Genomic DNA, 48,389 nt, shown 5'->3' on the forward strand with positions numbered 1-48,389 from the left:
AAGTAATCACTCCCTATATTGGTTGGAATTAGCTACTACCATTGTAAGTGATTGCTTTGGGCTTTTTAATTTCTGTTCGGATTAATTATAGAATTTGCCATAATGAATAATTTTATTTCGTGGAAGCGCGTTTGGTAATACTCACGCGTTAATCCTTCGAAGATAGTGTGCATTTAACCGCACTATCTAAAACAAAACTAAATAGATATAAAAGCAGGTGGTCGAATGAGTACCATTCAAATTGACCAATTAACGTTCCGTTATCCTGGCGCTGATGCGCCGGTATTTGATAAGTTATCGCTCAATCTCGATACAACTTGGCGATTAGGTTTGATTGGCCGTAATGGCCGTGGCAAAACGACCTTCATGAATTTATTGCGAGGTCAGTTGTCCGGTCATGGCTTGATTAAAAATCCGGTGACGTTCAATTATTTTCCCGATGCAGCGATTAATCGGTCGCAAACAGTCATGGCAATCATGACATCAACTGGTGCCGAAGAATGGCAGGCCAGCATGGAGTTGGATCGGATTGGGCTAGATGAAAGCTATGAGCAACGTTTGTTTGATACGCTCAGTGGTGGCGAACAAACGCGGGTGTTACTGGCTCGTGGATTCGTTAACGAAAACGACTTTCCGTTAATTGATGAACCGACAAATCATTTGGATATTGAAGGTCGTCAGGTCGTCGGCGCTTATCTGAGACAAAAACAAGGTTTCATTTGTGTCAGTCATGATGAAAGTTTTTTGAATCTGTTCGTGGATCACGTTATGTCATTAAATCGGAGCTCAGTGGATTTAGTGGCGGGCAATGTCGAAAACTGGCAGGTTGATAAAGAGCGACGTGACAATGCAGCGATCACGCAAAACGAGCATTTACAGCATCGCATCAAGCAGTTATCGAGCCGTGCCAATATTCAGCGTGAATGGGCTGAGAAGCGTGAACGTGAGTCAAATGATTCTTCCAGTCGGCGGATGGCTAAGAAGTTAATGTCCCGCGCGAAGGTGTTTGAACACCGAACAGATATCGCAATTGAGCAGCGGAAAGGTTTAATGAACGATGTCGATCAGGTGGATAGATTGCGAACCAATGTTCAACAAACTTCAGGCGGACAGTTGTTGTTCAGTTTGCGGGACTTCAGCGTTAAACGGCAAAACGGACCGCTATTTCAACCCGTTTCGTTGGATTTTCACAGGGGCGACCGCTTAGCAATCATTGGCCCCAATGGCGTGGGTAAAACTAGTTTTCTGAATTTGTTACGAGGACAGGAAAAATTAGCTTACGATGGCTATTTGATGAATGACTTGCCTCAGGACATTGGTTATTTATCTCAGTAGTTTACGGACTTTATCACGGACGGTTCATTTGACCAATGGCGTGATCATCATGATGAAACGACCGTTTGGAATTTAATGCATCAGTTAGGTGTGTCACGTCCAAGATTAAAAGCCCCGACCAGCGAATGGAGCATGGGCGAAATGAAGAAGGCTGCATTAGCAGTGAGCTTGAGTGAACCACATGAAATGCTGATTTGGGATGAGCCGACTAACTATTTGGACATTGATGCTCGTGAACAGTTGCAAACGTTGATTCAGCAAGTACGACCCACGATGGTTTTGATTGATCACGATCGTCATTTCATTGAGGAAACATGTACGCAGCAAATGACGCTGAACAAGTTCGAAAACATTCCTCATGCTTATTAATGTTATTGCTTGTCATTCAACCAGCAGTGCTAACACACGTGCGGTATATTTCGTTACGGCGCTCAGCAACGCCGTTCCGTGGGGAACGTTTCAGCCCGCTGGAAATCGCGGTCCTCAACATCGACTTTGAGCCCTAAAGGTCTCAAAGCTCGTCCCACACAACTAAATGGCGAAAATCATGCCATTAAGTTGTGTTAACACGAAACTCTGTTGCTGGTCGCCTTCACTCAAGTGTCAAATCACTGACTAGTGTGATTGTTAGAACGAGTGTTCAATATAAAAAACCAATGTGAGCTGGAGGGCGTCAAAATTGAATACAAGCCGTGAAGGTGGTGTTAATTGGGCGTTTTTAAGCCCAATTTACAGCACGGGACGGTCGTGAAGACGTGGGTTTCGGCTTCGCGGCGAGGTGAACGACTCCGAACTTTAGGAGGCGTGAACTGGTCCCACGGCGGTATTCAATTTGGACAACCGCAAGCGTAAGCAAACAGGCGACAAGTCCCAATGTAAGGGATTTGCCGCCTGCTTGTTTATTACTATTGAATTTAAAAATTAATCGTTAAAGTTGCCACTTTCAACATCCTTGATGAACTTGGCCAAGTGATCGAAGTAAACAGGAGCGTTATCGATCATGTGGTGGTGACCACCATCTGGCGTTGTTTCAAGACGAGCGTGAGGGATCAGCTTTTGCATGGTCCGCGCTGTGTCTAATGGCATAGTTTCGTGCTCACCAAACGTTAATAGCGTTGGGACTTTGATGTCCTTAAGGTGATCACGGAAATGCCAGTCCTTCAACTTACCGGTAATAACGAATTCGTTGTCACCTTGGAAGGCGTTGTAAACGGGCGTTGCCATCGTTGAAATCAAATGAGCGATTGCCGGTGGCTGTTTGCGGTCAACGTAGCCACGGTTTAAGACATCAACATCTGCCTGGTAGCGGTCGTTGTCATAGTCATTTTTAGCTTCGCAAGACTGCATGAACTTAACTTCTTCTGCAGGTAATGCTTCTTCACGAACCTTGTTAATGTGGGTGACGTATTCATCAATTTCATCAACCATTGATGAAACAATCGCGCCCTTCAAGTGGTCGCCGTATTTAGCAGCGTATTCTTGAACTAACAGGCCACCCCAGCTTTGACCGATAAGGTAGAAGTTGTCGATGCCAAGCTTTTGACGTACTTCTTCAACTTCATCCAAGAAGTATTCGTAAGTGAGGTATTTGTCAGCAGTTGCCTTGTCTGAGTAGTCGGGTTGGTCTGAGTAAAATGAACCTAGTTGATCGTACATGTGAACGGTCACGTTCAAGCCTTGTTTGCCAAGTTCCTCAGCAAAGTTTTCCCAGTATTCGTGTGTGCCACCAGGGCCACCGTGCAGACATAGTAAGTGAATGTCGCCCGTGCCTTGAGTGTTAGTCCATAAGTGATACCCGTTGTCGAGTGTCATGATGGTGGTTCCTTGTTTCATGGGGTCAGCCTCCTTCATGTAATGTCACTAGTTTATCACGTTTCTGATGGTGTTCATCAATTTACTAATAAATGGACGTGAAATCGGCGAATATTTGTGCAAACAGGTCTATTTTTGGTTAAACTTAAAGGTAATGCCGATAGTTTCGTGTTTTACGAACGGTTAAGGCAATAGGCAAATGTTTATTAAGAGAGTGAACTTGCAAATAACTAAGTAAGTGCACGGTTAAGAGAGGATAAACTGACATGAATATTTGGGCGAACTATATTGCCAGTTGGCAACAAATTTTTAATTATCGCGGTAAGGCACGCCGACGTGATTTCTGGGCCGCCATTATTGGCATGGTGGTTGCCAGTATCGTGGTTAGTACAATCTTATCAGGTGCAACGGGATTGAGTGACGGAATTGCGCTTCCGGCCCACTGGTTGGAAAACTTCTTCTTTCTGGCTCAGTTTTTACAATATTTAAGTATGTCGGTTCGTCGGTTACATAGTTTAAGTTTGTCTGGTCACTATCAGTGGTTGATGCTGGTTCCTGGTGTGCACATGATTGTTTTACACGCATTACCAGAAGTTGAAAAAGACCCACGTGCGCCATGGTACAACATGATGAGCGTCGATAACGGCCCAGCAAGTTTAGAGGTTAACCATCGCGGACATGTAAGCGGCATTTTGAGTAATGCTTTTGGGTACACATGGCGTAATATGTTTAATTTTCACGACACAGTGTCACGAGGCAACTACCTATGGGCGAGAGTGACATGGAGTATTTTCAGCTTGATTGCAGGCGCTTTGCTTTCTCTGACCATCTTTTTAATTGTCGCCGTGCGCATTTTTGTTTCATTACTCGTAAACCGTGGGAATACGCTGCAATTAAATCCAAGCATACAATCACCGACGTTTGATCCAAGTGTGCTGAACGGATTGGGTCTTTTCATTATTCCAGTTGGTCTAGTAGTCGGTTTCTTGATTGTATTTCCAATCGTTTCACTAACGGCACGACGCTTACACGATCAAGAATTAAGTGCTTGGTGGGTGTTCTTATACTTGGCCGGTTCTGTTGGAAGTTTGATCTTACTCTTGTTGTCACTACTGCCGGCTAAGGACGGTCAAACGAAATATCCCGCCGCAGATGGGCGCCCAGCAGTGCCTACTGCTAGTATCGATAGCCGCGCTGAAAGTGAACAAACGGCTAGTGGTTCGGCGGCTCTTTCACAGGCTTCAGTAGAGGTCTTTTATCCACAGTCTGCCACAAGTGCGGCGCAAGTTGAAGTTTTCTATCCACAACCATCGACCGTTGCTTCTAGTGAGTCCACAGCCACAAGTGAAACTAGCGTGCCATCAAGCGATACATCCGAGGATCGTGATGATCATGTCTAAGCGTCGACATAAATCGTGGCTGACCATGGTCACTTTAACGGCTCTCGCTACGTTACTCGTAATTGTCTCGGCATGTGGTCGTTCAACACAAAGGGTCAGTGCACCAGCGACAAAACCAACCAACATTAATTTTGCTGTTGGTCAGTCGGTGGACGCCTTACCGCTCTATGTGGCGGAAGAGCGCGGTTATTTCACGCAGGCCAAATTGCGCGTGACTTTGACTAATGTTTCGGCGGCTGACGATCGGGTCAGCGGCATCAGCACGCATCAGTTTGAAGGCGCCATTAGTGGCTTGCCAGAGCTAATGATGACTAGTGGTACACACCCGACGAGTCAGGTAGTTGGCAACGCCACGAATTACACGGCGTTGATGACGACGGATGATAACGTGACTAAATTGAAACAACTGAAAAATAAAACAGTCGGGACATTGGCCAATTCAACGCAAGCTTATGCGACGGATCTGCTTCTAGCACAGGCTAAATTAACGGATAAGAACGTCACGTTGAAAACGACTGGTAGTGAAACTGAGCTGATGAGTGCCGCTAATAACCATACTGCGAGTGCAGTTAGCTTAACAGATCCCAATGCAAGCTTGTTGCGACGGCAAGGGGCACGAACGCTGGCCCAGACGACTGCCGATCAGGCCGATACCGGAATTGTGTTTGGTAATAGCATGTTGAAAAATCATGAGGCGGCGGTTCAAGGATTCATGCGGGCTTATAATCAAGCGGTGGATTACATCAATGCACATCCCAGCACCATGGATTATCAAGAGATTTTGGTTACCAAGCTCGGTTATCCAGGGGATGGTCTAAACGCTTTGGCACTGCCACATTTTGCCACAGCAACGACCGTCAGCAACCAATCCATCGGCAATGTGCGCAGTTGGTTATTAGCTAAGAACCAAGGACTACGATTAGCGACTGTTGGGCGTTATCGTTCGACCTTATTAGCTGACAAATAAAAGTGTGCTTGGCACACAACGAACGAGGAAAACTATGTTAATGAAAGTTTTGAATTTCATCACAACGTTTGCCGTGGCAATATACGGTATTTGGATTATTATTGCGGCACAACGAAAGAAGACCCGCCCTTCACGTGAATATCAATTATGGCTGTTAGTCGGCGGTATTTTCATCTTGTGTCAGGTTTTATTTAGTGACAATCGCCTGTTAGGCGCCGCACTGCTGTTTGTGGGGTGTGTCGTGGTATCGACAGTCTATTATCTGATTGACCGCAAACAGCATGATACGATTAACTGGCGGTCCCATGTTTTGCGCGGTTTACTCGAGCTTGTATTGGTCGTGTGGGCAGCGTTTGTTGGATAGTGGCATAATGAGATCAATTAGTTTGGAACAACAAAGTGAGAATGATTGGGAGCAAACTTAAATGAGTAAAAGTGTCTTGATTACTGGTGCGACTCGCGGTATTGGGTTGGCACTGGCACAGAAGTATGTTGAAGATGGTGACTTGGTTCTGGTGGGAACCCGGGACCTAAATCGTGGGTTGGATGTTGTCGACGAATTACGGGCCGATGGCGGTCAGGCACGGTTATTGCAGATTGATTTGATGGATCATGGCAGTGTTATGCAAGCGGGGCAGTGGATTGGTGAGCAGTTTGGCAAACTGGATTTGTTGATTAACAACGCTGGCGTGTTTGACGATCACGATATCCAGGCCAGTCATGAAGACTCCGAAAGCCTTCATCAAACATTCGATGTGAACGTTCTGGGGACCTATTTAGTTACGCAACAGATGCTACCTTGGCTCAAGGCAGCTGATGATGGCATGGTGATTAGCATGTCAGACGAACTGGCAACGTTTGCTAATTTTGCTGCCAGCACGCCAACAACTGGATTAGGGCAACGGATTTCCCGAATGGGTGTCAATGCGATGACGGTTTTGCTTCAAAATGAACTTCAAGGTGAGGTTCATTTCCGTGCGGTGACCCCAGGACCAATTGCCAGCAACCCAGCACGAAAGGGTGCGCCGGTTGCAACCGCCGTTGATTTAATTCAAAAAATTGATCAACATAAGGAATCCGATTGGGACGGCAAGCTTATTGGCGCTGACGGTGTCTTACCATTTTAAAGTCTGTTTGTAACTGATTGAGGTGATGAGGATGCCAAAACACAGTCGGTTATGGTATCAAATTCGCAATGCACGTCACGCTGGTGAAGGTGAACTGCCTGGCGATAAGTGGCGCACGACAAACGCATATGTATTAGCAACAGCGTATTACCAAACGTTGATGGCGTTATCAAAAGCGGATTTAGCTACCCTTATAGATGTGTATCCGGAAATGATTCCGACCATTGTTGATGGTCACGCAGTTAATGTCGATGGGGCCTATTTATCCATGGACGAATGGCAGGCATTAGCAACCGCACTAGAACAGAAAGCGCGCGCTGCTGGGGTGGCACTGTACAAAACTGTTTAACCATTCTGGATGCAAAATAACAATTGATTTAAAGATAGAAAACGTGGCGTTTATTTTATGCCACGTTTTTTGTGTAGAACGGGTTGAGTCGTTTCAGGTCAGACGCTAGTTGTTTCATTGTCGATAACCGTAAAGATCCGTGCCTGTGATCATGGTAAAGTAACTTATTGAACGGCCTTCACGTCGCATTCGGCATAACAAAATGAATTTAAAATAAGTATCTTTGTAAGCGATTACAAAACGTGTAAAATTAAAAGCATAAGACTGTTAATATTTGATTGACTTATAGGGGGTTGTTGTCAATGAGCATCACAGTAACGGGGCACGATTTTAATTTGCAAACAATGCATACCAGCTATTTGATGGGAGTGTTGGAAAACGGTGAAATAGGCCAGTATTATTACGGACCGCGACTAGGTGACGAGGTGAATTTCGCGGATTTTCGTCATCGCGAATTTCGTTCCATCACACCGACACTGACGGCGGAACAGCCTGAAGTTACGCTGAGTATGATTAAGCAAGAATATCCAAGCTACGGTCACGGCGATTTTCGGTATCCTGCCTATCAGGTCACCTACGATAATGGCGCTCGCATTTCTGAATTTGCCTACCAAGATTATGACATTATTGATGGGAAACCAAAATTAGGCACCTTGCCATCTGCCAGCGCTGACGTCGATGACAAGCACGTTCAGACGTTGCGAATTCATTTACTTGAACGGCAGAGCGGTTTGCAAATGACCTTGAATTACAGCGTGTTCGAAGACGAGGACGTAATTGTGCGAAGCACGACATTTGAAAACAAGGGGACATCGACGGTCAAACTCGATGCGGCATTAAGTGCGAGCGTTGATTTTTCTGACGATCAGTATGACATGATTCAATTGTCTGGTGCGTGGGCGCGGGAACGTCATCTGTATCGGCGACCACTAACGCGTGGTGTGCAAGCAATCAGCAGTACTCGAGATGCCAGCAGTGCGCAACAAAGTCCGTTTTTAGCACTTGCCCGTAAACAGACCACGGATCAAAACGGCGACGTTTATGGCTTTAATTTGGTTTATAGTGGTAATTTCTTAGCGCAGGTCGAAGTCGATTCCTATAACGTCACGCGGATGACGATGGGCATTAATCCGTTTGAATTCGGCTGGCAACTCAAAGCACATACGCAATTTCAAACGCCTGAGGTAATGATGACATTTGCCAGTGACGGTCTTAACGGCATGAGTCATCAATTTCAACGCTTCTTAACCAATCATTTGATCTCAAAACGGTGGGTCAAAGAACCACGGCCAATTCTCATTAACAATTGGGAGGCAACCTATTTCGATTTCAATGAGCAAAAACTTTTAGCTATTGCGAAATCGGCAAAGTCGTTGGGAATTGAACTGTTTGTGCTCGATGACGGTTGGTTTGGCAAACGAAACGATGACAAGACTTCCTTAGGCGATTGGCAAGTCAACCTTGCCAAGCTGCCAAACGGATTAAGTGGGTTGGCCAATAAAATTCACGATTTGGGCCTTCAATTTGGTCTATGGTTTGAACCGGAAATGATTTCTAAGGAAAGTAAGCTATATGCGGCTCATCCAGATTGGACCATTCATGTGCCGGATCGGCGAATGACACCGGCCCGCAACCAGTTTGTGCTCGACTTCTCTCGTCAGGAAGTAATCGATTATCTGTTTGACCAAATGGCGGCGGCAATTCGTGAGACGCACCTCGACTATATTAAGTGGGATATGAACCGCCACATTACTGAAATGTTTAGTTTGGCGCTGTCAGCGGACCAACAGGAAGAACTCCCTCACCGCTACATTCTTGGCGTCTACCAATTGTATGAACGGTTGACGTCGGCATTTCCTGATGTCCTGTTTGAATCCTGTTCGTCTGGCGGTGGCCGTTTTGACGCTGGTATGTTGTACTATGCGCCACAAACATGGACGAGTGATGATACAGATGCCATTGAACGACTCAAAATTCAGTGGGGCACTTCAATGATCTATCCGTTGAGTACGATGGGGGCCCACGTTTCTGCTGTACCAAACCATCAGGATCGCCGCGTGACCTCACTGGCAACCCGTGCAGCTGTTGCTTACTTTGGTGTACTTGGCTATGAACTGGATATTAGTAAAATGAGTCCGGCTGAAAAGGCGACTGTGGTTGATCAGATCAAGTTTTATAAACGGTACCGGCTACTATTCCAGCAAGGCACGTTCATCCGTTTACAGAGTCCGTATGCTGGCGACGGTAACGTGACATCTTGGATGGTTGTCAGTGACGATCAAAAGACGGCTATTGCAGGGCGTTATCAAGTTTTGGCAGAGCCTAACCCAGCCTACCGTCGCTTGAAGTTTGCCGGCTTGAATCCTGATTTTCAATATACAGTAGACGGCTTTGAGGGTGAATTTTCAGGCCGCCAATTGATGAACGCCGGGATTTTTATTCCAGAATTATTTGCGGAACGCGGTGATAATCGTGATCAAACTTTCGATTTTCACGCGGATCTATACGTTGTACATGCTAAATAAATGAGTCAATTGAGAAATTACTGGAGGGATCAAATGTCCGTTTGAGCACTGTTTTAACCCGAGGGGGCGGTATTGATGATTCGAAAACAATCGTGGGTAGCCAAGTTTGCTTTATTGTCGATTTCGTTAGTCTTAACTTCCGCATATGTGATTTCAGTTAGTTTGCCAGCCATGAAAAAGGCGTTCCCAAACGTTAGTCAGGCGTCAATCGAATTATTAGCAACATTGCCAGCGTTTTCCGTCATGATTATGGTATTGCTGAGTGGATCGATTGCCGCCAAAATTGGCAATAAGAGTACGACCTTGATCGGTCTAATTATTGCTGGTGCGGCGGGGATTGTGCCAGCATTCTCGAATAGTTATCCTGTGATTTTTGGATCACGTTTAGTGCTAGGCGTTGGTTTGGGGATGTTCAATTCATTGGCTGTTAGTATGATCGGGTTTATGTACGATGGAAAAACAAAGGCCAATTTGATGGGCTTTCGCAGTGCATTTGAAAACCTGGGTCAATCATTGTTGATTTTTATCGCCAGTTATTTAATTTCGATTAGTTGGCATGCCACGTTTTGGGTTTATGCAGCGGCCTTTATCGTTGCGATATTCTTTTACGTAGTGGTCCCTGAACCACAAAACCCGCAGGCAGTTTCAGCTAAACAACAAGGTGACAAGATTCATCAACACATTAACCGGCAAGTCGTTGGCCTAGCCATCTTTTTCTTCTTTTTGTTGATGATCCACATTGCCATTCTTGTTCACTTGCCGTTTATTGTCACCGGTGTCGGTTATGGCACCGCTGGTCAGGCGGGACTTATCACCGGCTCCATGACGATTATTGGCGTCCTCGCTGCCATTTCATACGGGCAGATTTACAAGGCGTTGAGTCGTTATATTTTACCGATTGGGTTAGCCTGTTTGAGCATCGGCGTGCTGGTCATGGCAATTTCACACACATTCTGGCTAACATTATTCGGTGCTTGGGTGTTTGGAATTGCATATCCATTAATTGCCGCGCACATGTGCAATAGTGTTTCAACAGTTTCATCGCCAAACTCCGAAACGTTGACTGCAGCCGTATTGCTAGTAGGCACTAATTCAGGCGCCTTGCTCGCGCCATATGGCATCAAGGTACTGAGTGCAATTACACATGATTCGGTGGGGACGAAGACATTCTTTTTACTTGGGTCGCTCTTAGTCGTGATAACGATTGGCGCGTTTGCGATTGCAATAACGGCGAGTCATCGTCGTCAAACTTCTTCCAGAACATCGCGTTAAACCAATTAAAGGATCTCCATTGAGCCTTCTAAACGCTGACATGACAGGTGTCTAGGATTCTTAGCCCAGTAATGAACACGGATTACTGGGCTTTTTTAGCGGCCGAGAATACACTAATCTCACGATAAGAAAAATAGTGAGGGGATGTTTACAATGCTCAAAAATAAATGGGTCCAATTGTTGGCACCAGTTTTAGTCCTTTGGCTGGTATTGGGAATTTCAAAATTTGCGGCAAGCCCGCATTCGATTGTGGGAGCGACGATGTGGGAAGTCATCCTTTTAGCTGGTCCACTATTACTGAATCTGGGGTGGCTAAATCAACCGATTGGACTGACATCGACTCTTTCGCCGCATAAATTAATGTGGATCAACTGGTATGGTATTTTTCGCGCTTTGCTGGCAATCGTGGTGATTGGGTTTGCAATCAGAGATGGTCGCGTCACTGCTGTTTTAAGTGCTTTTGTTTTAGCGATGTTTGTGGGTCTCACTGAAGAATACATTTTTCGCGGTATGCTATTGCCGTTGGCCATTAGAGCTTTTTCTGGAAAACATCAAATCTTTTTTGGCGTAATGGTTAGCAGTATATTATTTGGTTCGACGCACCTTTTCAATTTAACGCAACAATCATGGCTGGCAACATCAGAACAAATGCTTACTGCGACAGCTGTAGGCGCCCTTTTTGCGGCAATATATCTGAGAACAGGAAATCTTTGGTTTGCCATCGTAACGCATGCGTTACAAGACTTTCCGGGCATAGCAGGTCCCAGTCATGGCATGCAACTGGAGACGACAGTTGTTCCTGTAATAATTGTTACTGGAGTATTCTTTATCTTTGCATGGTTATTGTTGCGAAAAACAAAAGTGAAAACATTGGATTTGAAGCGACTTGGGTTGACTCCGATGATCTAGTTTTTAATTGCGGTAGCTGTGACATGGGCGTTAGATTCATATAAGAGAAAAAACGATCACACTTGAAGATTTTTACTTCAGGTGTGATCTTTTTGATGATGTATTTTGTTTAATAGTAGCGTTTATTTTTTGCGAATGCTTTTTGTCCAAAGGCCACTGAATGAGTGAAGTGGCCTGGTGACAGAGTTCAGTGAAAGTCATACTAGCTGGCAGAAGCCAGCTAGTATGACGGGGCGACTTCAGAGACGAGCGGGTTATGCGGCTCTGAATCGAGGTTGAAGACTCCGGGTTTGGGAGGCTGAGACCGGTCCCATGGAACGGCGTCGCCAGACCGCGTAACGCAATCACGCAATCACATATATCGTACCGAATTAGTCCTTGAACGGAACATCCACAAAACTGTGATCCAAACTAATGGAGTATTGTAAATCTTGATTGCCACGTACCGTCATCCCAAAGTCGGTTGCATAAACAACCAATCCCAGTTGATGACCAGCTAACAGTCGATGGAACGTTGGCTGGAGTTCAACGCTGACCTCGTAGAATTGATTTGGCTTTAGTTCATCGTTTTGCCAAGGATGCTCACGGTTTTGCAGGTTAATGTGGCCCTTGGTAATCATCTTAAACGCAGTCTTATGACTGGCCAACATGAATTCTCGCAAACTATCTTCACGCCAGTGGTAGCCCAGATCCAGACCGTGTGCATTAATCGTCGTTGGCGAAATATTGAAACGTTTGGCCTCACCGTAGTCAACCAATTGGAAGCTCAGCATGCCTAACGGTTGGTTAACAGCGACTGCGGCGTGGACGATAACTTTCCCATCAATGATTTTCGTATCATCAAACTGGGCAGATTTCATTAATAGTCGATTATTACTCAAAGCATTTTTATCAGCAGTTAAGAGTTCTTGTTCCCAAACGTCATTATGCGCGGCGTATCGGTCAAACGTTTCTTGGGGAAGCTGATCGCTAAACGATTTGGCCCCGTGATTAGCAGGCGTTGCAACCAGTTCGTCGTTTGCAAAATAGTAACGTGATTTCGGTAACGTTGGTTCAGACCAGTCTTTGTATGCCGTCCAGGTTTCTGGCGTGACATTGTCTTGAATAACGACGTTTGGTAATTGTTCCTTAGCGCCGTTATCAACGCCGTAGAGTTCATGACTGAGCCAGAGGTTCATCATGTCGGTATAGTCGATTGACCGGAAAGCGTTGATATAGATATGTTGCCCTTGGTGAAGAATAATTTTTTTGGTAACGGGTAAGTCACGTAATCCGTCCCACAAACGTTCCACGTTGCGTGGTTTAACGTTCCAGTCGTTTAAACCGTGAACCATTACGATATCGGCTTTAATATTTTTAATGTTTTTGCGATAGTTTCGTTCATCCCAGAATGTATTGTAATTGCCGCTCTCACGGTCCATTTGTTCTTGCATTAACTTCATTTGTGCATCGAAGAATGGTTTGATGCCATGGTAATCGGCGGGTTTCATCATTCGACTGAATGTTTCAACGGCCAGAACGTCCGCGTCCTCACCAAGGAAGCCACCAGGCGCAATTACTAAGCCGTTATCGCGATAATAATCGTACCAGGAAGAGATGGCGGCTTCTGAAATAATGGTCTTCAAACCGTCGACACCAGTCGTAGCAGCCGCAGTTGCCAATGTGCCCAGGTAGGAACGACCTGTCATGGCAATATTGCCATTGCACCACCAAGCCTTAATGGCAATATTATCGGTACGGTTGGTGAAGGCACGCCGTGATCCGTTAAGCCATTCGATGATGGCAACAGTCGATTTTGTTTGTTCAACGGAACCACACGTTTGAACGCCATCGGAATCGACCGTGCCAATGCCCGCCGCGTAGACAGCTGCGAAGCCACGGGCCAGGAAGTAGTCGTTTAATGTGTAACTTGCTTCGCGACCAAATGTTTCTTCGGTTGTTGTCGTCTCACCAGCAACGGTGCGTTTGTCCGGTAAAGTTTGGTCATTTTCGTGGTATTCAATGTCAGCATAGCTAGTATGATTGGGCTCTTTGGCTGTTAGCGGCACGTTGACATTGTGTGTTTGTGCCTCGCCGGCTTCGTCGTTAATCCCCTGATTATAGGGGCTCGACGTATAGAGCGCTGGAACTTTCAAACCATCGTTTGTTTCGCGCGGGCGGATAATCTCTGCCTTTAATAAATCGAGCTTGCCGTCATGATCGGAATCAACGTCACTTTCGACATAAACCACTTCACGAATCAGATTGTTTTGATCAAACACAGGCTGTGCTTTCCCGTTAAAGAATAACGGTTTTTTGCTGGCAGGGAGGGCATATAAACTAGTGAAGTAGCCATTAACGGCCAGTTTGTCCAAATATGTTTGCCCATTTTTAGTGTGCGTAGTTAACAAAAGATACCACGCTGCCAACACGTCATCTTTAGACCATTCGTCATGATCCGTGTGGTAAACCGGCAGTTGGATCTTAGCCATGGCAGCCAATGGATCGGTTAAGTCGTAGTCGACGGTTTCCAGGAAGTCTAACAATTGCAAGGCCACGCGATAGAAAATTGACGCAGTCACAGGTTGTTCTAAATCCAACCAGTCGGCTAGGTTAGTCTCTGGGGTCGCCAGGTAGTTAGCCAGTTTGATGTCAAAGTTGCTGCCAGTAGTGGCGTCCAAAAAGGCCTTGCGCAGTAACAAACGGTATGTGAAGACACCATTTGTCGCATTAGCAACGCTGGCATCGTAAAAGCTGATTGTCTGCATTTCACTGATTGCCGTTGTTAAATCGGTATCCAGACGAGCAAACTGATTATTTTTCATAATAAACTCCTTTATGTCTGCAAACCGATTTAGAGTGCATCACTTGATTTGCAAACTCAAACACAATTTAAAAATAATTATACCGCTTTCTTTCATGCGATAATGGCAACAAAATGAGAAACTTTAGAAGAGAAAGTTTAGTTGACAAGGCTACTTATTTTCAGTAAGTTTATCAAGAAGGAATAACGGATGGAGGCTATCACATGTCATTCACGACAAAAACAGTCGAACGTGTTTGTTGCACACATAAACAGTGTGTTTGTTTTGTTGTGGCTCAACGTGTGGTTAGTTAACAAGTCTAGTTATCGATAATCTTTGATGATGACAGCGGGCCTGACCACAATGTTGGTTAGGCTCGCTATTTTTGTCAATAAACTAAGGTTGGTGGCAAACGTGCGATGTTGGATTTACGGGCTATGGAATAAGTAAGCATACATTGGGAGTCAAATTTAAATTAAACGGGGCGATAAAAGTGAAACACTTTAAACATTATCTTCGAACGGTTGCGTTAGTTTCGGTTGCAACAGTTACGGCCATTACGTTGGCTGCCTGTGGTAATAAAAAGACCACCGCTAATAAAAATAATTTTCGCGTAGGTACCGTTGACGCCTTAGCGACGTTGAACAGTAGCCGTTACTCCGACATTAGTTCTGGTGAAGCCATTCAAAACGCAATTGAAGGACTTTACAGACTTAATCAAAAAGGCAAGCCAGTATTGGCTGGAGCGAAGTCCGTCACCGTGTCCAAAGATCAAAAGGTATATACATTTAAACTGCAGACAAATAAATGGACAAACGGCGATCCTGTAACAGCACAAAACTACGTTTACGCATGGCGGAAGCTTGCTGATCCAACAACGGGCTCACCGAATTCGCAAAACATTGACCCATTGCAGAATGGTCAGGATGTCCGTTTGGGCAAGAAACCAATCACTGATTTAGGTGTAAAGGCGTTAAACAAGACGACACTTCAAGTTACACTAGCCAATCCAATCACTTACTTGAACGAATTGCTGGCCACCGCCCCATATGCGCCTCAAGATGAAGCCTATGTTAAGAAGCAGGGACAGGCGTACGGTACGAGCGCTGCTCATGCTATTTACAACGGTCCATTTAAAGTGACTGAGTGGACGGGAACGAATGACAAGTGGGCCTTTGTAAAGAATTCAAAATATTGGGACGCTAAGTCGGTTCATATCAATAAAATTTCGTTGACGACCGTTAAGTCTGAAAGTACAGCGGCAAACCTATACCAGTCCGGTAAGTTAGACTTTATTGATTTGGACAATGAGTATGTCAAGCAGTATAAGGGCCGGAGCGGATATCACGTTCGTAAGATCCCGGCAATTGGCTACTTAAACTTCAATACTAAGCGGGAAGCGACGGGCAATGTTCACATTCGCCGTGCCCTTGCCACTGGTTTCAATAAAACACAATTAACAAAGAATGTTTTGCAGGATGGGTCAACACCACTAAACGGGATTGTGCCAGCAAACTTTGTTAAAAATTCGGTCACTGGTGAAGATTTCCGGAAGTATAGCGGCAATTTAGTTCCTTATGACCGTGCTTACGCGCAAAAGGAATTCAAGGAAGGGCTGAAAGAACTTGGTAAAAAGAGCCTGACGCTGGAATTCTTATCAGCGGATACACCAGAGGCGAAGGCTGTCGCCGAGTTCATGCAAAGCTCATATCAAAAGAACCTGCCAGGGCTGAAGATTTCGGTCCGCGAAGTACCATTGAAACAACGCTTGAATTTTGGTCACAACTATCAGTTTGATATTGTTTACGGTATTTGGAGTCCGGATTATCAAGATCCTTACCAATTCATCACGGATGGTGGGGCTTACCACTTGAACACGGACTACAAGAATCCAACGTACCTGAAGGATGTGGCTGACGCCAACTCAACGTACGCCACAAACCCAACCAAGCGTTGGGCAGCCTTGAAGGATGCTGAATATCAGATTGTTAAGAAGGACGCGTTTACTGCACCGGTTTACCAAGGCGCTTACGTTTATATGCAACGCCCGAGCGTTAAGGGACTGGCCATTGATCCAAATGGAACAAGTTTGTTCTTCCGTGACGTGACAATCAAGTAATAGCAGATTTATAAAGTGCAATGACGGTTACGAATCGTTGTTGCACTTTTTGTTTTGTATCGATGGCCGCTTACGGTTGTCAACAGTGACACGCTCGCCGTGGGACCGGTTCAGGCCTTCTGAAGTTCGAAGTTCTTCACCTCGCCACCAAGCCTCGTGAGAACTGCGAGTCTTGGTGGCCCGTCCGTGGTGTAAATTCGGTAAAACCATCCCGAATTAACACCACTTTCACGGCTCGGTATCACTGTTGACGCCCTTCAGTTAACATAGTGATAGTAATTTTGCAGTAGTAGGGAACAAACTGCTTAACTACCTGTCACGACATGGAGGATAGTCTAAAAAATTTGCGTTAGCTATCACTTATCAATCAGAACTGGACTGCCTAGTTGACGTGGATTGGACTTTATTTGAATGAATTAATGCGCCAACGTTTGATTTGACTGCTAGCAAAGTGAATGTGAGCGAGAGGGCGGCAGCGTTGAAACCGACTGTGAGCGTGTTGAAGATTCGGTGATCTGTCCGAATCTTCAACACGGGATGATCTTAAAGACGGTGGGGTGTGCCGGCTTTAAGGCGAGGCGAAAGACTGTGGTTTTCAGGCTCAAGCCGGTCCCAACAGGAGGTTTCAAAAGCAGCCAACCGTTAGCGGACTTTTATCCACCTAACGAAGAAACAAATCGGTAAGCAAACCTAACAAACACAATAAAAATAGGTAGTTTATTACAACCAAGTGACACTTCCACAAGCTAGGTAAATTTGCTAGTTATTTGGTGCTATTTCGGTTACTATTGAAACCAATGTAAATCGCATGAGAATGCAGATTTAATGGTGATGGAGGGACGTTAGATTGGCGAAAACCATTATTGAGTTTAAGGACATCGTAAAGCGTTACGGTGAGACCGAGGTGCTCAAGGGTATCAACTTTCAAATAGAACAGGGTAAGTTCTACACTTTGTTGGGCCCGTCTGGATGTGGGAAGACCACAATTTTACGTATTATTGCAGGATTCACGGATGCCTCTGAGGGGGACGTGATGTTTGATGGCAAACGGATAAATAACGTGCCGGCCAACAAACGGAAGGTAAACACTGTCTTCCAGGATTACGCGTTGTTTCCGCATATGAATGTGTTTGACAACGTTGCGTTTCCACTGACACTACGCAAGGTCAACAAAAAGGATATTCGTACCCGCGTTTTGGATGCGTTAAAGATGGTTCAATTGTCTGGCTATGAAGACCGGGAAATTAATGAAATTTCTGGCGGTCAACAACAACGGGTTGCGATTGCACGCGCCATCGTGAATGAGCCTGACGTGCTGCTACTAGATGAACCACTGTCTGCACTGGACATGAAGTTGCGCAAGGAAATGCAGTACGAATTAAGAGCGTTGCAGCAACGATTAGGGATTACGTTTATTTTTGTGACCCATGATCAGGAAGAAGCATTAGCCATGAGTGACGAAATTTTTGTCATGAATGCGGGACAAGTGTTGCAAACTGGTTCACCGGTCGATATTTATGATGAACCAATCAACCATTTTGTGGCTGACTTCATTGGTGAGAGTAATATCGTGCGCGGTTATATGGTTGCTGATTATCTAGTTTCGTTTGCTGGGCATGAATTTAAATGTGTGGACGCTGGAATGCGGCCAAACGAACCGGTTGAAGTGGTTATCCGACCAGAAGACTTGGATATCACAACGGTGGATAAGGGGTCGTTAACAATGACTGTGGATACGCAGTTGTTCCGTGGCGTGTTCTTTGAAATCACGGGTCACGATGACACCGGCAACAGTTGGCGGATTCGCTCCATTCATCGCACAGAAGTGGGTGCCCAGGTTGGTGTGTTCTTCGATCCTGAAGATATCCATGTGATGCGGTTTAACGAATCTGAAGAAGATTTTGATGCCCGTTTGGAAACGTATGAAGGGGAGGAATCTGATCGGTGAAACAAGGCAAACTGTTCTACTACATTCCGTACGGCTTGTGGATTGCACTGTTTGTCATTGCACCAGTCGTACTGATTGTTTATCAATCATTCTTTAATATTGCAGGGCACTTCACCCTAAGCAACTACGCGACGTACTTTCATTCAGGCGTTTACCTGAAAATGACGTTTAATTCTGTCTGGTATGCGTTTTTGATCACAGCAATTACGCTGCTGATCAGTTATCCAACGGCGTATCTGTTGAATCAATTAAAGCATAAGCAATTATGGTTACTGCTGATTATTTTGCCGACATGGATTAACTTACTGTTAAAGACGTATGCCTTTATTGGGTTACTATCACGTAGCGGCTCAGTGGACAGCTTTTTGACTTTTATTGGTATTGGGCCTAAACAATTGCTGTTTACCGATGCGAGTTTTCTATTCGTTGCAACTTACATCGAAATTCCGTTTATGATTCTGCCCATTTATAATGCCATTGCGGAATTGAGCCCGTCCTATGTCAACGCTAGTCGGGACTTGGGCGCCAGTGGCTGGCAAACGTTCAGCCGGGTAATCTTTCCATTAACGCTGGATGGGGTGAAATCCGGGGTTCAGTCCGTTTTCATTCCATCGTTATCACTCTTCATGATTACGCGCCTAATCGGTGGTAACCGAGTCATTACCTTGGGGACCGCTATTGAACAACATTTCTTGGTGACACAGAACTGGGGAATGGGTTCAACAATCGGAGTCATCTTGATTGTGGCAATGGTGATTACGATGTTGCTAACCGGCGAACGCAAAAAGAAGGGGAGGACACGTCATGCAAAGTAAACTGTCTGGCTGGTCCAAAGCCTACCTCATCATTGTATTTATTATTTTATATGCGCCAATTTTATTTTTAGTCATGTATTCCTTTAGTAAGGGCAATACGATGAGCAATTTTCATGGCTTCACGTTTGCCCATTATCAAACATTGTTTCATGACCCACGGTTGATTCAGATTGTGTTAGATACACTCATTGTGGCGTTGCTGTCATCATTGTTTGCGACAATCATCGGCACGGCAGGGGCGTTAGGAGTGTACGAAACGCGTCACCGTGCAATCCGACAGACTGTGCTGTCCTTGAATAATATTTTGATGGTTTCTCCCGATGTTATTATCGGGGCCAGTTTCCTGATTTTCTTCACGATGTTGGGGTTGCGCCTGGGCTTTATCTCAGTATTACTGAGTCACATTGCCTTTTCGATTCCAATCGTTGTGTTGCTGGTTTTGCCCAAGCTGAATGAAATGAATGCATCTATGATCGACGCCGCTGCTGATCTGGGTGCCAATCCGTGGCAAACGTTGACACGGGTGATCTTGCCGGCGATCATGCCGGGTATCTTTTCCGGTTTCTTTATGGCCGTCACATATTCACTGGATGACTTCGCGGTTACGTTCTTTGTCACTGGAAATGGCTTCTCAACGTTGTCTGTAGAAATTTACTCACGTGCTCGGCAAGGGGTCGATCTGGAAATCAACGCGTTGTCAGCGCTGTGGTTCCTAGTTTCACTGTTACTGATTGCGGGATACTATTTCCTGGAACAGTACAATCAGGGTCGCAAAACCAAAAACCGTCAACAAGTTGAGGCGGTGATCAAATGAAGCGATTAGTCAGTTTGGTTGTTGTTATCTTAGCAGTCAGTTTGGGACTTGGTCTGACTGCGCATCATTTACAGCGTGTTGAAGGCGTCGTTGGTTCTGGCAACAACGTGCTGAACCTTTACAACTGGGGCGATTACATCGATCCAGCGTTGATAACGAAGTTTGAGCACGAAACAGGTTATCATGTCTCCTACCAAACGTTTGATAGTAATGAATCCATGTACACAAAAATCAAACAGGGTGGCACGTCATATGATCTAACGGTTCCCAGTGAGTACATGGTTCAGCGAATGAAGGCGGACCATTTACTCAGGCCATTGGACAAAAGTCGATTAACGGGGATGAACAACATTTCGCCCCAGTTTAAAAACTTGGCTTTTGATCCTCACAATGAGTATTCTGTGCCTTATTTCTGGGGTACATTGGGGATTGTTTACAATGATAAGTTTGTCAAAAAGGGTGAATTGACGACCTGGGACGATTTGTGGAAGCCACAGTTTAAGGACAACATCATGTTAGTCGATTCTTCCCGTGATATTTTAGGGTTGGCATTGATGTCGCAAGGCCACTCGGCGAATACGCACGACCAAGCTCAACTGGACGAAGCAGAGCAGAAGCTCACAAAGTTGACGCCTAATGTTAAGGCGGTGCTCGATGATGAAATCATGATGTACATGGAGCAAAATGAGTCAGCGGTGGCCGTAACGTACTCTGGCAATGCGGCTGAGATGATCAGTAACAACAGTCATCTTCATTACGTCATTCCGAAGCCAAGTACCAATCTGTGGATCGATAACCTGGTTATTCCGAAGACGGCCAAACATTTGAAGGCCGCTTACGCTTTCATTAATTTTATGAACCGTCCGGAAAACGCCAAACAGAATGCAGAGTACGTGGGCTACTCAACGCCTAATGCACCAGCGGAACAGTTATTGCCCGCAGATGTTCGCCAGGACAAGGAGTTTTATCCAAGTGCTAGTGTCATTAAAGATACACAGGTATACCAAGATCTTGGTGTAAAGGAAACGGGTACGTACAACGATTTATTCTTGCAATTTAAGATGTTTAGAAAGTAAGCGAAACAGGCTTGTGGATTTTTTCCACAAGCCTGTTTTTGCGAGGTACTATTTATTTAGCAGCATTAGCAGTCGGGACATCCGCTAGTGTCCAAGAAATGGTGGCAGAGTAATGCCCGCTGTTAACCGCATGGGTGGGCCAATTGTCAGTGTACTGCCAGATAAAAGGCTGTGAACATTAGTGTTCGGTGTTGTCGCGTTGATGACTGAAACTGGTTGGCCGTCATCTTTTAAAGTAGCCAACGATTTATTTTGGTCATTAATCAAATTCAGACTAATACCGCCTTTGTCACCTATTGGCTGTTGCGTCGCCGTGTTTGTAAAGGTAGCCATCGCGGCTGTGAGTGACCAACCGGAGCTGTGTACACGCGGATCATAAATCGATAGTAATTGTTGATTATTGCCGTCATAAGTTAGGGACGTTCCTTGGGAGACGTTACTAACTGATCCTAGTGTCACACCTTGAACGATGTTATTAACGGTGAGCGGCGTGCCGTCAGTTTTACTGAACGTAAAGTTTGGGATAGCATCTAGCGTTAATTGACCACCGGGATTCACAAACAGACGTGCTTTGTTTGTATTCGTTTGCTGATCAGCCCCACTGAATCCGATAACTGCGTAATACTGTGTTTGAGTCTGTGAAGCGCTAGTGTTTTTGACCGTTAACATACCATTCTGCATGCCGTCTGGAGACGCTGAAATACTTGCATTTGGTCCGTTAGTGATGGGCTTGTCTGATCCATGAGGCGGTATTTGATACCATCCGACGACATAGGCCGATTTAGGAAATCCTTTGATGATGAAAGAAGCGTCTGATCCCTCATTAACAAGCTTGTCCTGTAATGCGCCGACATAAACAACAGTACTAGCAGTAATGCCATTTGAAGTGGTGGCGGTAACCGTTACCTTGCCATATTGATTCAAATCTGAGGTTGCAGTTAGCTTACCAGAGGTGGCGTCGATGGTGGCTAACTGTGAATTATCAACAGACCACTTAATTGAATCCGTTGCATTAGCCGGTGTTAGCGTTGCCAGAATGTTTTCTGAATTAGCATTTGGGAGCGTATCGCTTTCACCGGCGATGGATAAGGCAGTGGCATGCACTTCCTGCGGGGAGATTGTTACCTTGGCAACTTTGGACCAGTAAACGGAAGAAGTCCAAAATCCATGAATTGTCACTGAAATTTGATAATAAAATGTCGATACGTGATCGACGTGCTGACGGGTTTTAAGGTTACCCGACAATGCATTGCCATCATCCTGGGCTTTTTTCCAATTTTGTCCGTCTTCACTAACATACCAAGATGCTGTTACGTTATCGGTCCAAGGATCAAAAAGAGATTTAATGGCCGTAAATGAAAGTTGGTAGTCTTTGTCTGATACTGTGTTTAGACTGACTGGCTGTTGTGTGAAACCGCCGACAAGCACAAACTTGCCGACTGAAAATGGATCGCCACTGGGTGTGCCCTTGGGGACAATGTTGTCGTCTGCATGAACAGTAATGGGTAACAATAGTGACACTAATATGAACAGGATGATACTCAACCACACGTGTTTAAACTTCATGTTGATTTACAGTCCTTATCCTTACTTTTTCGGGTGGCGACGACTGCCCATAAGATAACCAACGATTATGAGAATGAGCGCGCCCAGTACACTAAGCAAAATGTATAGCCACGTCCAATTGTGTTGAACGCGCACATGCCGATTGACTTGACGCGCTGTTTGGCTGGTGACTGTGAAGTGGCGGCTCAAATGCCAAATGTGTTTGCCTGATTTAGCGGTGAGCTTAAACGTGTAGTGACCTGGTTTTAACTGGTGCCTTGTAACCGGAACACCAAAATTAAAACTTGTTAGCGGCGCCATTTCGTAATGCTTCTTGGTAGTCTCATAAAGTAGATGCGAATGGCCACGACGATACACCTGTCCTGTGAGAGTCATTTCGCCAAACATTACTGGTTGTGTATTAGCCACGCTCGCGGTCACCTGCGATTGATAATGGTTTGTGTTTGTTTTGATTTGGGTCAACTTTAAATCTGGGGTCAGTGACAGCGAGTCCGTTTGCTGTAAATTAACCCCCAATGTCATGGCGTAACGGTTATTAATGCGAAAGTTTTTACCACTGGACGGGTGTTGCACGTGCCTATCTGTTACATAGAATGCGCCGACAATTTGACCCTTGAACTGTTTGGCTGGTGTTTTAAGGACAAACGTAACGGGTTTGGCTTCATGTGCGTGAAGTTCCACATTGACACCGGCGCTGATTAAATCCGTAAAATTATTATGTCCTGTGGGTTGCCGTTTTTTGTTAGGACTGTAGCTAATCTGACCGTTATCGCCGGTCCATGCATTTGTCGGTGTCACGCTTAATGTGCGTGTTTGCGATGAGGTATTAGCGACAACTAGTGTCAAACGTTGCTCTAAGGACGGGTGAACCTTTAGATCGAAGTAGCTGACACTTTTATCGATTTGGTTATCGGGAATTTCTGCGCGGATAGTAAAACCGGCGCCATTGCCGTTAGATGCTGCATTGACCGACTGCAGCGATAGGAAGAGAACGGTGAATAATGAAGCAAGTAATAATCCGAAATAATGTGTTCGATTGGAGGATAAACCGGACATACAAACACTCCTTTAATATAGTTGGCATTGCACTGAAACCCGTTTTGTCTGAGGACAAAACGGGCACGGTGAGTTGTTTAAGAGGTAGTGTAAATAAAAAGGTTATGCTTTTGGCGCGGTAGCAGTAGGAACGTTAACCAAATTACAGTATAAAGTGCCTTGGTAAACACCTGTTGCGACATTGGTTTGCTTGCTGATGGTGAGACTAGCACTCTTGGTATCTGCGTAAAGGGCCTCGTTGAAGCCTTGACCGGTACCCTTGTCAGCCGTCCAAATGGCGGTTTCTTGAGTGCCAGTGCCATTATCGTTTGTTGATGAGGCAGTCAGTGTGATTGCATTTGGTTTGGCAACGTCGCTATCGCTCTTTGAACTGGTTGCATTCAGTGCCAGTTTTGCATTTGTAATTGTGTCGGAACTTTTAGTGTTTTTGAATTGGCCCAGTGAGGTCATCAGCTTCCCGCCATTGTTTGTGCCGGTATAGTCGGCAATGTCGAGTTTACCGTTGTTGTTACCATCAAAATTGTTGGTGCTGTTCACGGTGTTATCGCTGTAGTTGACAGTAACATCACCGTTGATAATGTCTGCGACTTTGGCGGTTGACAAATTTAGGTTAGGTACGTGGTCAAGTGTTAAATCGCCAGGCTTCACTTCAAATTGTGCGGTGGAATGAGCTGAGGCGCTGCTAGTGCCATCAGCAATAAACCCTTGACCAACAGTCGTGACATTAGTGATGTTATTTGTGGCAGTGCCTGGGCCATGGCTGTTGTCTGCTCCACGATCTGCGCTTGCCGTGGCAGTGCTAAGTGTTAGTACTGCGAGGGTTGAAAAGAAGAATAAGGTTACCTTATGCATAATCGATAAATCCTCCGTTGGGTTTGCTGTGATGGTTCTTTAGCCATTAGAAATCATTATCTTGGCCGTCAATTAGTGTCGCTACGTAATTGAGACGCAAAATAATCAACTTTTTTTGTAATGTTAGTATAGTGAGCAACTTAAGACGCTTCAAATGAGGGCACAAGGTGATATCGATTAGAGAATAATCATTAAATCTGCTTTCATTTGTTTTTTTGACAAACAAAAACGCAGGCTTCGATGGTGAAGTCTGCGTTCCGATTGATGACAAAATAATGTGAAAAATGTTTGTTAAATGGCTTTGCATCAGCTTTTATAAGTGAATAAATTGTCGTTTATTTATTTTGTAATTTGCTGGCTTGATTATCACCGGCGAGTACATTTGGATAATGGCTGGTACTTACGGTTGTCAACATTGACACACTCGCCGTGGGACCGGCTCAAACCCGAAGTTCATGGTCTTTCACCTCGTCGAAAAGCCTCGTGAAGACCGCGAGTCTCTACGACCGTCCGTAACCTAAATTCGGGAACCCACCGAATTAACGTTATCTTCACGTTTCGGTATCAATGTTGCCACCTCCAGCTCACATAGTAGCCAGTTTAAGCAGATATCATTTAATGGCAAACTGTGCTTACAAAGGTTTACTGATTTGTGAAAGGAGTGGAGCTGACGGGAAACAGAGAGTCCCGTGTCGGCAACACTTGGCGGCGAGAATTTGGCCGCTTAGTGTTGCGGGATGACTTATGAGACGTGGTTTTCGGCTCATAATCAAGGACGAAAACCGTGACTTGTGCGGGTTGAGACCGGTCCTCATGGAACGGCGTTTCCCGTCAGCGTAACGGCATTAAGCTGTTGAGACTATGTTATTTGTTCACTAGTTTGCTGTGACGAATCCCGTAGCTGAAGTAAATGAGCATTCCGAACGCAAACCAAATCAAGGAAGCAACCCAAGTTTCCAGCGGCAACCGGAATAGCAACAGCATGCAGGCCAAGCCGGAAATAATCGGTAGAACAGGATACCATGGAACACGGAAGCCGTCTGTGTGATTAATATCTTGTCGGCGACGAAGTAGGATGACACCGAATGAGACAAAGGTGAAAGCAATCAGGGTACCGATGTTAACTAAGTTTGTCAATTGTTCCAGTGGCACCAGACCACCCATAATCGCGATAAGAACTGTAACGGTCGTTAAGCTAGCAGTGGGATTACCGTTACTTTTGTTAACGTTGCCCAGCCATTTAGGCAGAAGGCCATCACGGCCAATAGAGTACACCAACCGTGAAGAAGAGTAGATCATGGCCAGCATCATCGTGAACATACCGGCGAGTGCGCCTAATGAAACGAGGGCGGCGCCCCAGTTTTGACCGACCTGTTGCAGAGCAAACGCAACTGGATCAGCGACGTTTAAACGTTTGTAAGAAACTAGGCCAGTTAAGACAACGGAGACAGCAATATATAGAATAGAAGCGACAATCAAAGTTCCGATAATTCCAATTGGCATGTTTCGTTTGGGATTCTTAACTTCGGCTGCAGAGGCAGCGACCACGTCAAAACCTAAGAAAGCGAAGAATACTGCTGAGGCTCCCGCTAGTACACCGCCCTTATAAGGAAAGAATGGGTGCCAGTTAGCTGGTTTTACATAGAATAGGCCAACTAGGACGAAGATTAGGATGATGACAATTTTAACGGCCACCATAATGTTTTGAACGCGTGTCGAGGTTTTCATGCCATTGCTGAGTAGCCAGGCAACGAACAGAACAATGAGGACGGCAACCAGGTTAATATAAGTGCCGTGTGCCGGGTCAAACGCACCAGACAATGCAGTGGGCATGTGAATGCCAAAACCTGAAATCAACGAGTTGAAATAAGCAGCCCAGCCAGTGGACACGGCGGCCACAGACAGCATGTACTCTAAGACTAGCGCCCAGCCGAGAATCCAGCCGATAAACTGACCATAGACGACATTACCGTAAGAATAGGCGGAGCCAGCGATTGGCAGGGCAGATGAAAATTCAGCGTAACACATAGCGGCTAGGCCACAAACGATGGCGGCGACCACGAAAGATAAGATAATGGCTGGACCAGATTTAGTTGCGGCGACTGTCCCGGGTAGGATAAAAATCCCGGTACCAATTACGGCACCAATGCCGAGTGCGACAAGATCCCACGCTGACATGGATTTAATTAGCCGACTGTCAGCATCAATATAGTTATCCAGTGATTCTTTTTTCAACATTTTGTCTAATATGGACATGGCGTTTCTCCTTTTTAATAAAAAACTGGTATTTTCAGCCCCTCGCCGAAAATACCAGTTAAATCAGTAATCAACCTCAAATAGATTGACACTAAAAAACCGTTTAGACGAAGGTTGTACAATCATCCAAACGGTATGAGTTCATTTTAAATAAACGTTAGCCGAATGGATGCAAACCGGAAGTTTACCGTGCTTGCATCCAACAGTCGATGCAAGCACTAGCCAAACAGACTAAACGCAAATGCGTATATGTTGTGAGTTAGTGATTGTGTCATAAACGTTCTCCTTGAAGTATGAGAAATATTCTCATTTGATGACCATAACTATAACGATTTTTTTAGACATCGTCAACCGTTAATTTTTAAAGCAAAAATGAAGGATGAACCTAATGTTTCGATTGTGGAGCATTTTTAAACTCTGCGCTGATGGTGTAAACTTAACATCTGTGAGAAATTGAACGGAGGAAAACCATGAAGAAACGTGTCTTTGTCATTACCGGAGCAACCGGCACTGGCAAAACCACCGTCAGTGATTATTTGCGTGATTATTACCATATGCCTAAGGTAATCACACATACAACACGGCCACCCCGAAAGGGCGAAATGAACGGTGTCGATTATTATTTTGAAGATGATGCATCGTTTGATAAGAACCATTATTTAGAGCAAGTTGCGTATTCAGGTTACCGCTATGGCTCTTCCCATGAGGGGATCGATGCTGGCTTTGAAAAAAATCCTTACATCACGATCGTCTTAGATACGAAGGGCGCCATTACTTATGCAAAAGAGCTCGGTGATGAAGCGGTCATTATTTTCCTGACTGTTAGTCAGAATGAAGATTTGATTGATCGAATGACCAAACGTGGGGATGACACGGTGATGCTACAAGAACGGCTGGATAGTCCTGAGTATCGGCGTGACCTGACCTTGCCGGCGGAATTAAAAGATGTGGCGCATGTCATTGTAAATGACGATCTGGATTCAACAAAGAAAAAAATCGATACCTTGGTTACTGAAACCTTGAACTAGAAACTATTGTTTTGACTGATTTTCTGTTACACTACTTAATAGTAATCGTTACTTTTTAAAAACAATACAGATTGAAAATGTCATCAATGTACTGGAGGTCTTACCATGGCAGAAGATGTGAATACCGCGGTTGAAGTTTTGCAGAAACATCATCTAAAAATCACTAAACAACGGCGAACGATGTTGTCGTTTTTGTGTCAACGTCCAGATCATTATACGGACGTGACGAGTTTAGATGCGTACATGCGGGACTTTTATCCAGGAATGAGCCATGCGACCATTTACCGGAACGTCAAGGAATTTGAAGACCTCGGCTTAGTTGAACAACAGGTAAACGGTGACCAAGCGCGTATCAAATTTCAGTGCGACTTCGCTAATATGCACCATCATCACTTTATCTGTCGTAATTGCGGAAAAGTGACAGAATTGACCATGTGTCCAATGGACTTTTTTGCTAACCAGTTGCCAGGTGCACAAATTGAGGGCCATCGTTTTGAAATGTATGGCTTGTGTGCGGACTGTGTCGCTGCTGGTGTAGAGTGATATTGGTCCGAAGCAGACAAAATGAAAATCTTAAGTTCCATGTAAATCGAACCCGCCGACGTTTAACGCTGACGGGTTTTGTCTATACTATATGGTTGAATTGGTCTAACAGCCAATGAACAAAAAGATTTCGTTTCAATGAGTAAGTTTTATAAATAAGGAGTTAGCTATGGATCATCGAATTCCGCCGTTTGTGACCCCCGTTGCTGTTGTGTCGATTATTTTGGCGCTGTCCGCAACTAATATTGTGGTTAACAAAGTGACGAACACGTCTGAAGGGGCGCCGGTCACAAGAACGGTAACCAATTCATCCGGCAGTTCAATCCAATCGTCGGATGATTCTAAAAAAGATAGTAATTCAAGTTCAAATAGTGAAAGTTCTAAGACTGACAGCACTGCTGACGAAAAATCTAGCAGTCAAACCACTGATGAGTCGACGCCAAGCACAACGACGAAGAGCAATAGTACGACTGACAACAGTGATGGCGGGACCACGACCCGTCAGAGTAGCTCATCGGTCACTGAATCAAGTGCGGCCAGTTCTTCTACAACTGCCAATTCTACGAACAATAATAGTGCTACAACAGGCAATACGGGTGCTAATACAGGCTCGTCTACCGCAACCACTACATCAAGCAGTCAATAGACGGTTATTTTTGATTTAGCAACTCTCATGAAAAAGTAAGTAGGTGACAACATGCTTAGTTTGCTCGACATGGCAAACCATTTTCTTGGTTATTTTAATGTCAACACAACGTTAAAGGGACGCATTTACACCATCTTGGGCTTTTTTGGTGATTGGTATTTGCTCTACATTGGGATTCGGTTTATTCAAAACCAGGGATACTTGCGTGGCGCATTGCTCATCTTGGTTTTCTTTGCCCTGATGTACTTTACACTGGTCAACTTCTTCTTTTATTTTCTCAAACGTCGGTTTGTACTCGACCCATCTGAAAAGATTGCGGCCTTACTGGGCGATGAACGTTTAAAAGAACAGGAAAGTCGTTTCAATGAACACGATCGATACGATCATTTTGCTCCGGCCACGGGTTTATATGATGAAAAGCAGGTCATTCCGGCTAAGGTTGAGTTGAATGGTACCAATCATAAGAACCTGGCTCAGATTGCCGCACAGTTACAGGCGGCTAACCTGTTACCTCAAGATTATGAAGGCCATAGTGACCAAGAAGTTTTAAACCAGGCTAAGGAGACCAATAAGCCAGTGTTTGCAATTGGCGAGGGAACACCGTTACCTTATTTTGATCTGCGACAACAGGACGGTCATTTTGTAGTCTATGCGGGGATGAATCAGATGACGGCATTGCCAGTCGGTCGGATAACACGGGTCGGCTTGTCGGATATTAAGCAAGCGCATAAGCAGTTCAAACTATTTTTAGCCACTGCTGTTTTGCAAGGCGGGGTAGCTAAATCAGCCGGACGCTCCGGTGTCATTGAGCGACGTTTGCCATACACGGTCAAAGTTGAGGTTGCTTTCAGTGAAAAGAATACGGCCTCCAATGCGACTAGTCAGAATTCGGCTGCCTTTTCTGAAAGTCAGACGTTTACTGAGGAACCAATGCGTTCTTTTGCAAAATCTACTGAAAATGTAGATTCAGCTAACAACAGTTTGTCAAACAAAACGTCTCAAAATCGTCGAGAAAATCGATAATTTTGAGAGATTAGATTATCAATAAGAAAATATCGTGAAAACGGGCGTGTCGGAGCACAGTAGCTTTGACACGCCCTCTTATTAGGGTCTAAACTTAGTTAATGACCTTGAGAATTACACAACTTGTAATTCAACAGTTTAGGTTGAGATTATTTGAGGGTGAGGAACCGATTATGTCAATGATTGAATTTCACGACGTACAGAAGTATTACGGTGACTTTCATGCGTTAAAAGACATTAATTTAACGATGGAAGCAGGAGAAACGGTTGTGCTCATCGGGCCGTCAGGTTCAGGGAAGAGTACATTGTCCCGAACAATTAATGGTTTGGAACGGATCCAGAGTGGTCAGTTAATTGTTAATGGGCAGGATTTGGCTAATCCAAAGACGGATATGAACCGGATTCGGAAGAATGTTGGAATGGTATTCCAGCACTTTAACTTGTATGAAAACAAGTCTGTGTTGGAAAACATCATGTTGGCACCTCGAATCGTGCTACATAGAAAAGAAGATGAAAACAAGAAGCTAGCCATGCAACTGTTAGACCAAGTTGGTTTGGCAGACAAAGCTAACAACATGCCATCTGAAATTTCTGGTGGGCAGGCACAGCGTGTGGCCATTGCGCGTTCACTAGCCATGCAGCCAAAGGCGTTGATTTTTGATGAACCAACATCTGCGTTGGACCCAGAAATGATTGACGATGTGCTGGGTGTTATGAAGACAATTGCAAACGACTCAAGTATGACAATGCTGGTTGTGACTCACGAAATGGGCTTCGCCCGTGAAGTGGCCAACCGGGTTATCTTTATGGCGGACGGTCAAATTCTTGAAGATGATGCAACGAAGGAATTCTTCGATCATCCAAAAGAGGAACGTGCCCGTCAGTTCTTGAGCAAGATCATTAACCACTAATTAAAGAAGAGTGATGCCGAAGCCCGGGAAAAGCCGAGCAATAACGTGAAGGTGACAGTGGACAAGCGGGGTTTGCTTGTGCAATGGCAACTTTGGGTTATGCACAGGCTTTTGGGCGTCAGGTGCACGTTTAGAAAGTGTTGCCGAAGACCGGATTCCGAGTTTTCGGCGCGCAATTATGGAGGCACTGTCATGAAGAAACAATTCAGACTTGCGACCTTATTAGTGGCGTTGGGCGCGTTGATGTTGACGTTAAGTGGTTGTGGAAAATCACTGTCAAAGCAAGACGTTCTGCAAAATGATCGCAAGGCAAATACAATTACATGGGGTGTTAAGGCCGATACCAAACTGTTTGGTTTGATGGATGTTCGTGATAATCAAATCAAAGGGTTTGATGTGGACATGGCTAAGCACATTACCCGGCACATCCTCGGCAAAAAGGGGAAAGCTAAGTTTATTCAAGTGACGTCACAGTCACGGATTCCATTGTTGAAAAATGGGAATATTGATGCCATTATCGCCACGATGACGATTACGCCACAACGTGAAAAAGTTGTTAGCTTCTCGAATTCGTACTTTGATGCCGGTCAGTCGCTACTGGTTCCAAACGGCAGTAAAATCAAAAACGTCAGTGACTTAAACAAATCTGGGACAACTATTCTGGGGGTTGTCGGTGCGAACTCAGTTCAAAACATCAAGAAGTTTGCGCCCAAGGCTCGTGTCTTGGAACTTCAAGATTATGCTCAGGCATTGACGTCTCTGAAAGCTGGTCAAGGGGTTGCCTTAACTACTGATAACGGGATCCTTTATGGGATGGCCGTTCAAAACCCTGGCTTTAAAGTTGTCGGCGGGACATTCACCAGAGAGCCTTATGGGGTTGCCGTTAATAAAGGTCAAAAGCCATTTACTAACGAGGTCAACAAGGCCATCAAGGAAATGGAAGCTGACGGCGAATATAATCAATTAATTAAGAAATGGTTCGGTAACGTGCCTGGATTTAACTACAAGGAGCTGGAGCGATAATGATTACTATTTTATCTGATCATTGGCAAGAGCTGTTGACCGGTCTGGGTTGGACGCTATTATCCAGTGTCCTGGCGTTAATTTTCAGTCTGATTATCGGTTCATTATTTGCCATCATGGAAGTTACGGAAAGCAAGGTTGCTCGGACAATTGCCCGCATCTACATTGAAATTTTCCGGAACATTCCGTTACTGGTTATTACAAGTTTCTTCTATCTTGTTATCCCGATGTATATCGTTAAAGTTAACGGCTTTACTGCTGGGACGATTGGGCTAACAATTTATACATCAGCGTTTATTGCTGAAACGGTCCGGTCAGGGATTCAATCTGTTGACCCAGGCCAAATGGAAGGTGCTCGGGCAAACGGATTGACATTCTGGCAGGCCATGTCAAACGTCATCTTGCCACAAGCATTCCTTTTGGTTATTCCCCCACTTGGTAACCAGTTCGTTAACTTGGTTAAGAACTCATCCGTGTTGGCCTTCGTTGCCGGGTTTGATTTAATGTATCAAGCCAACAACATTGCATCCATCACGTTTGATACGATTAACAGTTATATGGTTGTCGGGGTGTTGTACCTGATTATCACGATGCCAATCAGTTATTACATGCGTTATCTAGAGAAACGCTTAGCGTAGAAAGGGGAGCTAACAGATGAAATCATTTATTGATGCCTATTCATGGATCAACCTCCGTTACCTCCTCGAAGGGCTGTGGATTACTGTTGAAGTGTCCGTTGCATCCGTGATTTTAAGCTTTATTCTCGGTTCATTTTTAGGAATTATTCGATACACAAAAATTAAGTATGTTTCGGCGATTGTCGGTTTTATCATCGACCTTATTCGGAACTTACCACTGTTGCTGATCATCTTCTTTACTTACTTTGGTTTGCCAAACTTCGGATTCAAACCCGAAATTATTCCAGCGACAATCTTAGCGATGACCATTTTCGAATCCACCATGTTGGCCGAAATCATTCGGTCCGGGATTCAGGCGGTTCCAAATGGTCAGATGGAAGGTGCCCGGGCAAACGGATTGACGTACTGGCAGGCCATGTTCCAGATTATTCTTCCGCAAGCCTACAAAAAGATGATTCCTGCGTTGGTTAGTCAGTTTATTTCACTGATTAAGGATACGTCGTTGGCAACGATCATTGTGTTACCAGATTTGACGTACCACGCACAAATTATTTACGGACAGAACGCCAACTACATTATTCCAATGTTCTTAGCACTTGCTGTGATGTACTTTATTGTATGTTACGGATTGTCTGTTTTGGCCAATTACATCGACCGTCGATTAGCTTAATTCAGTTCAAATATCATTTTTGCCATCAATCAACTGTTCTATGACGGTGATTGATGGTTTTTTTGTGCCTTAAGGGACCTGCCGCTTCCGGTGGTCAGCATTGACACGCTCGCCGTGGGACCGGTTCCAGCCTCCCAAGTTCGGAGTCTCTCACCTCGCCGACAAGCCTCGTGAAGACCACGCGTCTTGTCGACCGTCCGTGTTGTAAATTCGAGAAAACCATTCGAATTAACAACACCTTCACGGCGCGGTATCAATGCTGACCGCCTACCGCTTCGTTCAGTCTCCCCCCCAAAAAAAGATTTGAACCATAAACAGTTGACGTCGAAAAAGTTAAAAAATATTTTTTCTGTGAAAAAAGTGCTATTCTAATTGAAAATTAATCTTTAGAATTTGTACATATTATTTTTACTTAAGGGAGTGACGGGGATGGAGATTCAATTGGATCAGGTTCGCAAATATTATGGTCGTACGGAGGTTTTACACGGTGTGTCTTTTTCATTGCCGTTGGATACTGGCAATGTCTTTGGCTTGATTGGACCAAACGGGGCAGGCAAATCAACCTTAATGCGGTTGCTCAGCGGGATTACGACCATCAATGGTGGGCAATTGAAGATTGATACTCAGGGTGATTCACACTATGACAAGTGGGCTCAGCGCAATTCACTGTATATTCCGGCTGGTGATCGTGGATTACGAAATAAGTTAACGCCAATGGAGAATCTACGCTATTTTAGTGCCATTTAAAGATACACAGGCCAGAATGCTGGCCAATGCCAAGCTGTTTGATGCGGAAAGTCTGATGAATAAAGAGTTTGATCAAATGTCGACTGGTCAAAAGAAAAAGGCAACACTACTCGTCGCCATTTCGTTTGATACACCGATGCTATTATTGGACGAACCCTCAAATGGTCTGGATATGTCTGCACAAGTCGATTTAATGAAGCTGGTCGACTCTGTTGCTAAAAAGTCGCAGCATACGATTATTCTGTCTTCCCATGATCCAGTACTAATGAGTGAAGTGACCACACAGTATATATTTGTGAATGAGGGGACTGTGATTAAAACGGTCGATCACAGTTTGTCGGAAGCGGAATTGCGGCAAATGTATGAACAACTTTATCAAAAGGCGGTGATTCGATGAGCGTACGTGAATTGGGCACCATGATCTGGGTTGAAGTAACGATGCAAATGAAGACGGACATCAAATGCTTATCATCGACTGTGAGTGAGTTTATTCTTTATACTTTTGCATATTTAGCGGTAGTGATCTTTGGGGCAGTGAAGGGCATGAACGCTTTTTATCACACAAATCTTGGCGTTGTCATGATCCTAATTGGTTTTATGTTTTGGAATATGGGCGTGGTGGCAATGGACGAGTCGACTCTGTTTATTGAGACAGGAGCACGAACGGGTATTCTAGAAACGGAGATTCAATCTCGCTTTTCGCTGTGGTTCATTGCACTAGTTCGAAGCTGGGTCACTGATATTTATTACTTTGTGTACTTACTTATTTTGAGTGTGATCACAGCATTTGTTATTTCTGTTCCAGTCCTGCAATTAGTTAAGGCTGACGTCCTCGTATTTGTCATCGCCATTATTTCAAACGTCGGCATGTTAGGGATTGGACTGCTATGTGGAGCCGGTTCGTTGAGATTTAAGCGAGTGGGTAACTGGAGTAGCATTCTTCAGTCAGCAATATTATTCGTGGCAAACGTTGCGATGCCAAATTACTTTGGTGCCCAGTTGTTATTGCCGTTTGGTGCCGGTATTGAAATTACAAGGCACTTATTCCTTGGACAATCAGTATCGCTTAACCTAATTGGGATTTATTTTGGCGTAAACGTCATCTGGTTTGCTCTGGGTTTAGTCGTTTTTTGCCACGCAATGCAGAAAGAACGGCGCATTGGTAGTTTTGACCGATTTTAAAATAAACGAAATGAATGCGGACATTAAAAAATGTCCGTATTTTTTTTGAGTTACCACTTGCAATTACTTTGTTACGCACTATAATAATGGTATACAAATTACTTAAACACAAATAGTAATGTAATTGAAAGAAGGATGACGTTTATGCGGAATGATGAAATGAGAGATATGCAGCTAATCAGTAATGGCGGTGTTTGGTCTGAACTGGAAATTGAGGAGCTGAGCCGCCATCAACGGGGAAGAAATCAATACAAGCGTTGGTAAAAAGAAAAATGTGGGTTTGATGAAAACTGACCAACCGTGCAAAATTAAAAAAATTTAACTTGAATCATTCACTGACTGCTTGAAAGGCAATCAGTGAATGATTTTTTGTTTGCTCAAAATGCCGTTGTATTAGCATTTGTTTAACATCTTGGTGATTGAAAGTGTTGCTTACTATTAGTTACTGGTGATGTGGGGATAAACAGGGATGCATTTCTGCTTGTAAATTAGAATTTGATTAGTTATACTTTGTCTAATGACTTTTTAATCTTACGAATAAGACTGTGTTCATCATACATAACGGGCAATGTTTGATGCACTTGAATGCGGTTGAAGAAATGAGGGAGTAGCATGGCAGATGAAGAGAACCATTTTCTAAAAATCGAAGACGTCAGTACAGCTTTTAAGATTCAGGGTAAATATTACCCAGCTGTATCTGACGTCTCTTTAGATATCCACAATGATGAAATTGTTGCCATTGTGGGGGAGTCCGGATGTGGTAAAAGTACCTTAGCAACGACGATCATGGGCCTGCATGATCCTGCTGAAACTAAAATTGGTGGGAAAATTGAGTTTGAAGACCAAGACCTGTTAACACTCAATGAAGACCAGATGAACAAGATTCGTGGTGCCAAAATTGGCATGATCTTCCAGGACCCGTTATCAGCATTAAATCCACTGAAACGAATTGGTGATCAAATTCAGGAAGGTTTGGATTACCACACCAAGATGACTGAGGCTGAAAAGAAGGCCCGCGTGCTTGAGTTGGTTAACCAGGTTGGGATTCCTCATCCAGAGCGGGTTATCCGTCAATTTCCACATGAACTATCTGGTGGGATGCGTCAACGTGTGGTTATCGCCATCGCGATTGCCTGCAAACCTGACCTGATGATTGCTGACGAACCAACCACCGCTTTGGACGTTACCATCCAAGCTCAAATTTTGGACTTGCTTAAAGATATTCAAAAAGAAAACCATGCCGGGATCATTTTGATCACGCATGATTTGGGTGTTGTCGCCGAGACGGCTGATGAAGTTGCTGTTATGTATGCTGGTCAGGTCGTTGAAAAGGGCTCAGCCAAACAGATTTTTGACAATCCGCTACATCCTTACACGCGTTCATTGCTACGTTCAATGCCACAAAAAGACAGTGAAAACGATGATCTGTATGTCATTGAAGGATCTGTTCCTTCATTACAGAAGATGCCTCAAGACGGTTGTAAGTTTGCCCCACGGATTCCATGGGTTCCCGCAAGCGAACATGAAGCGCATCCAACGATGCATGAAGTTGAACCAGGCCATCGTGTCCGCTGCACCTGCTACAAAAACTTTAAGTTCCAAGACGAAGCTTAGAATGGGGGAGAGTAAATGAGTTTAATTGAAGTTAAAGACCTAGAAGTTCATTACCCAATCCGTTCTGGGTTTTGGAACCGAGTAACGGATGAAGTGCTGGCTGTGGATGGTATTAGTTTAAATATTGAAGCCGGTGAAACTTATGGACTTGTGGGTGAATCAGGGTCAGGTAAGTCAACGACTGGTAAATCTATTGTTGGCCTGGAAAAGCCGACAAAGGGTCAGATTATTTACAAAGGAAAGGATATTACCAAGCCCAGCAATCGTCGAGAATTAGATTATAACCAAGATGTACAGATGATTTTTCAGGATTCACTGTCTAGTTTGAACCCCCGTAAACGGATTGAAGATATTATCGCCGAACCAATTCGCAACTTTGAACACCTTGATAAGAATCAGGAAAAATTAAGGGTTTTGCAATTATTAGATATTGTTGGCCTGGATGCTGATGCGTTATACAAATATCCCCACCAATTTTCAGGTGGTCAGCGACAACGTATTGGGGTAGCGAGGGCTGTTGCGACCAATCCCAAATTAATTGTTGCAGATGAGCCTGTATCCGCACTTGATTTATCAGTTCAGGCTCAAGTTCTGAACTTCATGAAGCGAATTCAACGTGATTTTGGTATTTCTTATTTATTTATTTCACATGATTTAGGTGTTGTTCGACATATGTGTGACAACATTGCGATTATGCATCGTGGCCGATTAGTTGAGATTGGGACGCGTGATGATATTTACAATCATCCGATGCACATTTACACAAAGCGATTACTTTCCGCGATTCCAGAAACAAGCGTTGAGGGTCGTGCAGAAGCCAGAGCACATCGTGAAGCTGTCGAGCAAGAATTTCAGGAGAATCAATCCCGATACTACGATAAAGATGGTAAGGTCTTGCCACTAGTAGACGTTTCTGCTACTCATAAGGTCGCTTTGCCGGAAGACGAAATTGAAGAGGAGGACAAGTAATATGTGGAAAACAGTTTTGCGCCGTGTCCTCATTATGATTCCAGAAATAATCATATTAAGTATCTTAGTTTTTTTGTTGGCGAAAGCAATGCCTGGTGATCCATTTACTGGTAGTATCGGTCCACATACTAGCGCGGCCCAGATTCATCATCTGAAAGAGGCAGCAGGTTTATATAATCCATGGTACGAGCAGTATTGGAACTGGGTGGTTCACTTATTTCATGGGAATCTAGGAACAAGTTTTCAGTATCAAGAACCAGTTACCAGAATTATTGGTAATCGTGCTATTAATACTCTGTGGCTCGCCGTTTTTGCAATGGTATTAACTTACGCCATCGGTATTCCAATGGGGTTGTACGCCGGTCGTAATCAAAACAAAATAGGTGACACTATTATTAGAGTTTACACATTTGTTACGATGTCGATTCCTTTTTTCGTTATCTTAGTTCTCGGGTTGTGGATTTTCGGCTACGTGCTTGGTTGGTTTCCAACAACGGGCTCTGTGAGCGCAACGGCTAATAGTGGGATGGCGACAACGCTGTCTAGATTGCAGCATATAGTTTTACCAGGACTTTTGGCTGCCTTGTTTGGGACAGTAAATATCGTTCAGTATTTACGATCGGAAGTTATTGATGCAAAAGGGTCAGATTATGTTAGAACAGCCCGTTCTAAAGGCGTTCCGACGGGAGATGTGTTCCGCCACCATATTTTAAGAAACTCGTTGTTACCAATCGCAGCATTTGCCGGTTATTCAATTACAGGCCTGTTAGGTGGGTCACTGTATACGGAAATGGTCTTCTCATATCCTGGGATGGGTCTTTTGTTCTTAAATTCAATATCTTATCGTGATTATACGGTCATTACGGCACTTGTACTGTTGTATGGCATATTGAACTTATTTGGTACCCTTCTTTCAGATATTATTCTTTCTGCTGTTGATCCGCGAGTTCGCATTCAGTAAAGGAGATGTAAAAATGTCTCAAAATCAGTTAAACAGACAGTCTTCAATTTCAGAAGAAGACTTAGCACGTTTATCAAAAGAAGCTGAGCAAGAAGCAACACCATCTTCCTTACGTATTGTATGGAATGAATTCAAGGCTGACCGTCCGGCGTTGTTTGCTTTAGTGATTATGGTCATATTTATTTTGTTTGTGATGATTGCTTCTTTGTTTATTAATCAGGGTCAAGCTATGGCCACAAATATTATGGATTCTTATGACAAACCATTTACGCAATTCTTTTTAGGAACAGACCAAGGCGGCCGTTCAATTGCTAAACAGTTGATTTTAGGTTCTAGGAACTCTATAGGAATTGCAATTGGACTAACTATAATTAGTTCAACTTTTGGTATTTGTTATGGGTTAATTGCTGGTTATTTTGGCGGAATTGTCGATAATGTGATGATGCGTATTTATGACTTTATGTTGATGTTGCCAATTACCCTTTTCATTATTGTTTTAGTCACAATTATCCCTAACTACAATGTTGTTACTTTAACGCTTATTTTAAGTTCTTTTTATTGGATGGGAACTTCACGATTGATTCGTGCGCGTACTTTATCTGAGTCTAAAAAGGACTATGTGGCCGCTTCGAAAACCTCAGGGACTAGTACCTTTAAAATCATTTTTCGAGAAATTATGCCCAACATTTCATCGTTAATTATTGTCGACACTATGTTGTCTTTCGCCGAAAATATTGGGGTTGAAACTGGACTAAGTTATTTAGGCTTTGGATTGCCAACCAATACACCTTCACTAGGTACAATGATTGCCAATGCTAATGATCCAAGCAGTATTACAGAATATTGGTGGACCTGGTTGTTGGCTGCTGTTGAAATCATAATTTTGACACTTTCAATCAGTTATATTGGGCAAGTTATTCGTCGTGCGACAGATGCATCACAGCGTCTTGGTGATGATTAAAAAAATGAGACAGATGAAAATGAGATTTTTTTAATTATTATCTTTACAAATTCTCATTTAGTGGTATACTTAGTTCCGTAATTATTTGATTATAATGTTTTTCATTATTTGGGAGGATGAGTGCATGAAAAAAACTAAGTTTGCTCTAGCCGGAGCAGCAGCACTTTCAGTACTTACGTTGGCCGCTTGTTCAAGTAAGAGTAGTAGTTCTCAACCATCAACAGCTGTTAAGATGGCAAAATCATATAATGCTTCAGGATCCATTGACAAAAATGCGACTATTAAAGCCGCAGAAGTTAACGATGCCCCCTTCAAGGGTGTCAGTGATACTGTGTTAGCTTCGAATGCTGAAGATGGTGATGTTTTCTCACCTGGTCTACAGGGATTGTTCAAGACAGATAAAAACTACAACATTGTTGATGGCGGCCCTGCTAATCTTAAGTTGAATCGTTCCAATAATACGGCAACAATCACGCTTCGCAGTAACTTAAAGTGGTCGAATGGCTCGCAAGTAACTGCGAAGGATGTTGAATATGCTTATGAAGTTCTTGGCAATAAAGACTCCGACACTCAACAATACAGTTCGAGTCTGGAACAGATTAAAGGTATGACAGAATACCATAGTGGTAAGGCATCCACAATTTCTGGTATTGAAATGCCAGACGGTGAAAAAGGCAAAAAGGTTGTTATTCACTATAAGCACGTCACGCCTTCAATGAAACGTTCCGGTAATGGATTCTTTTGGGAGTATGCTGAGCCATATGAATATATCAAGAATGTTCCAATAAGCAAATTGGCTTCCGCACCTCAAGTTCGTAAGAATCCTATTTTCTATGGTCCATTTAAATTGCAGAAAATGGTTACTGGTGAATCGACTAGTTGGGTACGCAATCCATACTACTGGGGTAAAAAGGGAAATGCTAAGGCAGTCACCATTAATGTAGTTTCATCGAGTGCCGCAGGTTCTGCATTTAAAGCCCACAAGTATGACTTTACTGTTGGTACAACAGGAATTGCTGCCTCACAATATCCAACCGTTAAAAAGTTGAGTGATTACACAAACGTTGGTTCTCCAGAGATGGGTTATGGATACCTTGGTTTCATGGTTGGACATATGAATTCTAAGACGGGTATGAATGTCATGGACAAAGACTCCAAGGTCTCAAACAAGAGTCTCCGTCAAGCCATTGGATACGCAATGAATGTTGACGCAGTCGAAAAGAAGTTTGGTAACGGTCTCGGAAAACGCGCAACTACGTTAATTCCTAGCGTATTTACCGATTATCATGACAAGAGTGCTAAGGGCTTCCCATTGAACTTAAAGAAGGCCAATAAGCTTTTAGATGATGCAGGATACAAGAAGAAGGGCAAATGGCGTCAAACGCCTGATGGTAAAAAGCTGGTTTTGCACTTTGCTGCGATGAAGAGTTCTTCTACGCATGATGAAGAAATTCAAAATTATTTGCAGCAATGGCATAAGATTGGTCTTGATGTTCAATTAACTGGCGGCAAGACGATGGAGATGAATGCGTTTTACGATGCTATTCAGTCTCCCAAACCACCTAAGAATGTTGACTTCTTTGAAGCTGCTTGGCAGGTAAGCTCTGAACCTACTCCAACTATGTATGAAGCTAATGCTCCATTCAATATGGGTCATTTTGCAACAAAGAGAAACACACAGCTGATTGAAAATATGAACAATAACAAAGCCTTCAGCAATTCATATCGGAAGACACAGTTTAAAGACTGGCAAGCCTATATGAATCAACAAGCTGCTTACATTCCTGAAAGCGAAGGTTTGACTTGGACGCCAGTTAACCATCGTATTAAGAATTACAGTACATCTGCGGCTGATTCAAATGATTCATGGGCTACTATGGGTGCCACGTCAGCTAATCCGAAATAAACTTAGTTATTTTAATGTGTCATTAAACGTCTTGAGTGTAAGCTCAAGGCGTTTTTTAGCCCAAATGAGCTCAAAAGGAAGCGCATGTTCACGGAAGCTTTTATCTGTACAAATAAATGGAATCTAGAGTCTTCTTTCAAAGTCTTAATTCATGTGATGCCGGGAGTGTATCCCTTACGCAACATCTTTCTAAGCTACTATTAGACAGTTGGCATCAATTGATAACGAGGTAATTGGCTGCAATTATAGTAAAAAACTATTGGGAGATGAGAACGCACGCTAAAAAGGTGTTGGCGATGCTTTGTTGAGTTGGTTTGAAAATAAACTACGCGAGTTAGACAGTCATATAGTTAATTTGGAAACATTTAACTATCAAGCACCGAACTTCTATCTAAAGCGAGGATATAATATATTCGGTAAGGGATTATTCAAGTGATGTCAGTGAGTATTACATGGTGAAAAAGCTGTAAACGAAGATCTGCATAAATTGCAGGTCTTTTTGTTATCAAGGCTTTTAGGACAACGAGTAAGATTAAGAAAATTAAGGGGGAGAAGGAGGGTGCCAATATTGACTGATGAGAAACTAGAACGAGAACTAACGAGGTTGCGAAAAGAGAATCCGCATACAGTTAATGATTCTTTGTTAGCAGCGATGCTGGATAACATCGGCAATCTTAATTCAGTGTTGCGCGACCAACTGATTTACAGTTTGTTTGCACAATGGATTGACGACGGCACGATTTCAAATGAACAGGCGGTCTGGTTATTAAGACAAACGCAGCAACGGAATTTATTATTCAGTGGGATTCATGAACGTCAAAACGATGCAATTTATGCCAGAACGTTTACGACGCTGTTGTTGACGTCTTTGGTCGCCAGAGATGCACGGTCACCCATCTTGACGGCAAATATGCGAACACATCTTTTTGAAGACGCTACTAAGTATTTGCAATTAGAAAAAGATTTACGCGGATTGACCGAGCATGGCTGGGCGCATGCCTTTGGTCATGGTGGTGACCTGCTGTATTACGTTTGTTATCATCCAAAGTTTCCAACCCGGCTTATTCCACAAGCGTTGGCTGGTATTTATCATGGCATCATGTTGCCTAATAGTTTTACGGCAGGTGAAGGCAGTCGCTTGGACAACTGTCTTGTTGCGTTACTGGCGCAGGATCGCATAACGGAAAGTCAGCTACTCAACTGGTTGCGAGGGGTCAAGGGCGTTATTGCCTTAACCGCTGACCAGTCGCTACAGTTCAATCAAAAAAATAAGTTAATTAACCTGTGTGTTTCTTTGGCCTATAAACTGCGCTTTGAAAGTTTGAATGCGCCAAGGCTATCGACATGGTTAGATGAGCAAATTCGTGACTTTTATGAGGCCAATGGGACAGTGGCCTGATCTGGAGATGGTCTCTATATGAATATTGAATTAAAACAATACGTTGATACGATCCAGTGTCAACAGTTGGTGGAGAACTATCAATTGAGTGATTTAACCTTCACAGGTTCGCCGCAGTCGGTGATTGAAAAAGCAAAGCGTGATCATGATCGGGTGCCAGTGATGATTATGAATGATGACCAGTTAGCCGGCTTCTTTTGCTTTCATTTGCACCAAGGCCCATTAGAAATTGGTGGCTGTGCTGATACTGATGTTTTATTGCGTGCTTTGTCGATTGACGAACGCTTCAGGGGACAAGGTATTTCGCTGGCGGCGATGAAGTTAGTGCCAGCATTTGTTAAAGCTCATTTTCCGTATGTGACTCGTATTATTTTAGCCGTAAACTACCGTAATATACCCGCACAACACCTTTATCAGAAGACGGGTTTCCACGATACGGGTATTCAGCGTGTTGGCAAGATTGGCCCGCAGTATGTGCTGTTTGAAAAGATAAATGAGTGAGTTACTGCCGGGGAGGGATAACGATGAATAAAATTCTAGTGATGATTTATGATGGCTTTTCGATGTATGAAATTAGTCCGTTGACTTCGATTCTTGCATGGAGTCAAACGGATTGGCAAATTGATGTTGTAGCCGCTGAGCACAAGCCATATCAAACTGAAGATGGGTTTGAGGTAATACCACAAATGACATTTGAAGATGTTCAGAATATTCAGGCGTACCAGATGCTCGTTATGCCAGGAATTGCGAATTATCATACCGTTTTACCTAATCAAAGGAACATTGCCTTTCTCAGTCGTTTTAAAACGCGGCCACGACCAGTTATCGCGGTAATTTCGGCTTCACCCATTCTACTGGCAAAAGCTGGGTTATTGGACGACACCAAGTTTGTGGCGGGACTATTCGAAAGTGCATACGAAGAGGAGCGTTTCATTCTCAAACGTAATTTGGTGCGCAAACCAGTTGTATCAGATAATGGTATTGTGACTTCCACTGCTTTCTTCCCTCGTGAATTTGGCGTCACTGCGGCACATGCAATTGGCGTCAATGTTCCGAAAAACATTTTTGAACAGTTTGGTACAGATGCAAGTGCCGAAGATTTAACTTTTCGAGATAATGGCTAGTGATTGAAAGTTTTTTGTGAAATCGGTTTGCTGCAAATTTGTACGAAAATGTGTATACTAATGCTGAGAGGTGATGGTGATGGTTAATTCACAAAAAAATTTAAATATTCGACCTGTTTCAGAGCTACGTACTTATAACAAAGTGTTGAATCAGGTGGGGCCAGACAGCCCCGTTATTTTGACAAAAAATGGCTATGGTAAATATGTTCTGCTTGATTTAGAAGACTATGAAAAGTATGAGACGCGGCGAATTAGTGAACAATTGTTAGCTGATATTGAAAAATCTGAACAGGGAAGAAGACACAAGATTGAGGACGTTCGAAAGGAATTTTTAGATAAATGACCTTTTCTGTGGAAATAACAGACGTAGTTCATGCTCAGCTGGATGAAATTTATGTACAAGTTTCATCTAACTTTGGGAAGGCAATTGCTAAGAAAAGTATTGATAAGATCATTGAACAGATTATGAATCTTAGTGTCTTTCCTAGAATGGGGCACAACGGCAGAAAAGCAGGGCTAAATATACCCTCGAACTATTACTTATTATTTTTAAAAAGGAATACACTTGTATACCAGATTATTGATGACGAGAAGATTATTCTAATCGAAGAAATTTACGATGCTCATCAAGAAATCGCTACAGCTATACAGAACAAAATTGGAATTCAGAGAATACAGCAAAAACCTGAGTTATAGGTATAGTAGATAAATTTGTGACTATTTTTTATTTGTGTGGAACCATTTGCATCTTGGTTGGTTTAAGTTAGGCTTCTTTGGAGGATGAAATATGAAAGATAATCAGACCTCGTCAAATCGGGAACCTGTATCAGAATTACAAACATATGAAAAAGTTTTATCACAAGTTTTTCCAGGAAAGCCGGTATTCTTAACACGCAATGAAGAAGATACTTACGTATTGTTGGATTTTCATGAGTATAAAGAACAAATGCTTTCGCTAATTTCAATGGAGTTAACGGCGGCAATTACAGAATCTAAAAAAGAAAAAAGGTACAGCTTTAAAGAAGTTCGAAAAGAACTTTTAGAAGATGAAGGTATTAATGAGACAGAATCACTTGATAGTGATAAAAAGCATTAAGTAAAAAGATCTCTTTAGAAATTGCCATTGAATTGTTTGGCGTTCATTATGATTTTTTGAAGTGTTCAGACACTAGATAGTTGTTTCAGTTTAAATATAAAATATGCCGATAAGTCAAAACCACTGATACAGTGCTTTTGACTTATTTTTTTATGAGATGATTTAGTGCATTCTCACCGTTTTCTAACAATTGACGACATTCTGCGCTATACTTAATCAACGAGTGATTTTCAGAATGGGGGATCAGTTTGCATGGCCACATATGGGGCAACGTTTCGGCAGCTACGAATCGGTAAGAATATGACTTTAAAGGAACTGGCTGACGAACAAGTGAGTGTTGGTTTCTTGTCTAAGTTTGAAACGGATCAATCGAAAATTAGTGTAGACCGGTTGATGCATTTACTGGATAAGATGAATGTGACTGCTGATGAATATTTCTTTGCCCAACATGATGGTTATGCCAAGCCCCAAGTACCTAAAATATGGTCTGAAATGAGTGTGCCAAACGCTGTGGCAGCATTAGGCAGCGGTTTTTATTACACCGCCGGATTATCGAATCGCGGGCAATGGGAAAAATTAGCACGGTGGCAACAGCACTTGGCCGAACAGGCCTCCTCAACACTGACAATGGGTCATTGGTTAAACTTGGATTTTGCGCAACTGCTTCTGGCACAACATCAGCAGTCAGAACCTTATCCGTTTGCTCAACGGGCGATCACGTACTTACAACAAATTGATGAGTGGAGTATTTACGAATTGATCGTGTTTAACGTTTTTCTGCAGGGGATGAGCGTACCCGATGCACAGCAACTAGCCCTGTCCGCCAAGCATAAGTTGGTTTCACAGGCGCCACTTAGCGAGATTGCAGGGATGCACCGTGGCTTTTTGGTCACTAGTTTTTGCTTTTTTATGAACCGCACTCGTTTCGATATAGCGGAAGAATTGCTTGGGCAGATGCACAGTCTGCACAAAGAACAATCACCACAACAAAGTACTGGCGATTTCGGAATGTTAATTCTGTGGTGTCAGGGATGGCTGACCTATCGCCGTGACAGTGAGGAACGGGGGCAGTCACAGATGAAGGATGCGCTGACAATTATGCGATTGTGTGAAGAGGAAAGCCTGTGGCGTTTGTACGCTGCTTTTAGTGATCGAATTTGGCAAACGAAGGATGATCATTTACTTTATCATTCACGGTTAATGGCCTAGAAAGGGGAATGACATGGCATCGTATGGCGAAACGTTCCATCAGTTGCGCGTAGGTAAAGGATTAACGTTAAAAGAACTTGCAGATGAACAGGCGAGTGTCAGTTTTCTCTCAAAGTTTGAACAAGGCCAATCGAAAATCAGTGTTGATCGACTGATGCATTTGCTTAAGAAAATGAACGTGACTGCTGATGAGTATTTCTTCCTACAGCATGATCGTTATCTGAATTCCCCGATGCCAGTCGAATGGCGTGAAATGGGTGCTGCAAACGCACTAACAGATTTAACGAACATTTTCCTGATTAGTTCGGGTTTGGCGATGCGACATCAGTGGAAAAAACTTTACGCGCGGCTCGATGTATTGAAAGAAAACGCTAAAAAATCTCCGACGGTTAATAATGTGTTGGGATACGACTATGGTCGAATGATGCTGGCCAATCATACCGGGAAAAGCATCGAGCACAGTTCGGATTATGCTGTGAAATATTTAAAGCAGATTGACGATTGGGGCATTTATGAAATTTTAGTCCTCGAATCCTTTTTGACCGCCATGCCATTGGCCGATGTTGAATTATTTACTAATATTGCTGAACGTAAACTGACGGCGAATGAGTCGATTATGTATGTCGCGGGCATGCATCGCGGATTTTTAGTCAGTAGTTTTGCATATTTTATGTCGTTGGATCAGTTTGCGTTAGCCAATGAAAATTTATCGAAGATGGAAGCTTTACATAAAAAGCGTGATGGTCGTGATTTGACTGCTAATTTTGCAATGACGATATTGTGGTGCGAGGGTTGGTTCAAATATCGCGTTGACGACAAGGTACTGGGAAGGTCCAAGATGAACGATGCCACCACCATGATGAGGTTATGTAAAGAAGATCGTATGTTTAGGATTTATGACGATTTTACGGCAGAAATTGTGAGTGCACCAAATGATCACGATTTTCATTACGGGACCGTTATTTCTTAGGAGAGGTCAATATGCAATCGTTAGGACAAACGTTTCATGCATTTCGGCAAAATAAAAACTTAACGCTTAAAGAAATTGCTGATGAACAGGTTAGTGTGGCCGTGATTTCCAAATTTGAACATGACCAAACGACATTGAGCATTAATCGGTTTCTTCATCTTTTAGGGCAGATAAATGTCACGACGACAGATTTCTTTTATCACTATTTTGATCGTTTTGAAAATGAAAAGGTTCTGAATATTTGGGGCGTTCAGGCTTCTTTTGAGGGGATATTAGCCAATTTTTACGAAGGCAATCATATTGCTAGTATGACGAATACAACAGATATTGATGAAATGGACGCACTGAAAACATATACGAAGGCTATGCAATTAAAGGCACGTCAAGATCCTACGCTGATCAATCGAGTAATCGCTGCGTGGATGACCAGTATTTTAGATGCTCAACAGTTGCATTTTGACGATAGCGCCAAGACCATACAACCAGTGGTGGACTACTTAACCAGTGTTGGTGAGTGGAACGAACTTGAGCTTATTATTTTTGTTTTCATTATTCCGACGGCAGATCCCGACGTTTTGATGCAACTTTTCCGTCGTTATTTGAATCAAGCGGAATTGTATCAAGGATTACCCGAGGCAAATAATCTGGTTTTTTCTGCTTGTTTCTCGTTGTTTACATGTATGATTGCCGGTGAATTGTCAAACTAAGTGCAACGGTTTGTCAAAAAATACTTCATATGGGGTTTCATAGTTTAACACTTTGCGAGGACGTTGATTTAACTGCTTTTG

General features: G+C 43.6%; 44 protein-coding genes and 1 pseudogene. 39 read left to right on the forward strand and 6 right to left on the reverse strand.

The genetic code is table 11. The features are described 5' to 3' along the window. The first annotated feature begins 225 nt into the window (after positions 1-225). Positions 226-1,704, forward strand: a pseudogene (locus GB992_RS10405) (ATP-binding cassette domain-containing protein). 552 nt (positions 1,705-2,256) lie between these two features. Here GB992_RS10405 and GB992_RS10415 read toward each other — a convergent pair. After that, positions 2,257-3,168: a proline-specific peptidase family protein gene (locus tag GB992_RS10415; protein ID WP_017260464.1), complete on the reverse strand. Its 912-nt coding sequence runs from the start codon at positions 3,166-3,168 to the stop codon at positions 2,257-2,259. Positions 3,169-3,413: 245 nt separating this feature from the next. On the opposite strand from GB992_RS10415, the gene GB992_RS10420 reads away from it, so the two are divergent. The 8 genes from GB992_RS10420 to GB992_RS10455 all read left to right on the forward strand — a co-directional run bounded on the left by GB992_RS10420 (position 3,414) and on the right by GB992_RS10455 (position 11,696). Further along, on the forward strand, positions 3,414-4,547 hold the full coding sequence (locus GB992_RS10420; protein WP_161002386.1) for a DUF805 domain-containing protein: 1,134 nt from the start codon (positions 3,414-3,416) through the stop codon (positions 4,545-4,547). Beyond that, a complete protein-coding gene (locus tag GB992_RS10425) occupies positions 4,540-5,514 on the forward strand; it encodes an ABC transporter substrate-binding protein (protein ID WP_161002387.1) in 975 nt (324 codons plus the stop codon). The genes GB992_RS10420 and GB992_RS10425 overlap by 8 nt, the downstream gene beginning before the upstream one ends. A gap of 34 nt (positions 5,515-5,548) precedes the next feature. After that, positions 5,549-5,878, forward strand: coding sequence for a hypothetical protein (locus GB992_RS10430; protein WP_161002388.1), 330 nt, complete (start codon positions 5,549-5,551; stop codon positions 5,876-5,878). A gap of 61 nt (positions 5,879-5,939) precedes the next feature. Continuing rightward, the gene (locus GB992_RS10435) at positions 5,940-6,641 is read left to right on the forward strand and encodes an SDR family NAD(P)-dependent oxidoreductase (RefSeq protein ID WP_161002389.1); all 702 of its coding nucleotides are present in this window, start codon (positions 5,940-5,942) and stop codon (positions 6,639-6,641) included. A 31-nt stretch (positions 6,642-6,672) separates the two neighbouring features. Continuing rightward, complete coding sequence (locus GB992_RS10440) at positions 6,673-6,990, forward strand: hypothetical protein (RefSeq protein WP_161002390.1); 318 nt, start codon at positions 6,673-6,675, stop codon at positions 6,988-6,990. Between the two features lie 302 nt (positions 6,991-7,292). After that, positions 7,293-9,515 carry an alpha-galactosidase gene (locus tag GB992_RS10445; RefSeq protein ID WP_161002391.1) on the forward strand — a complete coding sequence of 741 codons (2,223 nt, stop codon included), beginning with the start codon at positions 7,293-7,295 and terminating at the stop codon, positions 9,513-9,515. 75 nt (positions 9,516-9,590) lie between these two features. After that, the gene (locus tag GB992_RS10450; RefSeq protein WP_161002392.1) at positions 9,591-10,787 is read left to right on the forward strand and encodes an MFS transporter; all 1,197 of its coding nucleotides are present in this window, start codon (positions 9,591-9,593) and stop codon (positions 10,785-10,787) included. A 153-nt stretch (positions 10,788-10,940) separates the two neighbouring features. Further along, positions 10,941-11,696: a CPBP family intramembrane glutamic endopeptidase gene (locus GB992_RS10455; protein ID WP_161002393.1), complete on the forward strand. Its 756-nt coding sequence runs from the start codon at positions 10,941-10,943 to the stop codon at positions 11,694-11,696. Positions 11,697-12,067: 371 nt separating this feature from the next. Here the strand turns inward: GB992_RS10455 and GB992_RS10460 are convergent, their stop codons facing one another. Continuing rightward, positions 12,068-14,500 carry a Xaa-Pro dipeptidyl-peptidase gene (locus GB992_RS10460; RefSeq protein WP_161002394.1) on the reverse strand — a complete coding sequence of 811 codons (2,433 nt, stop codon included), beginning with the start codon at positions 14,498-14,500 and terminating at the stop codon, positions 12,068-12,070. A gap of 472 nt (positions 14,501-14,972) precedes the next feature. On the opposite strand from GB992_RS10460, the gene GB992_RS10465 reads away from it, so the two are divergent. The 5 genes from GB992_RS10465 (at position 14,973) to GB992_RS10485 (ending at position 21,251) form a co-directional block, all read left to right on the forward strand. Continuing rightward, positions 14,973-16,598 (forward strand): ABC transporter substrate-binding protein, encoded by a 1,626-nt coding sequence (locus GB992_RS10465; RefSeq protein ID WP_161002395.1) that lies wholly within the window; start codon positions 14,973-14,975, stop codon positions 16,596-16,598. Positions 16,599-17,445: 847 nt separating this feature from the next. Next, complete coding sequence (locus tag GB992_RS10470; protein WP_161002396.1) at positions 17,446-18,546, forward strand: ABC transporter ATP-binding protein; 1,101 nt, start codon at positions 17,446-17,448, stop codon at positions 18,544-18,546. Further along, complete coding sequence (locus GB992_RS10475; RefSeq protein WP_027827222.1) at positions 18,543-19,361, forward strand: ABC transporter permease; 819 nt, start codon at positions 18,543-18,545, stop codon at positions 19,359-19,361. Before GB992_RS10470 ends, GB992_RS10475 begins: the two co-directional genes overlap by 4 nt. Continuing rightward, a complete protein-coding gene (locus GB992_RS10480; RefSeq protein WP_161002397.1) occupies positions 19,351-20,175 on the forward strand; it encodes an ABC transporter permease in 825 nt (274 codons plus the stop codon). The genes GB992_RS10475 and GB992_RS10480 overlap by 11 nt, the downstream gene beginning before the upstream one ends. Beyond that, entirely contained in the window at positions 20,172-21,251 is a 1,080-nt protein-coding gene (locus GB992_RS10485) for an ABC transporter substrate-binding protein (RefSeq protein WP_161002398.1), read from the forward strand. The genes GB992_RS10480 and GB992_RS10485 overlap by 4 nt, the downstream gene beginning before the upstream one ends. Before the next feature lie 84 nt (positions 21,252-21,335). On the opposite strand, the gene GB992_RS10490 is transcribed toward GB992_RS10485, so the two are convergent. From GB992_RS10490 to GB992_RS10505, 4 genes are all read right to left on the reverse strand, one after another. Next, positions 21,336-22,817, reverse strand: coding sequence for an Ig-like domain-containing protein (locus GB992_RS10490; RefSeq protein WP_161002399.1), 1,482 nt, complete (start codon positions 22,815-22,817; stop codon positions 21,336-21,338). A 21-nt stretch (positions 22,818-22,838) separates the two neighbouring features. Further along, complete coding sequence (locus GB992_RS10495) at positions 22,839-23,873, reverse strand: WxLIP family cell surface protein (RefSeq protein ID WP_161002400.1); 1,035 nt, start codon at positions 23,871-23,873, stop codon at positions 22,839-22,841. A 102-nt stretch (positions 23,874-23,975) separates the two neighbouring features. Then, positions 23,976-24,725 carry a WxL domain-containing protein gene (locus tag GB992_RS10500; RefSeq protein WP_161002401.1) on the reverse strand — a complete coding sequence of 250 codons (750 nt, stop codon included), beginning with the start codon at positions 24,723-24,725 and terminating at the stop codon, positions 23,976-23,978. An 864-nt stretch (positions 24,726-25,589) separates the two neighbouring features. After that, the gene (locus tag GB992_RS10505) at positions 25,590-26,981 is read right to left on the reverse strand and encodes an APC family permease (RefSeq protein ID WP_161002402.1); all 1,392 of its coding nucleotides are present in this window, start codon (positions 26,979-26,981) and stop codon (positions 25,590-25,592) included. A gap of 470 nt (positions 26,982-27,451) precedes the next feature. Here GB992_RS10505 and GB992_RS10510 point away from each other — a divergent pair, with 470 nt between their 5' ends. The 25 genes from GB992_RS10510 (at position 27,452) to GB992_RS10630 (ending at position 48,308) form a co-directional block, all read left to right on the forward strand. Then, positions 27,452-28,009: a guanylate kinase gene (locus tag GB992_RS10510; protein WP_161002403.1), complete on the forward strand. Its 558-nt coding sequence runs from the start codon at positions 27,452-27,454 to the stop codon at positions 28,007-28,009. Positions 28,010-28,114: 105 nt separating this feature from the next. Beyond that, complete coding sequence (locus GB992_RS10515; RefSeq protein ID WP_161002404.1) at positions 28,115-28,552, forward strand: Fur family transcriptional regulator; 438 nt, start codon at positions 28,115-28,117, stop codon at positions 28,550-28,552. Positions 28,553-28,721: 169 nt separating this feature from the next. Further along, positions 28,722-29,198, forward strand: a complete 477-nt coding sequence (locus GB992_RS10520) for a hypothetical protein (protein ID WP_161002405.1) — start codon at positions 28,722-28,724, stop codon at positions 29,196-29,198. A 51-nt stretch (positions 29,199-29,249) separates the two neighbouring features. Continuing rightward, the gene (locus GB992_RS10525; protein WP_161002406.1) at positions 29,250-30,221 is read left to right on the forward strand and encodes a DUF6681 family protein; all 972 of its coding nucleotides are present in this window, start codon (positions 29,250-29,252) and stop codon (positions 30,219-30,221) included. A gap of 173 nt (positions 30,222-30,394) precedes the next feature. Continuing rightward, the gene (locus GB992_RS10530; protein WP_017261427.1) at positions 30,395-31,132 is read left to right on the forward strand and encodes an amino acid ABC transporter ATP-binding protein; all 738 of its coding nucleotides are present in this window, start codon (positions 30,395-30,397) and stop codon (positions 31,130-31,132) included. A gap of 192 nt (positions 31,133-31,324) precedes the next feature. Further along, positions 31,325-32,155 carry a glutamate ABC transporter substrate-binding protein gene (locus GB992_RS10535; protein WP_161002407.1) on the forward strand — a complete coding sequence of 277 codons (831 nt, stop codon included), beginning with the start codon at positions 31,325-31,327 and terminating at the stop codon, positions 32,153-32,155. Then, complete coding sequence (locus tag GB992_RS10540; protein WP_161002408.1) at positions 32,155-32,793, forward strand: amino acid ABC transporter permease; 639 nt, start codon at positions 32,155-32,157, stop codon at positions 32,791-32,793. Before GB992_RS10535 ends, GB992_RS10540 begins: the two co-directional genes overlap by 1 nt. 16 nt (positions 32,794-32,809) lie before the next feature. Beyond that, positions 32,810-33,463 (forward strand): amino acid ABC transporter permease, encoded by a 654-nt coding sequence (locus tag GB992_RS10545; protein ID WP_017261430.1) that lies wholly within the window; start codon positions 32,810-32,812, stop codon positions 33,461-33,463. A gap of 429 nt (positions 33,464-33,892) precedes the next feature. After that, positions 33,893-34,210 (forward strand): ATP-binding cassette domain-containing protein, encoded by a 318-nt coding sequence (locus GB992_RS10550; protein WP_161002409.1) that lies wholly within the window; start codon positions 33,893-33,895, stop codon positions 34,208-34,210. Continuing rightward, entirely contained in the window at positions 34,200-34,607 is a 408-nt protein-coding gene (locus tag GB992_RS10555; RefSeq protein ID WP_161002410.1) for an AAA family ATPase, read from the forward strand. The genes GB992_RS10550 and GB992_RS10555 overlap by 11 nt, the downstream gene beginning before the upstream one ends. Further along, the gene (locus GB992_RS10560; RefSeq protein ID WP_161002411.1) at positions 34,604-35,392 is read left to right on the forward strand and encodes a hypothetical protein; all 789 of its coding nucleotides are present in this window, start codon (positions 34,604-34,606) and stop codon (positions 35,390-35,392) included. Before GB992_RS10555 ends, GB992_RS10560 begins: the two co-directional genes overlap by 4 nt. 612 nt (positions 35,393-36,004) lie before the next feature. Next, a complete protein-coding gene (locus GB992_RS10565) occupies positions 36,005-37,006 on the forward strand; it encodes an ABC transporter ATP-binding protein (protein ID WP_161002412.1) in 1,002 nt (333 codons plus the stop codon). Positions 37,007-37,021: 15 nt separating this feature from the next. Beyond that, positions 37,022-37,975: an ABC transporter ATP-binding protein gene (locus tag GB992_RS10570; RefSeq protein ID WP_161002413.1), complete on the forward strand. Its 954-nt coding sequence runs from the start codon at positions 37,022-37,024 to the stop codon at positions 37,973-37,975. A 1-nt stretch (position 37,976) separates the two neighbouring features. After that, on the forward strand, positions 37,977-38,936 hold the full coding sequence (locus GB992_RS10575) for an ABC transporter permease (protein WP_161002414.1): 960 nt from the start codon (positions 37,977-37,979) through the stop codon (positions 38,934-38,936). 13 nt (positions 38,937-38,949) lie between these two features. After that, positions 38,950-39,897: an ABC transporter permease gene (locus GB992_RS10580; RefSeq protein ID WP_161002415.1), complete on the forward strand. Its 948-nt coding sequence runs from the start codon at positions 38,950-38,952 to the stop codon at positions 39,895-39,897. Between the two features lie 124 nt (positions 39,898-40,021). After that, complete coding sequence (locus GB992_RS10585) at positions 40,022-41,803, forward strand: oligopeptide ABC transporter substrate-binding protein (RefSeq protein WP_161002416.1); 1,782 nt, start codon at positions 40,022-40,024, stop codon at positions 41,801-41,803. A gap of 568 nt (positions 41,804-42,371) precedes the next feature. Further along, positions 42,372-43,202, forward strand: coding sequence for a DUF2785 domain-containing protein (locus GB992_RS10590; RefSeq protein WP_161002417.1), 831 nt, complete (start codon positions 42,372-42,374; stop codon positions 43,200-43,202). Positions 43,203-43,220: 18 nt separating this feature from the next. Beyond that, positions 43,221-43,703 (forward strand): GNAT family N-acetyltransferase, encoded by a 483-nt coding sequence (locus GB992_RS10595; RefSeq protein ID WP_161002418.1) that lies wholly within the window; start codon positions 43,221-43,223, stop codon positions 43,701-43,703. A gap of 23 nt (positions 43,704-43,726) precedes the next feature. Further along, complete coding sequence (locus tag GB992_RS10600) at positions 43,727-44,326, forward strand: DJ-1/PfpI family protein (protein WP_161002419.1); 600 nt, start codon at positions 43,727-43,729, stop codon at positions 44,324-44,326. A gap of 79 nt (positions 44,327-44,405) precedes the next feature. Beyond that, positions 44,406-44,669 (forward strand): type II toxin-antitoxin system prevent-host-death family antitoxin, encoded by a 264-nt coding sequence (locus GB992_RS10605; RefSeq protein ID WP_161002420.1) that lies wholly within the window; start codon positions 44,406-44,408, stop codon positions 44,667-44,669. Beyond that, positions 44,666-45,022: a type II toxin-antitoxin system RelE/ParE family toxin gene (locus GB992_RS10610; RefSeq protein ID WP_161002421.1), complete on the forward strand. Its 357-nt coding sequence runs from the start codon at positions 44,666-44,668 to the stop codon at positions 45,020-45,022. Before GB992_RS10605 ends, GB992_RS10610 begins: the two co-directional genes overlap by 4 nt. 91 nt (positions 45,023-45,113) lie before the next feature. Further along, entirely contained in the window at positions 45,114-45,422 is a 309-nt protein-coding gene (locus GB992_RS10615; protein WP_017260943.1) for a hypothetical protein, read from the forward strand. Between the two features lie 252 nt (positions 45,423-45,674). Further along, positions 45,675-46,631, forward strand: a complete 957-nt coding sequence (locus tag GB992_RS10620) for a helix-turn-helix domain-containing protein (RefSeq protein WP_161002422.1) — start codon at positions 45,675-45,677, stop codon at positions 46,629-46,631. A 13-nt stretch (positions 46,632-46,644) separates the two neighbouring features. Further along, positions 46,645-47,601: a helix-turn-helix domain-containing protein gene (locus GB992_RS10625; protein WP_161002423.1), complete on the forward strand. Its 957-nt coding sequence runs from the start codon at positions 46,645-46,647 to the stop codon at positions 47,599-47,601. Between the two features lie 11 nt (positions 47,602-47,612). Next, positions 47,613-48,308, forward strand: a complete 696-nt coding sequence (locus tag GB992_RS10630; RefSeq protein ID WP_161002424.1) for an Rgg/GadR/MutR family transcriptional regulator — start codon at positions 47,613-47,615, stop codon at positions 48,306-48,308. The last annotated feature ends 81 nt before the right edge of the window (positions 48,309-48,389 follow it).

Origin of the sequence: Furfurilactobacillus milii (assembly GCF_009863985.1) — a bacterium.
In the GTDB taxonomy this organism is placed as follows: Bacteria; Bacillota; Bacilli; order Lactobacillales; family Lactobacillaceae; genus Furfurilactobacillus; species Furfurilactobacillus milii_A.

Coding starts and splice junctions, on each gene's coding strand:
- GB992_RS10415 (WP_017260464.1), bottom strand. CDS start 3,168: ATGAAACAAGGAACCACCATCATGACACTCGACAACGGGTATCACTTA.
- GB992_RS10420 (WP_161002386.1), top strand. CDS start 3,414: ATGAATATTTGGGCGAACTATATTGCCAGTTGGCAACAAATTTTTAAT.
- GB992_RS10425 (WP_161002387.1), top strand. CDS start 4,540: ATGTCTAAGCGTCGACATAAATCGTGGCTGACCATGGTCACTTTAACG.
- GB992_RS10430 (WP_161002388.1), top strand. CDS start 5,549: ATGTTAATGAAAGTTTTGAATTTCATCACAACGTTTGCCGTGGCAATA.
- GB992_RS10435 (WP_161002389.1), top strand. CDS start 5,940: ATGAGTAAAAGTGTCTTGATTACTGGTGCGACTCGCGGTATTGGGTTG.
- GB992_RS10440 (WP_161002390.1), top strand. CDS start 6,673: ATGCCAAAACACAGTCGGTTATGGTATCAAATTCGCAATGCACGTCAC.
- GB992_RS10445 (WP_161002391.1), top strand. CDS start 7,293: ATGAGCATCACAGTAACGGGGCACGATTTTAATTTGCAAACAATGCAT.
- GB992_RS10450 (WP_161002392.1), top strand. CDS start 9,591: ATGATTCGAAAACAATCGTGGGTAGCCAAGTTTGCTTTATTGTCGATT.
- GB992_RS10455 (WP_161002393.1), top strand. CDS start 10,941: ATGCTCAAAAATAAATGGGTCCAATTGTTGGCACCAGTTTTAGTCCTT.
- GB992_RS10460 (WP_161002394.1), bottom strand. CDS start 14,500: ATGAAAAATAATCAGTTTGCTCGTCTGGATACCGATTTAACAACGGCA.
- GB992_RS10480 (WP_161002397.1), top strand. CDS start 19,351: ATGCAAAGTAAACTGTCTGGCTGGTCCAAAGCCTACCTCATCATTGTA.
- GB992_RS10485 (WP_161002398.1), top strand. CDS start 20,172: ATGAAGCGATTAGTCAGTTTGGTTGTTGTTATCTTAGCAGTCAGTTTG.
- GB992_RS10490 (WP_161002399.1), bottom strand. CDS start 22,817: ATGAAGTTTAAACACGTGTGGTTGAGTATCATCCTGTTCATATTAGTG.
- GB992_RS10495 (WP_161002400.1), bottom strand. CDS start 23,873: ATGTCCGGTTTATCCTCCAATCGAACACATTATTTCGGATTATTACTT.
- GB992_RS10500 (WP_161002401.1), bottom strand. CDS start 24,725: ATGCATAAGGTAACCTTATTCTTCTTTTCAACCCTCGCAGTACTAACA.
- GB992_RS10505 (WP_161002402.1), bottom strand. CDS start 26,981: ATGTCCATATTAGACAAAATGTTGAAAAAAGAATCACTGGATAACTAT.
- GB992_RS10510 (WP_161002403.1), top strand. CDS start 27,452: ATGAAGAAACGTGTCTTTGTCATTACCGGAGCAACCGGCACTGGCAAA.
- GB992_RS10515 (WP_161002404.1), top strand. CDS start 28,115: ATGGCAGAAGATGTGAATACCGCGGTTGAAGTTTTGCAGAAACATCAT.
- GB992_RS10520 (WP_161002405.1), top strand. CDS start 28,722: ATGGATCATCGAATTCCGCCGTTTGTGACCCCCGTTGCTGTTGTGTCG.
- GB992_RS10525 (WP_161002406.1), top strand. CDS start 29,250: ATGCTTAGTTTGCTCGACATGGCAAACCATTTTCTTGGTTATTTTAAT.
- GB992_RS10530 (WP_017261427.1), top strand. CDS start 30,395: ATGTCAATGATTGAATTTCACGACGTACAGAAGTATTACGGTGACTTT.
- GB992_RS10535 (WP_161002407.1), top strand. CDS start 31,325: ATGAAGAAACAATTCAGACTTGCGACCTTATTAGTGGCGTTGGGCGCG.
- GB992_RS10540 (WP_161002408.1), top strand. CDS start 32,155: ATGATTACTATTTTATCTGATCATTGGCAAGAGCTGTTGACCGGTCTG.
- GB992_RS10545 (WP_017261430.1), top strand. CDS start 32,810: ATGAAATCATTTATTGATGCCTATTCATGGATCAACCTCCGTTACCTC.
- GB992_RS10550 (WP_161002409.1), top strand. CDS start 33,893: ATGGAGATTCAATTGGATCAGGTTCGCAAATATTATGGTCGTACGGAG.
- GB992_RS10560 (WP_161002411.1), top strand. CDS start 34,604: ATGAGCGTACGTGAATTGGGCACCATGATCTGGGTTGAAGTAACGATG.
- GB992_RS10565 (WP_161002412.1), top strand. CDS start 36,005: ATGGCAGATGAAGAGAACCATTTTCTAAAAATCGAAGACGTCAGTACA.
- GB992_RS10570 (WP_161002413.1), top strand. CDS start 37,022: ATGAGTTTAATTGAAGTTAAAGACCTAGAAGTTCATTACCCAATCCGT.
- GB992_RS10575 (WP_161002414.1), top strand. CDS start 37,977: ATGTGGAAAACAGTTTTGCGCCGTGTCCTCATTATGATTCCAGAAATA.
- GB992_RS10580 (WP_161002415.1), top strand. CDS start 38,950: ATGTCTCAAAATCAGTTAAACAGACAGTCTTCAATTTCAGAAGAAGAC.
- GB992_RS10585 (WP_161002416.1), top strand. CDS start 40,022: ATGAAAAAAACTAAGTTTGCTCTAGCCGGAGCAGCAGCACTTTCAGTA.
- GB992_RS10595 (WP_161002418.1), top strand. CDS start 43,221: ATGAATATTGAATTAAAACAATACGTTGATACGATCCAGTGTCAACAG.
- GB992_RS10600 (WP_161002419.1), top strand. CDS start 43,727: ATGAATAAAATTCTAGTGATGATTTATGATGGCTTTTCGATGTATGAA.
- GB992_RS10605 (WP_161002420.1), top strand. CDS start 44,406: ATGGTTAATTCACAAAAAAATTTAAATATTCGACCTGTTTCAGAGCTA.
- GB992_RS10610 (WP_161002421.1), top strand. CDS start 44,666: ATGACCTTTTCTGTGGAAATAACAGACGTAGTTCATGCTCAGCTGGAT.
- GB992_RS10615 (WP_017260943.1), top strand. CDS start 45,114: ATGAAAGATAATCAGACCTCGTCAAATCGGGAACCTGTATCAGAATTA.
- GB992_RS10620 (WP_161002422.1), top strand. CDS start 45,675: ATGGCCACATATGGGGCAACGTTTCGGCAGCTACGAATCGGTAAGAAT.
- GB992_RS10625 (WP_161002423.1), top strand. CDS start 46,645: ATGGCATCGTATGGCGAAACGTTCCATCAGTTGCGCGTAGGTAAAGGA.
- GB992_RS10630 (WP_161002424.1), top strand. CDS start 47,613: ATGCAATCGTTAGGACAAACGTTTCATGCATTTCGGCAAAATAAAAAC.